Source organism: Marinomonas gallaica, assembly GCF_001639745.1.
GTDB classification, from domain to species: domain Bacteria; phylum Pseudomonadota; class Gammaproteobacteria; order Pseudomonadales; family Marinomonadaceae; genus Marinomonas; species Marinomonas gallaica.
This window is the reverse complement of record NZ_LTAX01000002.1, coordinates 288,053-345,723: the sequence shown is the minus strand read 5'-3', so window position 1 is coordinate 345,723 and position 57,671 is coordinate 288,053. Positions and strand designations below refer to the sequence as shown.

Annotated in this window: 43 protein-coding genes (2 of these 43 running past the window's edge); 19 read left to right on the top strand and 24 right to left on the bottom strand. The window is 46.6% G+C overall.

Translation table 11 applies throughout. From position 1 onward, the window contains the following. The 3 genes in view from AYW76_RS03695 to rarD are tightly spaced (at most 37 nt apart) and all read left to right on the top strand, a layout consistent with a single transcriptional unit that may run on beyond the window. Positions 1 to 63: the final stretch of a substrate-binding periplasmic protein gene (locus tag AYW76_RS03695; protein WP_067215921.1), read on the top strand. It extends 762 nt beyond the left edge of the window; the window shows 63 of its 825 coding nt (coding positions 763–825); its start codon lies beyond the left edge, outside the window; it ends in the stop codon at positions 61 to 63. Beyond that, complete coding sequence (locus tag AYW76_RS03690; protein ID WP_067215918.1) at positions 60 to 2,387, top strand: ATP-binding protein; 2,328 nt, start codon at positions 60 to 62, stop codon at positions 2,385 to 2,387. The genes AYW76_RS03695 and AYW76_RS03690 overlap by 4 nt, the downstream gene beginning before the upstream one ends. Positions 2,388 to 2,424: 37 nt before the next feature. Then, positions 2,425 to 3,321 (top strand): EamA family transporter RarD, encoded by an 897-nt coding sequence (gene rarD, locus AYW76_RS03685; RefSeq protein ID WP_231872542.1) that lies wholly within the window; start codon positions 2,425 to 2,427, stop codon positions 3,319 to 3,321. A gap of 77 nt (positions 3,322 to 3,398) precedes the next feature. Here the strand turns inward: rarD and AYW76_RS03680 are convergent, their stop codons facing one another. Next, on the bottom strand, positions 3,399 to 5,030 hold the full coding sequence (locus AYW76_RS03680) for a pre-peptidase C-terminal domain-containing protein (RefSeq protein WP_067215914.1): 1,632 nt from the start codon (positions 5,028 to 5,030) through the stop codon (positions 3,399 to 3,401). A gap of 397 nt (positions 5,031 to 5,427) precedes the next feature. Beyond that, positions 5,428 to 6,153: a sulfite exporter TauE/SafE family protein gene (locus AYW76_RS03675; protein ID WP_082866087.1), complete on the bottom strand. Its 726-nt coding sequence runs from the start codon at positions 6,151 to 6,153 to the stop codon at positions 5,428 to 5,430. Positions 6,154 to 6,262: 109 nt separating this feature from the next. Here AYW76_RS03675 and AYW76_RS03670 point away from each other — a divergent pair, with 109 nt between their 5' ends. Continuing rightward, positions 6,263 to 7,171: a LysR family transcriptional regulator gene (locus AYW76_RS03670; RefSeq protein ID WP_067215911.1), complete on the top strand. Its 909-nt coding sequence runs from the start codon at positions 6,263 to 6,265 to the stop codon at positions 7,169 to 7,171. Here AYW76_RS03670 and AYW76_RS03665 read toward each other — a convergent pair. After that, positions 7,168 to 8,007, bottom strand: a complete 840-nt coding sequence (locus AYW76_RS03665; protein ID WP_067216112.1) for a LysR family transcriptional regulator — start codon at positions 8,005 to 8,007, stop codon at positions 7,168 to 7,170. The two genes, AYW76_RS03670 and AYW76_RS03665, sit on opposite strands and share 4 nt — an antisense overlap. Positions 8,008 to 8,124: 117 nt before the next feature. Here AYW76_RS03665 and AYW76_RS03660 point away from each other — a divergent pair, with 117 nt between their 5' ends. Next, positions 8,125 to 8,778: a glutathione S-transferase family protein gene (locus tag AYW76_RS03660; protein ID WP_067215908.1), complete on the top strand. Its 654-nt coding sequence runs from the start codon at positions 8,125 to 8,127 to the stop codon at positions 8,776 to 8,778. 39 nt (positions 8,779 to 8,817) lie between these two features. Here AYW76_RS03660 and AYW76_RS03655 read toward each other — a convergent pair whose 3' ends face one another. After that, positions 8,818 to 10,116: an NAD(P)/FAD-dependent oxidoreductase gene (locus tag AYW76_RS03655; protein ID WP_067215906.1), complete on the bottom strand. Its 1,299-nt coding sequence runs from the start codon at positions 10,114 to 10,116 to the stop codon at positions 8,818 to 8,820. A gap of 41 nt (positions 10,117 to 10,157) precedes the next feature. Beyond that, positions 10,158 to 11,108 (bottom strand): bifunctional Delta(1)-pyrroline-2-carboxylate/Delta(1)-piperideine-2-carboxylate reductase, encoded by a 951-nt coding sequence (gene lhpI, locus AYW76_RS03650; RefSeq protein ID WP_067215903.1) that lies wholly within the window; start codon positions 11,106 to 11,108, stop codon positions 10,158 to 10,160. Between the two features lie 161 nt (positions 11,109 to 11,269). On the opposite strand from lhpI, the gene AYW76_RS03645 reads away from it, so the two are divergent. From AYW76_RS03645 to AYW76_RS03635, 3 genes are all read left to right on the top strand, one after another. Next, positions 11,270 to 12,073, top strand: a complete 804-nt coding sequence (locus tag AYW76_RS03645; RefSeq protein ID WP_067215901.1) for an AraC family transcriptional regulator — start codon at positions 11,270 to 11,272, stop codon at positions 12,071 to 12,073. Positions 12,074 to 12,224: 151 nt separating this feature from the next. Further along, positions 12,225 to 12,683, top strand: coding sequence for a hypothetical protein (locus AYW76_RS03640; RefSeq protein WP_067215898.1), 459 nt, complete (start codon positions 12,225 to 12,227; stop codon positions 12,681 to 12,683). A 92-nt stretch (positions 12,684 to 12,775) separates the two neighbouring features. Continuing rightward, complete coding sequence (locus AYW76_RS03635; protein ID WP_067215894.1) at positions 12,776 to 13,849, top strand: hypothetical protein; 1,074 nt, start codon at positions 12,776 to 12,778, stop codon at positions 13,847 to 13,849. A 64-nt stretch (positions 13,850 to 13,913) separates the two neighbouring features. Here AYW76_RS03635 and AYW76_RS03630 read toward each other — a convergent pair whose 3' ends face one another. Further along, positions 13,914 to 15,257 carry an aldose 1-epimerase family protein gene (locus tag AYW76_RS03630; protein WP_231872541.1) on the bottom strand — a complete coding sequence of 448 codons (1,344 nt, stop codon included), beginning with the start codon at positions 15,255 to 15,257 and terminating at the stop codon, positions 13,914 to 13,916. A gap of 144 nt (positions 15,258 to 15,401) precedes the next feature. On the opposite strand from AYW76_RS03630, the gene AYW76_RS03625 reads away from it, so the two are divergent. Further along, positions 15,402 to 17,378 carry a methyl-accepting chemotaxis protein gene (locus tag AYW76_RS03625; protein ID WP_231872540.1) on the top strand — a complete coding sequence of 659 codons (1,977 nt, stop codon included), beginning with the start codon at positions 15,402 to 15,404 and terminating at the stop codon, positions 17,376 to 17,378. Positions 17,379 to 17,497: 119 nt separating this feature from the next. Beyond that, the gene (locus AYW76_RS03620) at positions 17,498 to 18,364 is read left to right on the top strand and encodes an NAD(P)-dependent oxidoreductase (RefSeq protein ID WP_331709431.1); all 867 of its coding nucleotides are present in this window, start codon (positions 17,498 to 17,500) and stop codon (positions 18,362 to 18,364) included. Between the two features lie 33 nt (positions 18,365 to 18,397). Here AYW76_RS03620 and AYW76_RS03615 read toward each other — a convergent pair whose 3' ends face one another. Then, positions 18,398 to 19,138: a DUF481 domain-containing protein gene (locus AYW76_RS03615; RefSeq protein WP_082866086.1), complete on the bottom strand. Its 741-nt coding sequence runs from the start codon at positions 19,136 to 19,138 to the stop codon at positions 18,398 to 18,400. 231 nt (positions 19,139 to 19,369) lie between these two features. On the opposite strand from AYW76_RS03615, the gene AYW76_RS03610 reads away from it, so the two are divergent. Then, entirely contained in the window at positions 19,370 to 19,870 is a 501-nt protein-coding gene (locus AYW76_RS03610) for a M48 metallopeptidase family protein (protein ID WP_407942991.1), read from the top strand. Positions 19,871 to 19,907: 37 nt separating this feature from the next. On the opposite strand, the gene yghU is transcribed toward AYW76_RS03610, so the two are convergent. Further along, positions 19,908 to 20,744, bottom strand: a complete 837-nt coding sequence (gene yghU, locus AYW76_RS03605; protein WP_067215878.1) for a glutathione-dependent disulfide-bond oxidoreductase — start codon at positions 20,742 to 20,744, stop codon at positions 19,908 to 19,910. Positions 20,745 to 20,881: 137 nt separating this feature from the next. Further along, positions 20,882 to 21,880, bottom strand: coding sequence for a branched-chain amino acid aminotransferase (locus AYW76_RS03600; protein WP_067215876.1), 999 nt, complete (start codon positions 21,878 to 21,880; stop codon positions 20,882 to 20,884). A 278-nt stretch (positions 21,881 to 22,158) separates the two neighbouring features. On the opposite strand from AYW76_RS03600, the gene AYW76_RS03595 reads away from it, so the two are divergent. From AYW76_RS03595 to AYW76_RS03585, 3 genes are read left to right on the top strand one after another with little or no spacing between them, the layout of a single operon-like run. Next, entirely contained in the window at positions 22,159 to 23,079 is a 921-nt protein-coding gene (locus AYW76_RS03595; protein ID WP_067215873.1) for a glycosyltransferase family 2 protein, read from the top strand. Continuing rightward, positions 23,072 to 23,518: a hypothetical protein gene (locus tag AYW76_RS03590; protein WP_067033136.1), complete on the top strand. Its 447-nt coding sequence runs from the start codon at positions 23,072 to 23,074 to the stop codon at positions 23,516 to 23,518. Before AYW76_RS03595 ends, AYW76_RS03590 begins: the two co-directional genes overlap by 8 nt. Then, positions 23,496 to 24,746, top strand: coding sequence for a hypothetical protein (locus AYW76_RS03585; protein WP_067215870.1), 1,251 nt, complete (start codon positions 23,496 to 23,498; stop codon positions 24,744 to 24,746). Before AYW76_RS03590 ends, AYW76_RS03585 begins: the two co-directional genes overlap by 23 nt. Before the next feature lie 43 nt (positions 24,747 to 24,789). Here AYW76_RS03585 and AYW76_RS03580 read toward each other — a convergent pair whose 3' ends face one another. The 5 genes from AYW76_RS03580 to AYW76_RS03560 form a co-directional block, all read right to left on the bottom strand. Continuing rightward, positions 24,790 to 26,442 (bottom strand): BCCT family transporter, encoded by a 1,653-nt coding sequence (locus AYW76_RS03580; protein ID WP_067215866.1) that lies wholly within the window; start codon positions 26,440 to 26,442, stop codon positions 24,790 to 24,792. A 534-nt stretch (positions 26,443 to 26,976) separates the two neighbouring features. After that, entirely contained in the window at positions 26,977 to 27,210 is a 234-nt protein-coding gene (locus tag AYW76_RS03575) for a formate dehydrogenase subunit delta (RefSeq protein WP_067215863.1), read from the bottom strand. Positions 27,211 to 27,230: 20 nt separating this feature from the next. Next, complete coding sequence (gene fdhF, locus AYW76_RS03570; protein ID WP_067215861.1) at positions 27,231 to 30,104, bottom strand: formate dehydrogenase subunit alpha; 2,874 nt, start codon at positions 30,102 to 30,104, stop codon at positions 27,231 to 27,233. 2 nt (positions 30,105 to 30,106) lie between these two features. Then, positions 30,107 to 31,681 carry a formate dehydrogenase beta subunit gene (locus AYW76_RS03565; protein ID WP_067215858.1) on the bottom strand — a complete coding sequence of 525 codons (1,575 nt, stop codon included), beginning with the start codon at positions 31,679 to 31,681 and terminating at the stop codon, positions 30,107 to 30,109. Continuing rightward, the gene (locus AYW76_RS03560; protein WP_067215855.1) at positions 31,681 to 32,178 is read right to left on the bottom strand and encodes a formate dehydrogenase subunit gamma; all 498 of its coding nucleotides are present in this window, start codon (positions 32,176 to 32,178) and stop codon (positions 31,681 to 31,683) included. The genes AYW76_RS03565 and AYW76_RS03560 overlap by 1 nt, the downstream gene beginning before the upstream one ends. 577 nt (positions 32,179 to 32,755) lie before the next feature. Here AYW76_RS03560 and AYW76_RS03555 point away from each other — a divergent pair. Both AYW76_RS03555 and AYW76_RS03550 read left to right on the top strand, forming a co-directional pair. Then, positions 32,756 to 34,324, top strand: a complete 1,569-nt coding sequence (locus tag AYW76_RS03555; RefSeq protein WP_067215852.1) for a Re/Si-specific NAD(P)(+) transhydrogenase subunit alpha — start codon at positions 32,756 to 32,758, stop codon at positions 34,322 to 34,324. Positions 34,325 to 34,333: 9 nt separating this feature from the next. Further along, positions 34,334 to 35,743, top strand: a complete 1,410-nt coding sequence (locus AYW76_RS03550; protein WP_067033175.1) for an NAD(P)(+) transhydrogenase (Re/Si-specific) subunit beta — start codon at positions 34,334 to 34,336, stop codon at positions 35,741 to 35,743. A 122-nt stretch (positions 35,744 to 35,865) separates the two neighbouring features. Here AYW76_RS03550 and AYW76_RS03545 read toward each other — a convergent pair whose 3' ends face one another. Together AYW76_RS03545 and zigA are read right to left on the bottom strand one after the other, a co-directional pair. Continuing rightward, on the bottom strand, positions 35,866 to 36,528 hold the full coding sequence (locus tag AYW76_RS03545; RefSeq protein ID WP_156489015.1) for a DUF1826 domain-containing protein: 663 nt from the start codon (positions 36,526 to 36,528) through the stop codon (positions 35,866 to 35,868). Then, positions 36,525 to 37,745 (bottom strand): zinc metallochaperone GTPase ZigA, encoded by a 1,221-nt coding sequence (gene zigA / locus AYW76_RS03540; protein WP_067215845.1) that lies wholly within the window; start codon positions 37,743 to 37,745, stop codon positions 36,525 to 36,527. The genes AYW76_RS03545 and zigA overlap by 4 nt, the downstream gene beginning before the upstream one ends. A 145-nt stretch (positions 37,746 to 37,890) precedes the next feature. Here zigA and AYW76_RS03535 point away from each other — a divergent pair, with 145 nt between their 5' ends. Then, on the top strand, positions 37,891 to 39,213 hold the full coding sequence (locus AYW76_RS03535) for a DUF2252 family protein (protein WP_082866085.1): 1,323 nt from the start codon (positions 37,891 to 37,893) through the stop codon (positions 39,211 to 39,213). A 22-nt stretch (positions 39,214 to 39,235) separates the two neighbouring features. On the opposite strand, the gene AYW76_RS03530 is transcribed toward AYW76_RS03535, so the two are convergent. The 6 genes from AYW76_RS03530 to AYW76_RS03505 all read right to left on the bottom strand — a co-directional run bounded on the left by AYW76_RS03530 (position 39,236) and on the right by AYW76_RS03505 (position 49,285). Further along, on the bottom strand, positions 39,236 to 42,115 hold the full coding sequence (locus tag AYW76_RS03530) for an HD domain-containing phosphohydrolase (RefSeq protein WP_067215842.1): 2,880 nt from the start codon (positions 42,113 to 42,115) through the stop codon (positions 39,236 to 39,238). A gap of 214 nt (positions 42,116 to 42,329) precedes the next feature. After that, on the bottom strand, positions 42,330 to 43,025 hold the full coding sequence (locus AYW76_RS03525) for a hypothetical protein (RefSeq protein ID WP_067215839.1): 696 nt from the start codon (positions 43,023 to 43,025) through the stop codon (positions 42,330 to 42,332). A gap of 196 nt (positions 43,026 to 43,221) precedes the next feature. Beyond that, positions 43,222 to 44,955: an OFA family MFS transporter gene (locus tag AYW76_RS03520; RefSeq protein WP_067215836.1), complete on the bottom strand. Its 1,734-nt coding sequence runs from the start codon at positions 44,953 to 44,955 to the stop codon at positions 43,222 to 43,224. 463 nt (positions 44,956 to 45,418) lie between these two features. Next, on the bottom strand, positions 45,419 to 46,324 hold the full coding sequence (gene gcvA, locus AYW76_RS03515) for a transcriptional regulator GcvA (protein WP_067215833.1): 906 nt from the start codon (positions 46,322 to 46,324) through the stop codon (positions 45,419 to 45,421). 245 nt (positions 46,325 to 46,569) lie between these two features. Next, on the bottom strand, positions 46,570 to 48,060 hold the full coding sequence (locus AYW76_RS03510; protein ID WP_067215831.1) for a CoA-acylating methylmalonate-semialdehyde dehydrogenase: 1,491 nt from the start codon (positions 48,058 to 48,060) through the stop codon (positions 46,570 to 46,572). Between the two features lie 67 nt (positions 48,061 to 48,127). After that, positions 48,128 to 49,285, bottom strand: coding sequence for an iron-containing alcohol dehydrogenase (locus tag AYW76_RS03505; protein ID WP_067215830.1), 1,158 nt, complete (start codon positions 49,283 to 49,285; stop codon positions 48,128 to 48,130). A gap of 466 nt (positions 49,286 to 49,751) precedes the next feature. On the opposite strand from AYW76_RS03505, the gene AYW76_RS03500 reads away from it, so the two are divergent. Both AYW76_RS03500 and AYW76_RS03495 read left to right on the top strand, forming a co-directional pair. Then, positions 49,752 to 52,265: a CoA transferase gene (locus AYW76_RS03500; protein ID WP_067215828.1), complete on the top strand. Its 2,514-nt coding sequence runs from the start codon at positions 49,752 to 49,754 to the stop codon at positions 52,263 to 52,265. Positions 52,266 to 52,428: 163 nt separating this feature from the next. Beyond that, positions 52,429 to 54,162: a BCCT family transporter gene (locus AYW76_RS03495; RefSeq protein WP_067215825.1), complete on the top strand. Its 1,734-nt coding sequence runs from the start codon at positions 52,429 to 52,431 to the stop codon at positions 54,160 to 54,162. A gap of 181 nt (positions 54,163 to 54,343) precedes the next feature. On the opposite strand, the gene AYW76_RS03490 is transcribed toward AYW76_RS03495, so the two are convergent. Together AYW76_RS03490 and AYW76_RS03485 are read right to left on the bottom strand one after the other, a co-directional pair. Further along, on the bottom strand, positions 54,344 to 56,344 hold the full coding sequence (locus AYW76_RS03490; protein WP_197467755.1) for a cache domain-containing protein: 2,001 nt from the start codon (positions 56,342 to 56,344) through the stop codon (positions 54,344 to 54,346). Next, on the bottom strand, positions 56,337 to 57,671 hold the 3' portion of the coding sequence (locus AYW76_RS03485; protein ID WP_156489014.1) for a sigma-54-dependent transcriptional regulator. Its footprint extends 57 nt past the window's final position; only the last 1,335 of its 1,392 coding nucleotides appear in the window; its start codon lies beyond the right edge, outside the window — the gene reads right to left on this strand; it ends in the stop codon at positions 56,337 to 56,339. The genes AYW76_RS03490 and AYW76_RS03485 overlap by 8 nt, the downstream gene beginning before the upstream one ends.

Genomic DNA, 57,671 nt, shown 5'->3' with positions numbered 1-57,671 from the left:
CAGCAGCGTTTGATGTATTTACAAAGTACTGCAGAAGAGACTTCTGGTCAGGATATTCCATGACACCTTCATCCGTTTTAGCCAAAATATTAGGTTATAAGCAAGCTCACCCACTGGCTTATCGTATCTTTATTAAGCTGATTTCGTTGAGCTTGTTGTTAGCACTCGTTTCGACCAGTATTCAGGTCTACAACGAATATCGTCGAGAGCGAGTCGCTTTGCAGCAGCAAACGGATTTCATTACGTCATCGCATATAGAAGGTATTCGAAAGGGGCTATGGGATCTTGATCAAGAACAGTTGTTGCTGCAACTGAAAGGGATAATGAACTTTTCTAACGTCAATGCCGTGATGTTGCACTCTCAAGACTGGCAAGAGGATATTGTTGTTGGGGATGTTCCTGAAAAAGTATCGCAAACCTATGGTACGACCTTTGATATCTATTATGAGGACCGTGATGGTCAGCTCACTTCGCGGTTACTTGGAGAGCTGACGGTTTACCATGATATGGCGGCTATCCAGTCTCGTTTACTGCGATCGGCCGTTGAGATTGCATTGTTTCAAAGTGGTTTAGTATTAGTGAATGGTCTATTACTGCTGCTGATCGTGCATTTTATGGTGACACGGCACCTAGAATACATGTCACGTTATACCCGCTCTATTGGCGCGGGAAATCTCAAACAAACGTTGCGTCTGCCGCATAAAAAGAAAGCAGCTCAAGACGATGAGTTAGACGCAGTGGTGAATGCGTTAAACGATATGCGAGAAGCTATTTTAGAGGATATTAAGCAAAAAGACCGAATTGAAGCGGAGTTGCGTTACCACCGTGATCAGCTGCAAGAGCAGGTCCTACGCCGCACGCAACGATTACAGGATGCGAAGGAGGCGGCCGAGCAAGCGAATAAAGCAAAAAGCCAGTTTTTGGCGACCATGAGCCATGAAATTAAAACGCCTTTAAATGGTATTTTAGGCATGGTGGAGTTGTTGCAGCGCACCGATCAAGCCGCTGCAAACCAAGAAAAACTCGATGCTATTTATCAGTCTGGTGATGCGTTACTAGAGATTCTAAATGGCTTGCTGGACTATGCACGCTTAGAAGAAGGCATGTATTGCCCTGAAATGAGTGTTTTTTCGATTCAAGAGTTAGTGTCGTCAACCAGCTTGCTGTTTTCTGCCCAAGCAAAAGCGCAAAACAGCCAGATTGCCGTCAACATCAGCGACGAATTAGCCAAGCAATATTATGGTGGAGCCGGAGCGTTACGTCAGATTTTGTCGAATCTTGTATCGAATGCCATTAAATTTACTGAAGCAGGTACCGTGACTATTACGGTGATGCCCGCTAACGACCCAGACCACAGCGATGGTGTGTTCTTTGAAGTAGAAGACACCGGCATTGGCATATCGGAAGACTATTTAACGCAGATTTTCGAGCGCTTTAGCCAAGCGGACGAGAGCATTACTCGACGCTTCGGTGGGACTGGATTAGGGCTGGCCATTACCGCTCAGTTGGTGAATGTGCTGCAGGGTGAGATCGGCGTTACCAGTGATGTTGGGCATGGCAGCCTGTTTTGGTTTTATGTACCTCTGGCTCACATACCCGCAGAAACAAGGCATGCTCCGGCGCAGCTAGAGACGGTGCTGCCATCGTTGCCATCTATGTCGATTTTATTAGTGGAAGACACGCCGATAAATCAGGCCGTGACGATGGAGTTATTAAGGCAAGATGGGCACCGAGTGACATTGGCTGAAAACGGCACTCAGGCTCTTGCTGCCATGGCCTCGGATCCATTTGATCTGATTTTAATGGATATTCACCTGCCTAACATGAGCGGTTTAGAAATCGCACAACGCATTCGTTCCGAGTCTGGTGTAAACCAGCACACACCTGTCGTAGCCTTGACGGCCAATGTTCAACCCAGCAATGTGCAAAAGTGTCATGCAGCCGGTATTTGGGCGGTATTACCTAAGCCGTTTAAACAAGAATCGTTGCAGCAAATTATGCGTACTCAAACAGCCCCGTCGACTTCGCTTAAAGAAACACAAGGTGATTCTGAGTTAATTGATCCAGTTCTTCTACGGTCACACTTATCCGCTTTAGGTGAACAACGGCTGCGTAAGTTGTTAATCAGTTTAGAGCATGCCATGGCTGAAGGTTTGACAGATCTAAAGCAAATGCACGCTGAGCAAGATGATTACGAGGTAGCGGATATTGCGCACCGATTGGCCGGTGACGCGGATGCGGTTGGCGCACTACAGCTTGCTAATTTACTACGACAATTAGAAACAGCGGCCAATGTTGGCCAACTAAATGATTTTGAACACCTTGTTACGACGCTGCAACACAGTGTGAGAAATACACTAGCAGAGTTTGATGCCATATTGGCTTAATGTACTTTAGCTTCCAAACCTTAGACACGGAGTGACAATGTCAAACATGGATTCGACGGCAAAATCAGGCATGCTTTATGGGATTACCGCGTTTCTATTGTGGTCTATCGCTCCGTTGTATTTTAAAACCATTGACCACATACCCGCGTTGGATATTTTATCGCATCGGATCTTATGGTCGTTTGTGGTAGTCGTGATACTGATGACAGCGATGCGCAAATGGCGAGCGTTAAAGCAGGCTTTAAGCACAAAGGTATTGCTGGCGGTTGCATTGTCCTCGGTATTAATTGCCGTCAATTGGGGAACTTATATTTATGCCGTCAATAGCGAGCAACTGCTGAGTGCGAGCTTGGGTTATTACATCAACCCTTTAGTTAGCATTGTATTGGGGATGGTGTTTTTTAAGGATCGTCTTGATCGGCCAAAACAGTGGGCAGCTTGGCTGTGCCTGTTAGCCGTGGTGTTTGAGGTAATTCAATTCGGACGCTTACCATGGATAGCCCTAACACTGGCGCTGAGCTTTGGTTTGTATGGGTTAGTGCGAAAGAAAATCGCCTTGGATAGCTTTATGGGGATGACGTTAGAAACGGCTATTTTGATGCCTTACGCGCTGTCTCAGCTGTATTGGTTTGGTGCGGATTTTGGTTTTATGCAGAGCGGCCATTGGGCGTCTAGTTTACTTCTAATGGCCGCAGGGCCAGTCACTATGGTGCCGCTGATGTGTTTTGCTGCGGCCGCAAACCGAATCAGTTTGGTGACCTTGGGCTTTTTTCAATACATTGGTCCCAGTGCCATGTTCTTGTTGGCCGTCTTTCTTTACGACGAACCGTTCTCCAGTGAGAAACTGGTGACTTTTGGTTTAATTTGGGCGGCTTTAGCCATGTTAATTGTCAGCTCGATTAAGCAACTGCGCAAACAGAAACAGGCACTTTAGCAACACAGAAAATAGCCAACCCTTCTAGGGTTGGCTATTTCTAGGGTTAGCTATCAAGCTATGATTATTGAGAGCTGCTATGCAATCACATCTTCAGTCGTTTGTTGCTGTACGCCGATTAGGTAATCGCCGGTTGCATCTGGATTCGCATCCGATGCACCAATGAAGTAGGTGCCAGACTCTTCGGCAGTGAAGGACAGGATGCCATCTTCATTACCTTCTTCAAGGGCTAGCGCTAATTCACCGTCGTTGTCCATAACGGCTAGCTGGCCAGACTCTAGAGCATCGCTTTCCATGGAGATGTCGTAGGTCATGCCTGCTTCTAGAGAGGTGGCGAACCAGTCCTCATCGCCTGCGAAGTCTAGCGAGCTTTCAACTGTACTGCCGACATCCAGTAGGCTATTTGTGAGAATGTCTGCAGATACGTCGTCTTCATCCAGTTCAGGAATCTCAATAGTATCTTGCTCGTCAGTGGTTAACGCTAATGTGTAGTCTCCGATAGCAGCGCTAGAGAGATCACTAGCATCTAGGAAGTAGGTACCTGCTTCTTCTGCTGTGAAACTAATGTCTACATCATCACCTGTAATACTGAAATTATTTTCAACCGTTTGGCCTTCTGCATCACGTAGCACCAGAGCAGGGATTTCAACATTCTCAGAAGAGAATGTCATAGTGTAGTCTGTGCCTGCTTCAAGATTCATTGAGTACCAATCTGAATCACCTGCTTGTTCGAATGTTCCTTGTACTTCTGTGTTGGCAACAATCGCACCCGCTGTCGTGGTATCTGCTGTAAAATCATCTACAACCGTGTCATCGGGCGTTTCGTCAACTGGATCGGTTTCAGAGCCATCTTGTGGGTCTTCTGTCTCATCGACGGGGCCGGTTTCAGAGCCATCTTGTGGGTCTTCTGTCTCATCGACGGGGTCGGTTTCAGAGCCGTCTTGTGGGTCTTCTGTCTCATCGACGGGATCGGTTTCAGAGCCATCTTGTGGGTCTTCTGTCTCATCGACGGGGTCGGTTTCAGAGCCGTCTTGTGGGTCTTCTGTTTCATCGACGGGATCGGTTTCAGAGCCGTCTTGTGGGTCTTCTGTCTCATCGACGGGGTCGGTTTCAGAGCCATCTTGTGGGTCTTCTGTCTCATCGACTGGATCGGTTTCATCTGACGAGGTAACACTGATGTTGTAGTTGCCAGAAGCGTCGTCTTCTAAGTCAGATAAATCCAAGTAGAAAACGCCTGACTGTGGCGCTGTAAAACTGAATGACGTATTGGTTTCATCGTCTTCTTGAGCATCGCTTGAAATACGCTTGCCATCACTGTTGCGTAACACTAAATAAGGTGAAGAAAGTTCGTCGCTTGTAACAGTGAAAGAGTAGTTTTCGCCTTCTTCTAATTCAATAGAGTACAGGTCGTTTTCCATTTCCGTATCAATGCTGGCATCCAGTGCCGTGTTCAGCTCTAGCGCTGTCGCATTGCTACCATAATTGTCCTCTGTGGTTTCTTCTTGCTGCTCAAATAGTGCCTCAAGACCGTTTTGTGCAAAGTAACGCACGATTTGACCTGGTGGTAAGCTGTCAAGAACTTGGGCAACGTAATCTGATGTAAGGTTCTGCTGATTCAGGTTGTTGAGCAAATATTCTGGTGTGCTCATATTGCCTTTCGCTGTGTCTAGTGCATTGCCTTGATTTGAAAATTGCTTTGCTGATTTCATGAAGACCTCCGTCCTAAGTTTGGTTTCAAAGTGATAAGCGATGAAGATATTCGCTAACACGCCATTCAAGATAAGAGAATCGTTTCAAAGATGGTGTCAGGTGAATGTTAAGGTTCAGAAAAGCTTATTCTGGAAAACTTACGTATTGAAAGGGTCAGTGTAAATTCACTGGTAATCGGATCTAAAAATATAACTGTTTGAATTTTTTGATTATTTTTTTTGCTTCTTGCGCGAAGTGTGGCCTAGACAAAACTAAGGTGATGGCAAGATCTTGGAATACCTGCATGATAATCGTTCTTAAAAAAATAAAGAGATTAGAGGATGTTGCAAGCATTACGACTTTACAAGTGGTAATGCTTGATAGAATCTTGAAGGTCGGAAAATCACTAAGTGGCTTTCAGGAAAAGAACATTAACTTCATAGCCGCGATGCACGACATAAGACGGATTAGCCATTTAAAGTGTGCCGGTGTCACATGTTTTAAAAAGTGGTAGCCGATCAACGCACCGATTAACAAACCTGGTAGGGCATACGCACCGATGGTTAAGCTTTCTTGGGTTAGCAGTCCGAGACCTAGATACATCGGCAGCTTGATGACATCGATGATCAGAAAGGCCCAAGCACGAGTGCTGACGTAGCTGTCTTTGCTAAGCTTTTGCTCCATTAAGAATAAGCTGAATAAAGGTCCTGCGGCATTTGCAACCATCGTAACCAATCCACCTGCTAGCCCCATAAAATAGGCCGTTATGGGCTTTTGCATAAAGTTACTCGGCCGTGCATCCAAGTAAAGCCCTAAAAGTATCATTGAAATAATGATCACACCGAGGAGTGTGACAAACTGATCTGCGTTTAAGTCGGCGAGTAGGTAAGAACCGATAAGCAGCCCTATGAAAGCCAGCGGTAAAAAGCGTGCCAGTACCCGCCATGAGATATTCTTGCGGTAGCTGCAAGCCGCCATCACGTCAGTAATAATATATAAAGGCAATAAAGCCCCGAGTGCTTCAGGACCAGGAAAGGCAATCATGACGATCGGCAATATGATTAGCCCCATTCCCCCTACGGAAAACTTTGAAAAGCCGGTTACTATGCCAGCCATAAACATCACCACAAATGCGGTTGTCACGATAGTCCTCCTTGGTTATAAGTGTGTTGCTTGATGAGCGATAGAATAACGGCAATAATGAATTAAAAATAATTTCGTTTTTTGATTGTAATGAAAGGAAATTTTTATCATGAAGCTGGATCAACTCAGGGCTTTTATTGCGGTGGTTGAAATGGGCAGCTTTCGTGCTGCTGCCGAGGCGATTCATAAAACCCAGCCGAGTATCAGTGCTGCCGTCAAAGCCTTGGAAGGGCAGTATGGTATCCAGCTATTGGATCGTGATAGCTATCGTCCAACACTCACAGCAGAGGGCAAAGCCTTCTTTAAGCAGAGTAAAAAGCTGTTGCTACAAGTAAATCAATTAGAGCACCTGGGGCACCACTTAGCTCAAGGAACTGAACAGCAGCCGCTGCGCTTATGCATCAGTCAGATGAGTTTGACAGAACACATTGTTGGGCTGCTTAAGGCATTTGATGCCGAACATCCACACATTGCGGTTGAACTGACGACCGATCACTTAAACGGCGTACAAGAGCATCTGGTCAAAGAGAAATCCGACATTGCCATTGGTCCCAGCTATGGTCTTGATGATCGGCATATCTTTGTTGAGGTGGGCAAGTTGGAAATGACCTGCGTCGTGCATCCCGATCTGCTGCCTACACTGCAGGCTGGCTCACAAAAAGTGAAGCAACAAGCCTTGTATTCCTTACCGCAAATCTTAGCCAGTCGCTCAGCGGAAGAACAGGAGCATCGTTTTGTCTTACCAACGGGTCGACGCTGGCACGTGAACGATTTCCAAGTCAAGAAAACCTTGGTACAAGCGGGCATGGGCTGGGCACGTATGCCCCATTACATGATCAAGGACTCTCTAGAGGAAGGGCGCTTGGTACGCATGGATGTGGAAAACTTCAGCTCCCACAGCCAGTTTCCGCTGTTTATGGTTCGTCTTAGAAATCAGACCTTGAGTCCTGAGGCCAATGCGTTTTGGCGCTTTATCAAACGCTACTTAAAAACACCTACCTCAGACAACGGAGACTAAGCGGTTGCTTGGAAGCGTTGACTGATTTTAGCCGCTAAATGACTACCAAAAGCTGGATGTGGCACCGGTGCAACTGCCAATACAATGTCCACTGACGGCAACGGAGGTAGGCTGGTGTCACGGCTAATGGTTAATCCAGGAGACACGCTGGAGACCGCCATAGCGCTGATGCCAATGCCGCGGCGTAATAAGCTTTTAATCGCTGTGGCGCTCGACGAACTGGCGACTAAGGTATAGGGACGGCCTTGTTTTTCCATGCCGTCAATGGCCGCGCTGTGGAATTTGCAGTCCGGCTCATACAGGACTAAGGGCAAACTCTCGTTTTCCAAACTCTTCCCGCCATGCACCCAGACCCCTTTATCATGCTTCAGTAGGTAGCCTTCTTCCGCATGAGGGGCGCGCGTTAAAATCGCCACATCGACCTTACCTTGATCCAGCATAAGGCGTAACTGGGAGCTGCAATCGCAGATAATGGTTAAGGTTTGCTGGAGCAAATGCTCGCGCATTAAAGCGACCACATCCGGCAGCACGGATTCCGCATAATCATCTGGGCAACCTAATACCAGCGGTCGATGATGTACCGTGTGCTTAAAGTGGCTCATGGCTTCGTCGTGCAAGGAAAGAATTCGTCGAGCATAGCTCACCAGCTCTTGCCCTCGCTCCGTTAAGGCAACATTGCGTCCTTCCTTGGTAAACAGTGATTGCCCCGTGGCCTCTTCGAGCTTTTTCATCTGCATACTGATGGCACTTTGGGAACGATAGGTTTGTTTGGCAGCACGGGTAAAGCTCCCCGTATCGACAAAGGCTAGAAAGCTGCGCAACGCATCAATATCCATGGCACCATCCATTCATTAGCAAAACGAAAGTAATCCATTAAAACTATTCGTTAGTCATATAAATATCAAGGGCGCACAATGAAAGCACTTCTAACCACTCGCTAAGGAACTGCTTACATGAAACTGATCATTGCCAACAAAAACTACTCCTCTTGGTCACTGCGCGGCTGGCTGGCGCTAAAAGCCTTCGACGTGCCGTTTGAAGAAGTGAAGCTCACCCTGTTTACGGATGACTTTTACCAACAATTAGCACTTTATTCACCAGTCAAAAAAGTGCCTGTGTTGGTCGACGATGGCATTAATGTGTGGGATTCATTAGCGATTGCAGAATACATCAATGAAGCCTACTTGGCTGGCAAAGGTTGGCCTATCGATCGTGCGGCTCGTGCGGTAGCTCGTTCAACGGTGGCCGAAATGCATTGTGGTTACACAGCTTTGCGTAATGCCATGCCGATGAACTGTCGCGCCCGTCGTCGAGTCGATATCAATGACGCCATCGCTAAAGACATCGCCAACATTGATGCCATCTGGGGTGAGCAGCGCCTACGCTACGAGTCACAAGGCGACTACTTATTCGGTGAATTCAGTATGGCTGACGCCTTCTTTGCGCCGGTAGTATTTCGTTTTATGACGTACGGCGTAGAGCTATCTGAGTCGGCCAAAGCGTATCAGCAAACCATGCTTAACCACCCCGCGATGCAAGAATGGTTGGAAGACGCGCTAACTGAAACCGACATCATCGAAGAAGACGAAGCAGGCGAATCGGTATAACGGATAGTCGCTCAGCCTTTGACCTGTTCATGTTAAGCATTAAAAACGATCTACTTTAAATGCATTTAATGACAGCAGCGTTGGCTCATTCTGTATTTTTTGCAGCAACAACTCTGCGGTGATAGCCGCTTGCGTGATGCCAAGGTGCTGATGCCCAAAAGCAAAACTTAAGCGTGAAAACGTAGGGTGTTGGTCAATCACAGGCAGCGAGTCAGGTAAGGTCGGGCGGTGCCCCATCCACTCTGTGGGCGCCTCTTTGCCTTTGCTATACGCCTCGGGTAGAAGTGCTTTGGTGTGCTTATTGAGCACGGCATAGCGCTTCTTAATTGGAGCCAATGATGTACCTCCGATTTCACTCATGCCAACCACACGTAAACCAGAGTCTAACGGCGACATAACAAAGCGGCGATCAGCAGATAAGACCATGTGGTTTAGATGTTGTTGATTCTTCTCTGGGAAGGTTAATTGATAGCCGCGCTCTGCTTCCAGCGGCACAGTTATGCCCACTTGTTTTAGCAGTTCTGTACTCCAAGCGCCTGCGCACACCGTAACGTGGTCAAACGGATAGGCTTTTTGATCTTCAAGATAGATCTGAATGGCCTTATGATGAGCCTCGAGTCCCATCACTTTTTGCTGGAAAAACTGGCCGCCTCGTTCGATGAAGGTGTTATAAAGTGTTTGGCAAACGGCATAGGGATCACTTAAGCGATAAGCATCTGGGAAGAACACCGCATGACTTAATTGCTGTGATAACTCCGGCTCTAAATCAGCAAGACGTTGCCCTTCGACATATTCGCAGGTGAGGCCAAAAGTGGCCATCCGTTCAATCAAAGCGTGAGCGTCTGCTTTTTTTTCAGGGTTTTCCCATACGACTAAATTGCCTACTTTGATGATCTGATCGGTGGCATCGATATCCGTAAGAAGCCGTTGCCATGATGAGACAGAAAGTTGGTTCAGTGCAGAGAGAGCCTGTGTGCCTTGTTGCGCATTGGCGGTATTCGACGCGGCAAGAAACTTTGCATACCAAGGAATCGAATTGCGTAGATATTTCCACGGTACACAGACAGGTCCATCAGGGTCGAGGCATAGCTTAGGGGCACTTCGAACCGATTCGGGCGTTGCTAATGGGTCGATTAACTCTGTCGCGAGATAGCCTGCATTGCCATAAGAGGCTGCAGTCCCGGGCTCATTGCTGTCTAGTAAGGTGACGGCATAGCCTTGGCGAAGTGCTTCCAATGCGACACACAGTCCTACAACGCCAGCCCCCACGACCGCGAAACTGGGTTTACCGGTCGTGTTTGCAGGAATAATGCTGGAATCCAATAATGTGCGGTTCATGGGGCTCTCCTGATGGTGCGTCGATTAAGTCAGTCAATTAATTAAGAAGCGTTATAAGCCAATATAGCAGCAGCCAAATCTTCACGTGAGTCGCCAACAGATTTGAACAAGGTAATCGCCTTATCTGGATCCGCTAATTGCGCTCGGCCTTTATGTTCAGCCCCGCAAAGCTCTGTTAGTTCCGCACAAATATCCTCTTCTGAGAAGGCGCCTTCTTTGATAGGGATGATTAAGTCGCCTGTCTCGGCTAAAGCGCCGGCACGCGTATCAACAAAGACATTCGCTGCTTGCATGGCTTGGTTATCGACTTCACGCATGGTAGGCGTAAAGCTGCCAACGAGGTCTACGTGCGTACCTGGGCGTAACCAGCGCCCTTGAATAACCGGTTCTTTTGCCATCGTAGCACAGCTGATTAGGTCTACTTCGCCAGCAATGCGAGGTAAGTCGGCTTGCACGCAAGCATGCGCATCAATGCCTTGCGCGACAAGCTCTTTGGCAAACGCCTGCGCCATGTCTTCATTGCGATCCCAGATCCATACGGTTTCAATAGCACGCACACTCATATGAGCAGGCACTAAGAAATGTCCCATGCGTCCAGCCCCAACCATTAGCATGGAACGAGTGTCCGAGCGTGAGAGGTAAGATGATGCCAAGGCTGACGCCGCTGCGGTGCGTCGTGCGGTGATAATATTGCCATCCATTTGCGCTAAGGTTTCACCGGTTGTACCACTGCTTAACGTATATAAACTGGTGAGCCCTGGTAAACCTTTGGCATTGTTACCCGGAAACACACTGACTTGCTTAACGCCTAAATACTGACCTTCAATCCATGCGGGCATCAGTAGTAGAGTGGCTTGAGGCTCATCTGGAACATCCATAAAGTGATGATGGCGTACTGGAGAGTGAACATCGGTGGTAAAGATAGTACGCAAAGCATCAATCATGGCTGGCCAAGTAAGGCGCTGGGTAAGGGTTTCGGCCGATAAGTACATTATGAATCCTTATTGCAGGGAGAGGAGATGGTCTACGCTTTATCCTAGACCTTGCCACACGTAAGAGTTAACCAAAACTCTGCTATAGTTGACCAAGGCTATCTATAACAACTGAGAGTTGCTATATAGAGACGGTTAGAGTGAAGGGTAGCTAAGGCCTTATGCAAGAGAACAAGCAAAGTAGCTTGCGTCGAAATAGGATCGCAACGCAGCAAGGTGAGCATATACATGACTATTCTCAGGTCTTGATTGGCTGGCAGGGAATCATGACGTGTGAACTCAGCTCCGCGGCTCTTGATTTATCTCGTGGCCGTTTTGCCATGGCGCCAGAAGTGCTTCCTCATTTGTACCAAGGTCATTCGTCAGACTGCGAGATATTGGTCATAGACCTGGTGCCGAGTGATCCAGTCATGCGCTACATTGAAGAAAGCGCTGGGGTGTCTGTTCCCGAACTTTTCCAGCAGTCGTCTCGTTTTGCTCTGTTACCTGCCACTGCTATGCCGTGCGTTGAGTTTGCAGCAACACAGTTACTGGGTCTTTCTAAAGTTGCAAAACAAAGGCTGACGACGCAAATGTTGCCTATGTTGCTGATGCAGATAGCCGACGCAGTGATTGAGCAAGATGTGCTTTGGCATAAAATAAGCCATTCGCGGTTAGATATTGCGGAACTCCAACGTTTGATTGACCTGTCACCGGAGCAAAATTTTAGTAATGCATGGTTAGCTCAGTATTTTAATATGAGTGAAAGTCATTTCTACACGGTGTGCCAGTCTTTGCTGGGTATGAGCCCTCAAAAATACGTATTGCAACGTAAATTGACCGAAGCGCAGCGTTTATTACAAACCACTAAAATTCCGGTTGCTATTCTGTCTGATCGCTTTGGCTTTTCTTGTCCATCGGCCTTTTCACGGGCTTATCGTAAGACGATGGGGCAATCTCCCGCACAAACTCGGCGCACTCGTTAGTTGCTTAGTGGGTTGACTAATTCGTTACTGGACTGAAAAAGAGCGATACACTACTCACTTTGAGGAAGGGTTAAGGTATTTCTGTAGTAACACTGGATTGTATTAAAATGAGCCCGTAAAGTGTAAAGAAATTCATTTAAGGAAGTGCCTCATGAGCGCAAATATTCAGAAGTTTTTTGCAAAATTCTTAGCCACACTGTTTTTCATACTGGCTGTTCTGGTTTGTGGTAGCAGTCTCATTACAGGGTTCACTCAATTTACGGGTGGAGAAGAACTGACACAGGTCCTAATTAAAATCATTAATTCGAACATTATCGCGATCGCGGTGTTTGAGTTAGCCATGGTGATTAATAAAGAGTATGGCAATAAGAATGAACACGATGTGATCGTCATGATGCGACGTACCCTGCCTCGCTTTATCAGTACGGTGTGTGTGGCGCTGTCCTTAGAAGGTTTGATTATGGTGATCAAATACAGCCAAGCAGATATGGCCGGTAATTTGTATTACCCTGTTGCGATTGTCGTCAGCGCCGCCTTCTTGCTGATCGCGCTCGGCTTGTTTTTACACTTTGTTCCAAAAGACTCAGTGGGTGAAAATAAGCAAAAATAGTATTACAGAAACTGTTATTAGTATAATTGGTTATTAAATAAACATGTTTGGCGGCCGTTAACCTGAAATTAACCACTCAGGGAGGCCGTCACATGGCAGAGAGTCAGCTATCCTTTCAATCGCGCTACGCGCATCAAACTTCAACGTTTAGCGGTCAACGGCGTACTCGAATCGAGCAAGAGCCGGACACCAATACAAACGCTCAACGCCCCGCCGCCTTTGCTCAGGCACAGTTTTCCGAACGAATTACCCGGCAGCAAGAGGTTGCCTTCAGTTCACAGGTACAACAAGAGCTGGAGGTCGAAGACGAAGCCACAAAAAGTATCAGCATTATTGAACAGCGGTTTTCGAAAATGCTGACATTGCTGGAGCGTATGTTTGGTGTTGAGATTAGCCTGTTTGATGAACGTGACTTTCAAAAGGCTTCAGAGGCGCAGCAATCCGTCGCGCAACCGCCAGAAAGTGCTCGTCAAAGCGATGAGGGAACGGGTGGACGCCGTCAAGTGATTGAAGCCATTCAAGAGTATCGCTATGTGACAGAAACGGAATCCAGCTCTGTGGCGATACAGGGCAAGCTAGAACTGAACGATGGACGCAAATTGGATGTTGATTTTCGACTGGACATGTCACGTTCAAAGGTGGAGGAATATTACGGCCAAATAACGTTATCAAGTCGTACAGTCGATCCATTAGTAGTGAATTTAAACGGTAACGTGGCACAGTTGACCAATCAGCGTACGTCGTTTGACATTGATGGCGACGGCGAAAAAGAGCAGATAGCGTTCGCGACCGGTGATTCTGCTTTTCTTGCCGTGGATAAAAACGGCAATGGCCGCATTGATGACGGTAACGAACTGTTTGGCCCTCGCTCAGGTAGCGGCTTTGCAGACTTAGCCAAGTATGACGATAACCAAGATGGCTTGATCGACGAGTTGGATGATATTTGGCAAGAGTTAGTGCTGGTGCAGCGCGACGAATCGGGTAATGAGTCGCTGCTTTCCTTAAAAGATGTTGGTATCAGCGCCTTTGTATTAGAACGCACCAGTTCGCTGTTTAGCTTGTTTGACGAGCAAGGAGAGCAAACCGGTGTCGTTCGCGAAACTGGTTTATATGTGCGGGATGATGGCTCGATAGATAGCCTGCAGCACGTGGATTTAGTGGTTTAATGGTCAATTGATCAGATCGAAGATGGCAGGGCATAGAATATTTGTCCTGCCACTTATTCAACTCTTAAAGTGCTACTAAAGGATTATTGCTGACAAGTGTCGGTGTTAGTTGCAGAGCATCGATTCTTGCCACACTGGCATCCACTGACTCACTGTCTGTTAGCAGGCCAAAGCGTACTTTGAAGACCTTACTGGCTTTTCCTTTAATCGTTGGCACGAGTCCTAAATTCCACTGATGCTTGCGGTTGTAGGCGAAGGATGTTCCAGGCTCGATACCGACTACATAGCCTTGCTCGACGGTGTCTGTATTTTTCCATAAGGTCAAAACGGGGAGTGTGTTTTGCGCCCAGCTGACTTCAATCGCGGCGTCGCCTGCGGCGTTTTTCATTAGAGCATGGCTCATGCCTTCTTCATCAGCGATGGGCAGTACGTTGAACACCATCTCGTCGAAATTTTCTGTTGGTGCTGACAGTTGACCCCATTCATGTACGCCATTGACCGCATAGTCGTTGAAAGGCGAAATTTGCGTGGCGGCGACATGTAATGAAGCCCCTTCCTCAAGCAATGGCGCGCCGAAATTATTATGGTAAATCGCCTGATAGGTATTATCGTAATTCGAGAGGTTGGTAAGCGTATCTTGAATGTGGATGTAGGGCTCATCAGGTGTCAGAGAAAGCTCAGTGTGCACTTCAAAGTTGGTGAACTTAAAACGCTTTTCGTCTACTCGTCCTGATAACGTAACGCGATAAGGTGGGAATTGCTCAACGGTAAGAACGACTTCATCGGCCGGTGTATTTTGGATACGGCCATGAAGTGTCAGCATGTCGCCATTGTCTTCTCCAGGGTGTCCGGCCCATTGATAGCCACAGCGAACCAGCATTTCATTAAAGCCATCGAGCCATCCAAGTCCGCCGGACGCTTCTTGATTGATAAAGCTTGGGTGTACTACTTCAGTAATGGGAGAGTCCCAGCCATAACGCAGTTCACCCCGAGACGCATCTAAAATGGCCATAGCGCGCGTTGGTATGACTCTTAGTACTTTGTCACCCACAGTTAGGGTGATGAGCTTAGAGCCTTGCTGCTTACCGCCACGTAGGGTCTGTAACTTACATTCAATGGCAATGTCGCTAGGAAGCCCCATATCTTCGGCGGTTAAGTGTGCCGAACTTAGATCAATGTTGTGATCGTGACTTAGAAACGTAAAACGAAACTCGGAGGACTGAGACATAACGACTCCCTTGTAGGTGGTGACGTCACTATATCGAGTTGCCGCGGTGCTGTAAAAGCGAAACCGATGGTCTACGCTTAAAGTGTGATCTGGGACTTGCCCCAAAGAATACTGTGGATGCCAGCTTGACTGGTACTGCGGTGTGCTGGCGTGCAACGGACGCTCTGTGTTCGTTTGCACGCCTTTTAATTTTCCTGCCTTATTTATATCTCATTTTGTGCAAACTGTGCTATGAATTAAAGAGTCCTGCTGTTGTTAGGTGAAAGCCTTACTGATGGCCCCTTTTAAAATACTAAGAGTACTGATACGTCTATGAAGTCAGCCATGATGATTCGCCAGAAAGTGGTATTGGGGTTAGCCGTTATTTTTGTGTTAGCCATTGCTATGATTTATATGGTGGTAGAAGGAAAAGTTAAGACGGATCTGATAGCAGAGCGCCAAGCTCAAATACAAGTTAACCAGCGTGGAGTAGTCGCGTTACTCGGTGCTAAATTAGACGAAGTACAGTTGATGACCAGCTCGCTCGCTTTAGCAGCGGCGCAATTACCAAAAGACGCAGCACTTTTTAAACAGGTATTCCCTCCTCTGATTGATAATCATGGTGATGATAGTATTGCGGGGGGCGGTATCTGGCCGGAGCCTAATGCGTTTACCCAAGGTGTTGAGCGTCGTAGCTTTTTTTGGGCGCGTTCTGGGTCAGGTATCGAATTACTGGAAGACTATAATGATCCGGCAGGTTCGGGATACCACAATGAGGGTTGGTATAGCGTTGGGCGTAATGCGCCGATTGATCGTTGTAGCTGGTCGGAAGCCTATACCGACCCAGTGTCTAAAGTGCCCATGGTGACGTGTACCGTTCCTATCAAGGAGCAAGGGAAATTTACCGGTGTCGCGACAGTCGATATGTTGCTGGGTGGTATCACGCAGGTACTAGAAGATTATGGGTCTCAGAGCGAAGGGTATGTTTTTGCTTTGGATGCTCAAGGTCAAATGCTCAGCTTCCCTAAGTCGGCCGCAAAAATTGTTAAAGCCGATGACTCAATGGTGACTGCGAAAGAATTAGCGAGCCAACTACCTTGGTTGGCACCGGCTTTGAATGCGGCACGTAATAACTCTGAAACTATGATGGCGTTGTCAAGAGATGAGATTTTGGGGCAGTCTGCTTTCGTTGATATTATCAAAGAGCCAAAAACGGGTTGGACGATTGGTTTGGTCGTTCCTAAAGGCGTTATGACCGAAGTCGCTGACAGTATGAGTTGGTTTCTAATGATCGCATTAGGCGGTTTATTGATCGTTGTTAGTGGGATCACGCTAATGTTCTTCCGTAGGTTATTAGCTCGTATCGAACAGACGACGGAGCAGATTAACGGCTTGGTGTCTGGCAATACCTCACAAGCGCTTCAGATTCTTCATGGTGATGAGATTGGCGCATTGCGGACATCGGTGAATGCGTATGGCGATAAATTGAAGGCCTTACTTGCGAGTATCCACGCTGAATCAAGTAAGTTGGTGAGTGATGCCGGAAGACTGAAAAATTTCAGTAATGAATTTTTGAGTAAGGCCAATAGCCTTAGTGACGAGAACCATACTTTGGCGGCGGCGACCGAGCAATTTGGCGCCACATCCTCGGACGTTGCGATGTATTCCAATGAAACCAAATCGACAGTCGAACGAATTCATGTGGAAGTTCGCACCAGCGGCGATGAGATGTCAGGTGTGATCAATACCATGCGAGTATTGTCGAAAACCATGGACAGTGCTCAGCAGAAAATCTTACAACTGGACGAAGACAGTCGCAAAGCTCACAGCATGTTGAGTGTTATTCGGGATATTGCTGAGCAAACCAACCTGCTGGCATTAAATGCAGCCATTGAGGCGGCTCGTGCCGGTGAGACTGGTCGCGGTTTTGCGGTCGTTGCGGATGAAGTTCGAAATCTAGCGGCTAAGAGTGAAAGTTCTGCAGTAGAGATTGAGCGTGTATTAAACCGTTTGCAAGATGCTTCGAAAGACTCCGTTAGCTCGATGTCACAGGGCCTTTCTGAAACGGAGAAAGCGGTGACCAGTGCGGAATCTACCGCCAGTCATTTGCAGGAAGTCGTGAGTTCATTCTCTTTGATTACCGATCAAGCAACACAGATATCGGTTGCGGCAAATGAGCAGCAAAAAGTCTCGAATGATTTGACCCAATTTGTATCGCGCTTGCAGGCATTAACCAGCAGCAATGCAGATGATTCCAGTCATTTAAGTCACATGAGTGAAGAAATTGACGCGATCGCTAAGCGTTTGAACGAGCTACGTTAAAACGAAAAGTTCCAGTGATTATTTCCAAAAGCCTGCCAATTAAAGCAGGCTTTTTTTGGCTCGAAAAAGCCTCTTGAATTGGCGTAAGCTAAACAGAGATTGAACTAATAAGGAGTGACATGATGAAGGTAAGTTTCTTAGGGCTAGGCACAATGGGCTACCCAATGGCAGGTCATGTGAGCCGCGCAGGTCATGACGTCACGGTTTATAATCGCACACCAAGTAAAGCTCAAAATTGGTTAGAGGCATACTCGGGTGCAATGGCATTGACGCCAGAAAGCGCGGCAAACGTCTCGGATATTGTTCTAACGTGTGTGGGTAATGATGACGATCTGCGTCAATTGTATTTAGGCGAACAGGGGGCTTTGACATCAGCGCAACCTGGGACCTTGTTTATTGATCACACAACCGCTTCAGCCGAAGTGGCAAAAGAACTTGCTGAAGCCGCTGAAGCCAAAGCGTGCCGTTTCTTAGATGCGCCAGTCTCTGGAGGACAGGCCGGTGCGGAAAATGGTGTCCTAACGGTTATGATAGGTGGCTCTCAAGCGGATATTGACGAGGCTCAGCCGGTGTTAGAATGTTTCGCTAAAGCTTATACACGCATGGGGGAGGTAGGCGCTGGCCAGCTGACTAAAATGGTAAATCAGATATTGGTGGGTGGTGTTTTAAGTGGCCTGTCAGAAGGTATCCGCTTTGCTCAGCAAGCAGGATTAGACGTTGAAACCTTAGTAGAAACACTCAAGTATGGTGCGGCTGGCTCATGGCAGTTAGAAAACCGTGGTGCGACCATGGCGAAGGACGAATTTGATTTTGGCTTCGCGATTGAATGGATGCACAAAGACCTAGGCATTGCTTTGGCTCAAGCGCAGCGCATGGGACTAACATTACCGTATACCCAAGTGATTGATTCGGATTATCAGGGATTAATTGAAGATGGTCGTGGGCGTCAGGACACCTCTGTATTGATTAAAGCCTTGGATAAGTAACCCAAGGCTTTGTTTAAACCTGTAAACGAGACGTTAGAACGAGTACAGCACCGATGCCGTGGTTTCGGTGTCTGTGGTATCTGTATCTGCTGGTACATCCGATGTGTATTTCACTCGGTAGGCCAGCTTCATTGCTAAATTCTCGATTATGCTCGCTTGTAATGAGGAAACGGATTCATTCACGGTATTGCCTCCATTAGTGCTGATCTCACTGGTCAGCTCTTGGCGAAATAAAGACGTTTTGGTGAAGCGTTTTTCATAAGTCCCCGCAAAGCGAACAAAATTGCCTCGGTCAGAATCAGCGTTTAGCGTGTCTCGGTCAATCGCAAAGTCGCGATAACCTACTCCAGCGGACGCTTCTAAATAGGATCCATCCGCTGCTTGCCAGAAGCGATTACCGTAACCAGTGGAAACAGAGCTTTTTCTGCGATAGCCTGAGAAACGATCATTTTCATGAGAGCCGCGGACATACCAAAACTCTTCCGTATTAAATTTGTAGTTGCTCTGGATGGAGCCGGAATACTTTTCGGCAGTCGTATCGCTATCTGAGCTACTGTACAGCGAGCTAAGAGTATAGTTTGTTCGCCACTGAATGGACTCTTGGGTCAGGTCTAAGCGGCCATTAATATTGTTAGTATCACTGTTGCCTGATGTAGAAACAAAGCCAAGCTCAGCGGAGCCTGACCAGTTATCAGTGTTACTGTCGGTATCGGCAAAGACAGCGGAAGAAGCTAGGCTGACAGCAATAAAAGGGATTAGCAAAGCTCTGTTCATAGGTAGGGTCCTTTTAGTCTTGAACGGCATATACCGCCAAACTTAACACAGCCATTTCTTAGACAAGAGTGAATGGAAACAGGTTGCATTGTTTGACCATACTTCCCCTGATTTCTTGAAAATTGCTTAAGTTAATCTTGCAGCAGAGAGATTTTATTCCTTTTTGATCGAGTGGTTCGTTACACTATTAAGTCAGTGATTAGCATAGAGTAGAGATAGTCCGTGTCGAATGTGAAGCGTTATTTAAATGGCTATGAATCGAGCTTGCAGCAGCAGGTAGAGGCAATGTTAGCAGCAGAGAAAACCGGAGCATGGCTGAAGAATAAATACCCTAATTCTCACCAGTTGGCAGGTGAAAAGCAGCTCTATGAGTATGCGCAAGACATTAAACAAGAGTTTATGCGCAGCTCCGCGCCCATAAGTAAAGTTATCTATGATGATAAAATTCACGTGATTAACAATGCGTTAGGGTTGCATAGCTTTGTATCGCGGGTACAGGGTAGTAAGCTCAAGGCAAAGCATGAAATTCGCGTTGCTGCTATGTTTCGGCGTGTACCAGAAGCGATGTTGAGAATGATTTTGGTACACGAGTTAGCCCATCTTCGTGAAAAAGAGCACAACAAAGCGTTTTATAAGCTGTGTCGCCATATGGAACCGGATTATCACCAACTAGAGTTTGAGCTGCGTATTTACCTTTGCCATAAAGATAAGTTTGGTGAGTTGTGGAAGTAAGGACTGAAGTTATGCTTCAGTCCAGAGTTGAGATAGCTTAATCGAAGTCTGCTGAGCTGTGCCTTTCAGTCAGCCCATCATCGCCCCATGTACGATTTACTCGCACCCCACGTTTCACAGCAGGACGTTCGGCGATCATCTCGGCCCAGCGTTTCACATAGGTGTATTCTTCGACATTTAAAAACTCGGCTGCATCGTAAAGTTTGCCCAATACTAAATTGCCATACCAAGGCCAGATAGCGATGTCTGCAATAGAGTACTCATCGCCCGCCATATACTTATTTTCAACTAAGTGCTTATTCAGCAGGTCTAGCTGGCGTTTAGTTTCCATCGTGTAACGGTCAATTGGGTATTTGAGTTTCTCTGGCGCATAGGCGTAAAAGTGACCAAAACCACCGCCAAGGAAAGGCGCTGAGCCCATTTGCCACATTAGCCAGTTGCGACACTCGGTTTTCCCCTTGATATCTTTTGGCACCAGCACATCAAATTTTTCTGCTAAATACTGAAGGATGGAGCCAGACTCAAATACGCGTATCTGTGGGTCAGTAGTGGTGTCGATCATTGCTGGAATTTTTGAATTAGGGTTGATGTCGACAAAGCCTGAAGAAAACTGTTTGCCCTCACCAATATCAATTGTATACGCATCGTACTCTGCGTCATCTAAGCCTAACTCCAACAACTCTTCGAACATGATGGTTGCTTTCTGGCCATTGGGTGTTGCTAGGGAATGTAACTGGAAAGGGTGCTTGCCCTGTGGTAGAGCTTTATCATGAGTTGGACCAGAGTAAGGGCGGTTAATTTTGGACCATTTCCCTGCCTCCTTCTCATCATATTTCCAAACTTTTGGTGGCGTATAATGGTTCTCAGAACTCATGACCTACTCCTTTAATTAATGTGTATAGTTAACGTTATAGTGGTAACTACATAGAACCTCAAGGAAAGGAGTAAGGAGACTGTGTGCAAAAAAAAGCCAGCATAAAATGCTGGCTTTGATAAACTGACGAAAGTCGCTTAGGCGATCTTGGTCAACCAGTTATGCTTGTCAGGTGCTTTGCCCCACTGAATGTCATTCAGAGCTTGGCGCAGTTTCTGAGCCACAGGACCTGTGTCTCCAGAACCGACTTTGTATTCTTTATCATTGTGAATGAAGGTGCCTACAGACGTTAATACCGCAGCGGTACCAGAAAGCATGGCTTCAACACCAGGTTTCGCAGCGCGCTCAAGCAGTTCCTCAACAGATACTTCACGCTCAGAAACAGTCATGCCCAGATCTTCAGCGATGGTAAGAATACTAGAGCGCGTAACGCCGTGTAGGAAGCTTGAGTCCAGCGCTTTGGTAATGATTTCGTTGCCATCAACGATCAAGAAGTTAGCCGCGCCCGTTTCAGTGATGTAGCCATTTGGGCAGAAAAGAATTTGATCGGCTTGGTACTTTGCTTTCGCTTCAAGCGTTGGTGCAAGAGCACTGGCGTAGTTACCACCACTCTTGATCATTCCCATATGTGGTGCGCAGCGTTGACCGGTCTCATCAAGTAATAGTCGCAGTGCTTTAGCTCCGCCAGCAAAATAATCACCTACTGGTGAAAGCAAGATGTAAACCATCGATGTTTCAGAGGGTGCTGCCGCTTTGCCAACCGCTGCTTCTGTACCGATGTGTGTCGGACGAATGTACATTGAGCCAGGAGGTAAAGGAACATCTGCGGCGTATTCAGCCACAACGTCTTTAATCATTTGAGAGACTTGTTCTTTATCGACTTCCGGCAACGACAACAATTGGCTGCTTTGCGCGAAGCGATTGACGTTTTGGTCCATTCGAAAGACATGCACGCTGCCGTCTTCGTGACGGAATGCTTTCAAGCCTTCAAAACAAGTGCTTGAGTAGTGCAAAACGTGCGCACCTGGGTGCAGAGAGATGCTGTCAGATGAAACGATCTGAGCGTCAGACCATTGATTATTTTCGAATGTTGCTAATGCCATTTTCGGCATAAACACGCTACCAAAAGCCGCCATTATGAGTTCCTACTGAATGAAATTGCGAAAAGGATATGTGCGATTAAGTTTGGTCAGGCGATAACATTGGATGTCCAAGACTTAATCTCAAAATAGTAAAACAGATTGGCGTTGTAAGAAAGTGAGATTCTTAGATTAGGGCGCTCTTGCGACCAATTATCGATATTCCGGCGGACTATAGTGGAGAATTCAGTGCGAAAATATGGCAAAGTAGCCCGCATCTCGCAATTGAATAGAATCAGCGGTATTAGCTTGGTTTATATGTAAAAGGAGTTGCTTTGAAAATATCACTTATCGTGCCTGTTTATAACGAAGAGGCCGCCATTCCCGTTTTTTACCAGAAGGTACAGCAGTATCTCAGTGAATACGAAGTTGAGATCGTTTTTATAGATGACGGCAGCCAAGACAATACTGAGTTAGTCGCCCTAGGGTTAGCCTCTAAAGATACAAATATCCAAGTGCTTAGTTTCACTCGAAATTTCGGTAAAGAACCCGCGCTTATGGCAGGTCTTGAGCATGCTACGGGCGACGCAATGATTCCTATGGACGTGGATCTTCAAGATCCTATTGAAGTGGTTCCGATGCTGATCCAGAAATGGCAAGCTGGAGCCGATGTTGTGTTGGCTAAACGAGCAGATCGTTCATCTGATAGCCTACTCAAACGCTCTACTGCAACATGGTTTTACCGCCTTCATAATGCGATTAGTAAAACCAAAATCGAAGACAATGTAGGCGATTTTCGTCTGATGTCTCGCAAAACGGTCGAAGATGTTAAGCGTATGGGCGAGAATAACCTTTTTATGAAAGGGGTTTTATCTTGGGTCGGCGGAAGGACTGAAATTGTAGAATACGTCCGACCTGAACGTTTCGTAGGTGAAAGCAAGTTTAACGGCTGGAAGTTATGGAATTTAGCTTTAGAAGGCATTACCAGTTTTTCAACCTTCCCGCTGCGTGTTTGGACCTATATTGGTTTTACTATCGCATTAGTCTCTTTTATCTACGGCGGCTGGTTGATTTTAGATAAAGTGATTTGGGGAAACAGTGTACCGGGCTATCCGAGTTTGCTGGTATCGATCTTATTCTTGGGCGGCATACAGCTTATTGGTATTGGTGTACTAGGGGAATATATCGGTAGGGTTTATATGGAAACTAAAAAACGGCCGCGATATTTATTAAAGGATAAAGATACTCATGAGTAAGCGACTATTAAATGGTATATGTCTGTTGCTCTTTGGGGGCTCTATTCTATTAGTGGTCGCTGCCTTTTTCATCTGGAATGATCCGACAGAATATATTGTCGAAGACTCAGGCGGGATTACCCAACTTACCATTGATCAATGCGATTTAATGAAGCGCAACAAAAAGACGATGGTCAGAGGCTGGGCTTATATACAAGAGCAACCTCACGCGAGCTACAGTGTTTATGCTGAGTTGAGCAATAATCGCTATCGGAAATTTGAAACATTTTCTGAGTCGCGAGCAGATGTCGTCAATGCTCTCGAGCTGGATCCGGCCTATAAGCTGGTTGGATTTAAAGCTGGGTATCGTAATCTTTCATCCCCTTATACAGGTAAAATAGTCGTGCATGCCACTAATGCAACAGGTGAGGTTTTTAGTGCCAGCTATCAGTGTTTATAAATCGCTAAACCGATCTCTTTGGATCGTTATTGTTGCGTATCTAGTGCTGCTCAGTTCATCGTTAGATTTGCTAAGTTGGGGGGACGATGCTTATTTTAGTGAGGTAGCCAATACCCGCAATCTCTTTGCATGGTGGTGGGAGCGTTATTTGCAGTGGAGTGGTCGCATTGCAATTGACTTATTAATGGTTGGAACCATTACACTCAAATGGTTTTGGCATTTATTGGTACCTTTAACAATATTGCTGCTGTCTTATTCTATGCTCAAGCTAACAAAGTGGCAGATTTCAGCGGCTAAGATCTTACTCGTACTTATTATGTTGGCGTTGGCTCCTGTGGAGGTGATGGCAGAGTCATTCTATTGGGTGACAGGCTTCTATAACTATTTATTACCGAGTGCACTGGCACTCTTTTGTTTTACTGAATTAACCGCTCCTAGAGTCGTTATGTGGCGTCGAGTGCTAGCGTCATTGAGCGTTCTGATTTTTGCCTATCAAGAACAGGTGACGATTCTATTTTGTTTAGCTGTCTGCCTGTCTTTATATCAACAGCGAACATCTTTTAAGTGGTTTATATTAGCTCTGACATTGGCCAACAGTGCATTGCTTTTTCTTGCCCCAGGAAATGCCAGTCGCACGCTCGGATCGATATTTATGTATTTTCCGAATTATCAGGATTTTGGTTTACTGGAAAAGGTGCTATTAGGTGTGGATAAACTCTATAATGTGTTTGTGAAGTCGGATAATTGGCCATTGTGTATTTTTATGGTGGTGTTATTAGCTATATCCGTCTTTAAGCCAAGCCGCTCGTGGGGTGAAAAAATCAGCGCAATGGTCGTTGGGCTCTATATTATTTGTTTTTTCTTGCAGTATCAGTCTGGCGCTAACCTCAATGAAAGCTTAATGGGGTTTTCATATCAAGGCGGTATCGACGCAGAATCGATTCCCAGTGGGCGAACCTATGCTGGTTATTTATTGATGATGTGGGTGATGTCAGCGGTATTAACGTTAATGCTAGGACTTATGGCAGAAGTGAAAGAGAGTAAATTTGCTTTACTGGCTCTTGTCTTTGGTGTGATGAGTGTTGTTATGTTGGGCTTCTCACCTACTGTTTACGCGTCAAATTTTCGAGTGCAAGTCTTCTTTGAACTAGGGCTAATTGTTGCGACCTTATATTTACTGCGCAGTATCGATAAAAAGACAGTGTTGGCGAATATCCAGCGTGTGTAAGTAGTAAAGGGTACCTTAGGGTGCCCTTTACTATGTTGAATGCTTATCTATTATTCAAAATCGAAATATAGTGATCTGTGCGATCGGTATGCTCGTGCGGCGCAACCTCCCGTATCTGCTGAACGCCTTTGAAGTCTGCCCGTAGGGCTTTTATTAATGCGTACATCATCATGAAGATAATAAAAGCAAACGGAAGCCCTGCGGCAAGAGACGCTGTTTGTAGTGCTTTTAATCCTCCAGCGAGTAATAACACTGCCGCAACAACGCCTTCACTTAGTCCCCAAAAAACACGATAGCCAGTCGGTGGCGTTTCACTTCCCATCGACACCATGGTGGTGATGACTAAGGTGCCAGAGTCAGATGAGGTGACGAAGTAGGTAATGATTAGGATTAAAGAGATCAAGGCTACAAATTGCGTCAAAATACCTAAGTTGAGGTTTTCGATGACGACAAATAAAGGCTTGGAAATGTCTTCATTAACGGCATTGATCACACCGGCAGTACCAAAACCGCCTTCAGCGAATAGCTCCATGTGCATGCTTGTGCCACCTAGAATCGCCATCCAAAAGAATGTCACTAATGTCGGAACCAGCAGTACGCCTAAACAGAATTCGCGAATCGTTCGACCTTTTGATACTCGTGCGATAAACATGCCGACGAAGGGTGCCCAAGCAATCCACCACCCCCAGTAGAACACTGTCCACCAGCCTTGCCACTGTCGTGTAGGGTCAGGGTCAACCCAAAAACCCATCGGGATCATGTTTACAATGTAATCTCCTAGATTCGTTACGAAGAAGCCAAGCAAGAACACCGTAGGGCCCGCAAATAGAAAGATTATGATCAGTAAAATCGACAGCCACATGTTAACTTCAGACAAGATTTTGATGCCACGACCAACCCCTGATACCGCTGAGATGGTCGAAATCACCGATACAACACCGATAATAATGACCTGCGGGACAATGCCAATTTCCACTCCGAACATGTAATTCAAGCCAGCATTAATCTGGCCAGCGCCGAGCCCAAGGGTGGTCGCTACACCAAATAGCGTCCCGAATACGGCCAGTAGATCGGCAATATGACCGCGCCAGCCGAAAATCTTATCGCCAAAGATCGGGTATAGAGCTGAGCGGATTGTCAGTGGCAGCTCATGTCGATAAGCAAAATACGCTAATGCTAAGCCCACGATGACATAGACGGCCCAACCATGTAGTCCCCAGTGTAAGAACGTTGTTTGCATAGCAACGTTCGCGCCTTCCATGGTATTGGCGGCACCGTCAGCAAGGAAAGGGCTGTTTTGAATGTGGTAAGACGGCTCAGCAATGGACCAGAACAATAGGCCTATTCCCATCCCCGCACCAAACAGCATTGAGAACCAAGAGAAATAGCTGAACTCTGGACGGTCGTCGTCTTTGCCAAGTCGTATGTGGCCGTAGCGTGAACACATGAGGTAGAACGTAAAACCAACAAATACACACATCGATAAAACGTAAAACCAATCTAAGCTATTTTGAATCCAAGACTGCATCCCAGAAAAAGTACTCGCAGCGAAGTCGACGTCGTAGAGTGTAAAAATGACAAAAGCGAGGATGAGCCCTTTCGAGAAGAGCGCCATATTCGGGTTAAGGTCCCGAAACATGCCTTTGTTAGCGAGTATTACGTAGTCCGTATCGGATCTATTTGATTTTATTCCCATGGGAAGACCTTTATGAATGCTATCGATGGTAATACGTTAGCGATCAAGAAAGAGGCCGTAAACGCCCTTTAAACTAATGAATAACATAAGAATAACTAATGTTATTTTTCTTTTTAATGCTCTTGTTTTGGTTCATGTAAGTCTATTTGATGCAGGTTACGAAAATGGATAGGAGCTAAAAGCAGGAATGAAATTTTTAAGTTTTTGATAAATAAGGTTTTTATTTTTTTGGGTGACTGTTCTTGAAATAGAAAAGTGGAGTTTGTTTTTATGGTTAAGAAAATTAGTTGTCTATATATTATTGGAGTTTATGTTTCTTAAGTTGTTTTGGCGAGTGTTTAAAATGCTACTCTGATTGTTTTTTCGACGGTAATAGGCAATTTAAAGGACGTTTTTATGGGTGGCAATTCAGCGTATTCATGACGGCTTGTACCGTTAATTTTGTCGAAGTGGAGTGGGATGAACATATTTATTTAGGTAAAAAAAAAGCCCCTTCTAATGAGGGGCTTTCGTAATGCTATGGCTAAATGAAGCTTAAGCGCTGACCTTCGCAGATAAGCGTTCAGCGGCTAACTTAGCGGCCGGTTCAAATTCTTCCGTACCGCTTGCAAGTTGCTCCGCTAGGATCTTCTTCATGCGACGTGACCAGAATTTAATAATGTGGTTCTCCACAATATCTGCGACGTCCGAATCAGAGCCTGCGCTCACATTGTTTTGAGCAATGTGGTTAATCATCGTTACGATGCTTTCTTCTTCAGTATGAAACATAGTGCTCTCTCAATACCTACTTATTTAACAGCATCAGCGGAAGACGCTGCGCTACGCAAGAACTCATATTGACGTTCATGGTTGTCTTGGAAGTTCTTCTGCCATTCAGATGGCTGAGATACTTTCTCAACTTGCACTGCAGTCACTTTGTACTCAGGACAGTTGGTTGCCCAGTCTGAGTTATTGGTTGTGATCACGTTTGCGCCACTGCCTGGGTGATGGAATGTTGTGTATACCACACCTGGCTGCATACGCTCAGCAACACGCGCACGGAGAACAGTTTGACCTGCACGGCTGGTAATGCCCAACCAATCGCCTGTCTTAATACCGCGTTCTTCGGCATCGTGCGGATGAATGTCTAGAATATCTTCATCATGCCACGCTTGGTTGTCTGTACGACGTGTTTGAGCACCTACGTTGTATTGGCTCAAAATACGGCCGGTTGTTAGCAACAATGGGAAACGGCCGTTAGCGCGTTCTGTTGTTGGTACAAACTCCGTTACAGCGAACAGTGCTTTACCTTCGTCACCGATAGGGAAGCTTTCAGTGTGCATGATCGGAGATCCCATCGGGAATTCATCGTTACATGGCCACTGTAGGCTGCCGTGTTTTTCTAGCATATCGTAGCTAACGTTGGCGAAGCTTGGCGTCAATTGCGCAATCTCATCCATGATCTCAGATGGGTGAGAGTAGTTCATTGGGTAGCCTAAAGCATTTGAAAGCTCAACTGTCACTTCCCAATCTTCTTTGCCTGCAACCGGTGGCATCACTTTACGAACGCGGTTGATACGACGTTCTGCGTTAGTGAAGGTACCGTTCTTCTCTAGGAAAGTAGAACCTGGTAGTAATACGTGAGCAAATTTCGCTGTTTCGTTCAAGAAAATGTCTTGTACGATCAAGCAATCCAATGCTGATAGAGCAGCTTCAACGTGCTGTGTGTTCGGATCGGACTGAGCGATGTCTTCGCCTTGAACGTACATGGCACGGAATTCACCAGACAAGGCCGCATCGAACATGTTCGGGATACGTAGACCTGGTTCGTCGTCTAGCGTTACGCCCCATACTTTCTCGAAACGAGCACGGGCAACAGCGTCAGAAACGTGCTGGTAACCTGGTAGCTCGTGCGGGAAAGAACCCATATCACACGAACCTTGTACGTTGTTCTGACCACGCAGTGGGTTAACACCAACGCCTTCACGCCCCATGTTGCCTGTCGCCAGTGCAAGGTTGGCGATGCCCATTACCATGGTTGAACCTTGGCTATGTTCTGTAACGCCTAGACCGTAGTAGATTGATGCATTTTTTGCAGTTGCGAACTTACGTGCAGCGTCACGTACTTTCTCTGCTTTAACGCCTGTAATCTCTTCTACATTTTCTGGTGCATGACGCTCTTCAATAATGAATTCACGCCATTTCGCATAAGCACCTTGTTCACAACGTGCTGCAATGAACTCTTTGTCCTCATAGCCTTCGGTAATGACCACGTGTGCTAGAGCGTTGATCATAGCGACGTTTGTACCAGGGCGAAGAGGCAAGTGCGTTGAGTTGCCTAAGTGAGGTGTGCTCAAAAGATCGATTTCACGTGGGTCCGCTACGATCAAACTTGCGCCTTCACGAAGACGGCGACGCATTAGCGAGCCGAATACTGGGTGAGCGTCTGTTGGGTTGGCACCGATAACAAGAATACAATCCGAGAACATAACGGAGTCGAATGTTTGCGTACCCGCAGATTCGCCCAGTGTTTGTTTTAGGCCGTAACCGGTCGGGCTATGACATACACGTGCACACGTATCGGTGTTGTTGTTACCAAAGGCCGCACGAATCAGTTTTTGCACCAAGTACGTTTCTTCGTTAGTACAACGAGAAGACGTAATACCACCGATACTTTCACGGCCGTATTGTGCTTGGATGTCTTTTAGACGTTTTGCTGCGAAACCGATTGCTTCTTCCCAGCTTACTTCTTTCCAAGGCTGGTCGATGGAATCACGAATCATTGGCGCTTTAATACGGTCTTTATGGGTTGCGTAACCGAATGCGAAACGACCTTTAACACACGAGTGACCGTGGTTGGCGTCGCCTTCTTTCGCTGGCACCATTCGTACTAGCTGATCGCCTTTCATTTCTGCTTTGAAAGAACAACCGACACCACAGTAAGCACATGTCGTTGTGACGCTGTGCTCAGGTGTGCCCATGTCAATGACAGAGTTTTCCATCAGTGTGGCGGTCGGACATGCTTGTACACAAGCACCACACGATACACATTCCGAATCAAGGAAATCTTCGTCTTGGCCCGCAGCGACTTTAGAGTCGAAGCCGCGTCCATCAATCGTCAATGCAAACGTACCTTGCACTTCTTCACAGGCACGTACGCAACGTGAACAAACGATACATTTACTCGCATCGAAGGTGAAATAAGGGTTTGATTGGTCTTTTGGCGCATCTAGATGGTTATTGCCATCAAAGCCGTAACGCACTTCGCGTAGACCTACTGCCCCTGCCATGTCCTGTAGTTCACAGTCACCGTTTGCTGGACAAGTCAGACAGTCGAGCGGGTGATCGGAAATATACAGTTCCATGATGTTACGACGAAGCTTCGCAAGCTTGTCGTTTTGAGTCGTGACTTTCATGCCAGCATCAACAGGTGTTGTACATGAAGCAGGTGTGCCACGGCGGCCTTCAATCTGAACCGCACAAATGCGGCAAGAACCGAAGGCTTCTAGGTTATCGCTGGCACACAGTTTAGGGATATTAATGTCGTGAAGTGCGGCTGCACGCATCACAGACGTACCTTCTGGTACGGTGATTTCCACGCCATCGATTTCCAGTGTCACCATCTTCTCGCTTAGAGAAGCTGGTGTACCGTAGTCTTTGTTAGGGTCAAAATGTTGCAACATAATTAGACCTCCTTCGCTTGGGTCGCTGAAGCTGCGTTCTTAACGAAGTCCTCAGTAAAGTGTTTCATGGCACTCTGTACTGGGAATGGTGTCATACCGCCCATGGCACAAAGAGAGCCGTCTAACATCGTCTCACATAGGTCAGACAACAACTCCATGTTTGCGTCGACGTTCTTACCTTCGCGAATGCGGTCGATCACTTCGACACCACGTGTAGAACCGATACGGCATGGTGTACATTTACCGCAAGACTCAGCAACACAGAACTCCATAGAGAAGCGTGCCTGTTCACTCATATCAACCGTGTCGTCAAACATAACGACACCACCGTGACCAAGTACCGCATCTTTCTGGCTAAATTCTTCATAGCCTAGTGGTGTATCCCACTGGCCTTCGTGTAGGTATGCACCTAAAGGGCCACCTACTTGCACCGCACGTAATGGACGACCATTGCGTGTGCCACCACCGAATTCGAACATCAGTTCATTCAGTGTAGGACCAAATGCCAATTCCACCAAGCCGCCGAACTTAACGTTACCCGCTACTTGGAATGGCAGCGTACCGCGAGAACGGCCAACACCAACATCAGCATAGGCTTTCGCGCCTTTATCCATAATGAATGGCACAGCCGCTAAAGACAGTACGTTGTTCACTACGGTTGGTTGGCCGAATAGGCCGACAATCGCTGGCAAAGGTGGCTTCGCGCGCACTAGGCCGCGTTTGCCTTCTAAACTTTCTAGTAGTGACGTTTCTTCACCACAGATGTAGGCACCGGCACCCATTCGCACTTCTAGATCGAAGTGGTTGCCGCTGCCTAGAATATCAGCACCTAGCAAGTTGTTTTCGTACGCTGTTTTGATTGCCTGATTCAAATTTTCGATTGAAAGAGGGTATTCAGAACGGCAGTAGATATAACCTTGCGTTGCGCCAACAGCAAGACCTGCAATGGTCATACCTTCAATCAGCATGTATGGGTCACATTCCATCACCAAACGGTCTGCGAAGGTACCTGAGTCACCTTCGTCGGCGTTACAGACGATGTATTTTTGATTCTTTGGAGATTCAACATCCAGAACCGTCTGCCATTTGATGCCAGTCGGGAACGCTGCACCGCCACGACCACGTAGGCCCGACTCTTTCACGGCATCAACGATTTGTTGAGAGGAAAGTTTGATGGCGTTTTGTAGGCCTTTAAAACCGTCGTTGGCTTGGTAATCTTCAAGCGATACAGGGTTAGTAATACCTAAGCGTGCGAACGTGAAGCGCTCTTGGCGTTTTAGGTACGGAATTTCTTCTACGAGACCTAGCGCTAAAGCGTGCTCTACGTCACCTTTCCAAAACTCTGCTGCAAACAAAGACTCAATATCGCCTTCTTTGACAGGGCCGAAACCGTAGCGACCAGCGTCGGTGTCCACTTCTACAAGTGGTTCGATCCAGTAAAGGCCGCGGGTACCATTACGACGTACTTCTACGTCGATTTTATGCTCTTTAGCAACGATCTCAATCAGACGAGCAATGCGGTCCGCACCCCGAGCTTTAGCGGTCGTGTCAGAAGGAACGTGAATGCGAAATGTCATTAAAGAATCTCCACTCGATCGGTTTTAAGGCCTTCAACCAATTCATCGAAGCGTGTTGCATCGACGTCAGCATGAATGTCGTTACCCACACGAATAGATGGGCCACAAGAACAGTTGCCTAAGCAGTAAACTGGCTCAAGAGTAATGTTACGATCGGCCGTCGTTTGGTGGTAGTCCACACCTAGCGCTGCTTTAGCGTGAGCTTCTAGCGCACGAGAACCTTGCGCTTGGCAAGCCTCTGCACGACAAATCTCAACAACGTGGCGTCCTGGTTGATGTGTACGAAAATGGTGGTAGAAGCTGATCACACCATGAACTTCTGCACGAGTTAACTTCAACGCCTGAGCGATCAAGGAAACAGCCTCTTCAGGGACATAAGAAAAGCGGTCCTGAATAGCGTGTAGAATCGGTAATAGAGCTCCTGGCTTGGATTTGAGCTCATCAATGATGGCCTGGGCAGTTACTGGCTCCCATGCAACTGCTTTAGATGTAGTCATTGTATTTCCTCCTGTCGCCCAGCTACAAAGTTGAGTTCGTAATCTGGCGGAAATGTTGCTTATTATTGTAGCGGTTAATGCGTGTAAGAGCAGTGTAGTTCAGTTAGGGTTCTCCTGCAGAACCTTCACTAATCAACTGCTACCTTAGCCGCTGTCAAGAGTTTAAAACTGATGCGCACATTAGCACAGGTCAATTTTGCTCATTTATCTTATTACGACACATTCTAGTACTTTGGCGCATTCGTTTTTGCAAATCTTAAAATTGAAATAATTGTTTAAGTTTTGCGCAAAGCAATGTCACGAGTCAGCTTTTCTACATAAAACTCCTTTCAGTGATGCTTTGCTATCAAAAAAAGTTATAGCTGACATAAAAAAGTCACAGGAAAACAAAAAATCGTCGTTATCACGACTTGCGCTGACGCTTGTGTGCAAGATTACTCGGGGTAGCTGGTTTCTAATTGGCTACATCCCAATATAGGGTGATAGTCCACATAAGTGAGGTGAATGGCACTTTTGTTGACTGATTATACAAGAAAACTTCGGCTTAAACTCGGACAAGAATAAGTACGGCATCATTATGAAAATTGGAATACCGAAAGAGATAGAAGACGGCGAGCTGCGGGTGGCCATGACCCCAGCAGTCGCTGAAAGGGTCAAGAAGCTAGGCTTTGACTTGGTGATTGAGAGCGGCGCAGGTGCGGCGGCTTCTTATTCAGATGAGGCGTATCTAGCTGCAGGCGTTGAGGTGACCAGTGATACAAAGGCACTGTGGCACGATTCAGACGTTTTGATTAAAGTTCGTCCTCCGGTTGAACACCCAGAGCTAGGCTTTTATGGCATTGAGCTTTTGGGTCAAAACCAGACACTCATTAGTACCCTCTATCCAGCGCAGAACTCTGTAAAGCTAAATCAATTAGCTGAACGAGGTACAAATGCTGTCGCTTTGGATGCCGTACCACGTATTTCTCGTGCGCAAAAAATGGACGTATTGAGCTCCATGGCGAACATCGCGGGTTACCGTGCGGTCGTTGAAGCTGCGCAACACTTTGGCCGTTTCTTTACCGGACAAATCACCGCCGCTGGTAAAGTTCCACCAGCGAAAGTACTTGTTATCGGTGCTGGCGTGGCAGGTCTTGCGGCCATTGGTGCAGCGAAAAGTATGGGTGCCATTGTTCGTGCATTTGATACGCGTCCTGAAGTAAAAGAACAAGTCGAAAGTATGGATGCGGAATTCCTAGTATTGGATTTCGATGACGAAGACGGCAGTGGCGAAGGTGGTTACGCCAAAGTCATGAGTCCTGAGTTCATCGCCGCAGAAATGGCGCTTTTTGCAGAACAAGCAAAAGATGTCGACATTATTATTACTACTGCATTGATTCCGGGTAAGCCAGCACCAGAACTGATCACTGAAGAAATGGTTCGCTCTATGAAACCAGGCAGTGTCATCGTTGACTTGGCGGCAGAAACGGGCGGTAACTGTAAGCTTACGAAAGCGAACGAAGTGGTTCAGGCGCACGGTGTTACGTTGGTAGGATACACAAACTTGCCAAGCCGTATGGCGGCTCAATCAAGCCAATTGTTTGCGACGAATATTTACCACCTTCTAACTGAATTGTGCCCGAACAAAGATGGCCAGATTGATCTGAACATGGAAGACGAAGTGATTCGTGGTGCAACGGTTGTGAAACAAGGCAACATCACTTGGCCACCACCAGCACCACGTCTGTCTGCTGCGCCTAAGAGTGATGTAAGCGAGCCTTTGCCGGAGGCGAAATCAGACGCTAAGAAAGAAGAGAAGAAACCGAGTGCCTTTGGTTTCCTTGTACCAGTATTAATTGTTGGTGCATTGCTAATGGGAGTGGGCAGCGTTGCGCCTGCTGAGTTTATGGGACACTTAACCGTCTTTGTGTTGTCGTGCTTTGTCGGTTATATGGTGGTTTGGGGAGTTAGCCACTCTCTGCATACGCCACTAATGAGTGTGACCAATGCCATCAGTAGTATCATCGTAGTCGGTGCGTTGACACAGGTTTCGAACGATAGTCCGATCGTTGCGATACTGGCTGCTTTGGCCATCTTTATTACCAGCATCAACATCGTCGGTGGCTTTGCCGTGACGCATCGTATGCTGAAAATGTTCCGTAAGTAGGAGACGACAATGAACTTTGGAGTAATGACGGCTGCCTACATCGGAGCCAGCGCCTTATTCATCATGGCACTGGGTGGCTTAAGCCACCAAGAAAGCGCACGCCGCGGTAACATCTACGGCATTTTAGGTATGGTATTGGCAATGGTTGTGACCATTGCTGGTGCGGTGACAGACAACTACGGTTTGCTACTATTGGGGCTTGTACCGGGTGGTATCATCGGTTATGTCTTGGCAAAACGTGTTGAAATGACGTCGATGCCAGAATTGGTGGCGATTCTACACAGCTTGGTAGGCTTGGCCGCGGTGTTCGTTGGTTTTGCCAACGCCCTAGGCCACGGTGCTTATGAGTCGGTTGTAGCGCAGCGTATTCATGATGTTGAAACCTCTTTAGGTATCTTCATTGGTGCGATTACCTTTACGGGTTCTTTGGTTGCTTACCTTAAATTAAGCGGCAAAGTATCGGGTAACCCGCTGCAGTTACCTGGTCGTCATATGATGAACCTAGCGATTGTGTTGGTTTCTCTTTACCTGATTGTTGAGTTTGCAGCGGTTGGCGCGACTGACGGTATGATGTACCTATACATCATTACATTGCTTGCCTTAGTATTTGGTGCGCATCTGGTGGTAGCGATCGGTGGTGCAGATATGCCAGTGGTTGTGTCGATGCTGAACTCTTACTCTGGTTGGGCAGCAGCGGCCATGGGCTTCATGCTAGGTAACGATCTACTGATCGTAGTCGGTGCACTAGTGGGTAGTTCAGGTGCGATTCTGTCTTACATCATGTGTCGTGCGATGAACCGTAAATTCTTGAACGTTATCCTAGGCGGTATCGGTAGCAAGAAGAAGAAATCAACGCCTGCGGCGGGCGCTGCAGCAGAAGAGCAAGGTGAGATTGTTGAGATTCAGACAGAAGAAGCCGCTCACATGCTGGAATCTGCGAAAGAAGTCATGATTATCCCAGGTTACGGTATGGCCGTTGCGCAAGCACAGCACACAGTATTTGAGATCACTAAGAAACTTCGTGAGAAAGGCGTGAATGTTCGCTTTGGTATCCACCCAGTTGCGGGTCGTATGCCAGGTCACATGAACGTATTGCTAGCGGAAGCGAAAGTGCCTTACGACATCGTGTACGAAATGGACGAAATCAACGAAGATTTCCCGAAAGTAGACGTGTCTGTTGTGATCGGTGCGAACGATATCGTCAACCCTGCTGCAAACGACGTAGAAGACAGTCCAATTGCAGGTATGCCTGTACTTGAGCCATGGAAAGGTAAGCACACCATCGTACTGAAACGTGGTATGAGCCGTGGTTACGCGGGTGTCGAAAACCCACTGTTCTTCAAAGACAACACTCGTATGCTTTTCGGTGACGCGAAGCAAACAGTGGACGCTTTGCTAAAGCACTTGTCTGCTGACTAAGTTCTTTAGGCAATAAAGAAAGCCCGAGGCATCCGCTCACGCCTCGGGCTTTTTTTTGTCTATAGGAAAGTAGTTGATCGCTGGTAAGCGGGTGTATTTACGTAATCAGAAGCGTTGTGCGATTACGCCATATCCAGTGTCATCAGTAGGCGCATTTGACCTGCTTCGACACTTGGAGAGCGGTGAACCGCTCCTCGGCCTTCATTGCCTTCCCAACGTTCACCCTTTAATAGCGCCACGTCACCGACACTGATTTGTTGGACGTCAGCCTCGGCACGAACTAAGCCTGAGTGACTGTCCGGCTGGCCATTATTACCGCGACCCAGTTTTTGACGGTTTAGCGATTGCTCGTCAAGCCATTGCGTTGCTGGCCCAGCATAAGTAGTAATCAGGCGACAAGGTACTTGATCCACATGAAAACGTGGGCACATAGCGCGATCCACTTGCGTTAGACGAAGGCCTGCCGTGTTTAAATCAAATAAACAGCAGTAGGCATCAACCAATAGGGCAATGTCGCGGATCAAGGCGTCACGACCATCGATACTTGGTAGGCCGCGTGCCAAAGCATCACTGACGTTCTCAGGAGAGACAATTTGATTGAGTGAAAAGCTCTTCCCTGCAGAGAGTACCTTAAACACCGCTTTTTCCGTGTCGCTGTCGAGCTGACGTTGCCAAACCATTAAGTTAACGTCGTCTCGATAAATGCCCGCAAGGCCCGATAACTCGTCAGAAAAGTCTGAAACTGGCGAGCGTAAAGCACCGAAGGTTTCTTCTAAAACGCTCATGCTGCCCCCTGTTGCCATTCTGGGAAGGGATCTTCCATATCTTTCCAGACACTTTTACCTTGCAACAACTCTTCTTCTGTTAGTAGGGCGTCGTTGAGTGCTTGTGTCATGCTTTCTTGATCAAGGTTTTGACCAATGAAGACCAGCTCCTGTCGCATATCACCAAAAGGCTCATGCCAGCTTTCTTTGATCAGTGCTAATGATGCCTCGTCTTGTGGCCAATATTGTTTTGGCACCGCATGCCAAAACATACCTGCAAAACCGTATTGAGCAATGCCACCTGCTTGGCTCCATTGCCCCGCAAACTCTGGACGCGATGCTAACCAAAAGTACCCTTTTGAGCGAATCAGTTTACCGTACTGCTCTGTGCTGTGTAGGAAGTGGTGAAAGCGTTTTGGATGAAATGGTTTGCGAGCGACAAAGCTGAAACTGGCAATGCCATATTCTTCGGTTTCAGGTGTGTGCTCACCGCGCATTTCGGCAAGCCAACCTGGTGCTTGTTGGGCTTTTTCAAAGTCGAATAATCCAGTGCCTAGCAATTTATTAACAGGCACTTGCCCACGTTCCATTGGAAGGATTTCAGCAAGGCTGTTTAAACTGCGAAGAATGGCTTTCAGCTCGTTAAGCTCTGATTCATTTACCAAATCGATTTTGCTGATCAACAATAAGTCGGCAAACTCGACTTGATCAATCAGCAAGTCGGCGACGTTGCGCTCATCTTCGTCACCTAAGAATTCACCGGTTTCTTTTAGGCTTTTGGCGGTTTGGTAGTCTTTTAAGAAATTAACGGCATCGACGACGGTTACCATGGTGTCGAGAGTTGCGATATCCGATAGGCTGACGCCATCTTCATCGGCAAAGGTGAACGTCTCAGCCACGGGCAGCGGCTCCGAAATACCTGTGGACTCGATGACAAGGTAATCAAACTTGTCAGCTTCGGCGAGCTTACGTACTTCAATCAGTAAATCTTCTCGCAAAGTACAACAGATACAGCCATTGCTCATTTCGACCAGCTTTTCTTCGCCGCGATTAAGTGAGACTTCTTGTTCAATGAACGCGGCATCAATGTTGATTTCACTCATGTCGTTGACGATCACGGCAATGCGTAAGCCGTCACGATTATTAAGTAAGTGGCTGAGTAAGGTGGTTTTACCTGCGCCTAAAAAACCGGATAAAACGGTAACAGGCAGTCGTTTGGATGTGGATGATAGGGTCATTAGGTTCTCTCCTGATTCTATAAAACGTTATAACATAACATTTGGTTTTGTTAAAGCGTGTTGCTTTCTTGAGTCATCCCTTAGACCTACGCGTAAATTACTTTTATTATTGACCCCTTGGTTGAAATTGAATGTGAGGTGGCGTGTGTCCGAACGAGAACAAGAACTGCTGGAAGTGATGACTCGGATTGATGGCGTCACGCCAGGAACGGGGCTTAAGAAGCATACTAAAATGGCGACAAGCCCATTTTTGATGCTACGAGGAGCTTCCTCTGTGTTTTATCAAGATTTGGCCAGCCTGAACTACCGTTTGCCTGACGCATTAGAATCATGGCCACTGACGATGGTGGTTGGCGACTGCCATGTTTCTAACTTTGGCTTTTTTAGCGAAGAGGGCTCCCATGGGGATGAGGTTATTTTCGCGCCGAATGATTTTGATGATGCCTGTGTTGGGTATGCGGGCTGGGACCTACTTCGGTATGGCGTGAGCTTGTTATTGTGTGCTGACCATTGCCAAGGTGCTTTGGAAGCGCGTTATCAGCTATTGGAGCCAATAGATAAAAGCAAAGTCATTGATCATGATAGTGCACAGCGCGCATTGACGGCTTTTTGGCAAAGTTATCGCGACACCTGCCAACGTCTACTGGATAAAGAAATCGATTATCGTTATGTCTTACAAGATTTTGCGGATGAGCATGTATTGTATAAAGCCGAGCAAAAGGCTCGTAAGCGCCAAGCTGGTGGCATCGATTTCTCAAGCAAAAGTTCTCTAGCGAAAGCGGTCGATCTTGACGCTCGTCCATTGGTTTTCAAAGAGGATGCGGAAAAATTTAAAGCAGTGGACGGCAATACCTATCGCACTATTGAAAAGGTTTTTTCACCTTATGTGGACGACCACATTCTCGATATCGTCGAGCGTATTGGTGCTGGAACGGGTTCCGTCAACATGAAGCGGTATTATCTATTGGTTGGACCAGAGACGGTTTCCACAGAAGAGGACATTACACTGTGTCATCTTGTTGAAGTGAAAAAGCAGCGGGCCGCCGCAGCGCTGTTTGAATACCAAGATTTAAGTTTAATGAATTTATTATCGCCTGCGCATTTGACCGTTAACTGTCAGCGCCGCATGCAGCGCAATCCAGATCTGGTGTTGGACGATGTGAACTGGCGTAAGGCGCATTGGTTGGTTCGTTCACGACATCATGCACGAGTGGGGATCGACCCAGAAGACATTGCTTGTGGTAAACGTGCTCTAAAGGGGGGCTATGAAGAGTACGCTATTGCCTGCGGTACATCGTTAGCGTTAGCTCACAGTCGGTTCGATCGGCGCTCTATGCGCTTTGAACAAGCCGTAGTGAATACCTCCGATGATGCTTGGTCGGCGTTGGAAGCACTACAACATGATTATGCCCAGCAAGTGATCGAAGATTGGCGATGGTTAGCACAGCTGGAGTCCTTCGCGGAGTAATGCCAATACGAGACAGCGCGCTTTAGTTCTTTGCAATTTGTGCCCAATGGAATAACTGCTGATGATCAACCGCATCTATTTGCTCTGCTTTAAGAAACGTTTTTGCGTAAGTAAGGTAGGTTTCAGTCTCGACAAACAACTTAAATAAGGGGCCATCTAGGTGTTCATCGCGCACCATAAAGGCCAGTATTTTGAGAGATTCAGAGACTGTCTTGCCTACTTTGTAAGGACGATCGGATGCGGTTAATGCTTCGAAGACATCGGCAATGGCTAGAATACGATCTTGTACGCTCAATTGCTGTGCGTTTAACTTTCGAGGATAGCCACTCCCGTTGAGCTGTTCATGATGATTACTGGCGATGTTAGGCACATTCTTTAATTCTTCTGGAAACGGGAGAGATGACAGCATCTTAAAGGTCTGTACCATGTGGTCTTTAATGATAAAGCGCTCTTCTTTCGTCAACGTGCCGCGTTGAACACTTAAATTATAAAGCTCCCCTTTATTGAATGCCTGCTCTGGTAGATCCATATCGAAGCCCCAGATATTGTCTGAGTTATGAGCTTCTACAGCAGGTTTTCGGTCCCCCCATACTTCGATATGCTCGATTTTGTCTGCTAGAAGTGGTTCGCGTACAGGCAGTAGTTCGGGCGTGTCGGGAAGCTGTTGTTGCTCGTCTTGTGATATACCAATACGACTACTGAAATGACGTGTCCAAGATTGAGTGGCAATACACTGAAGTCGATCTAGGTTTTCTTGATCCATGAATTCGCCGCCGATATTGCTGGTGGCAATGAAGGCGAAATCTTCTTGTAGGCGTTGTTGTTGGGCGTATTTAGCTTGCTCTAAGCGCTGTTTATCTTGACCCGCAATTAAGCCTGTTAAGTATTCTATCTCGGCGTCGCGCCATAATACTTCAAAGCGCGTCCTAACTTCATGAATACGATTATAAATGGTTTCTAACTTGGTCGCTTTGTCCACCACATGAACGGGGCTAGTGATTTTGCCACAGTCGTGCAGCCACGCAGCAATATGAAACTCTCGGCGTTCGTATTCGTTCATTTTAAAGGTAGCCAGCTCATCTGATTGTGATCGAATTGCTTCGTCAGCAAGCATTTCAGCCAGCTCTGGCACACGTTCACAGTGGCCGCTGGTGTAGGGTGATTTCGCATCGATTGCATCGGCGAGCAAACGAATAATGCCGTCCAGTAGTGCCTGTTGGGCTTCAAATTGTCGGCGAGTGGCGATTGCCGTTGCCGCAGCGCCTGAGACTTCGGTCATAAAGTTGTGGAAGGTTTTATTATTGATATGCGAATCTTTTGGCAGCTGCAGTACCAGCACACCAAGAATCGATTCATCTCTATCGATCAAGGGGGTTAAAAATAAGCTGTTATCTTCCGCTTTCAGAGTGCTGATCAACTCTGGAAGCAGCTTATCCCAAGTTTGATTGCAGCAGTTGATGTGTTCAGGGATCGGCATACTTCCTTTGGTCGCAATGTTTAGTGTCAGCTCGTTTTTATTGAACAAATACACCGCCCCGGCTCTTGAAGAGGTAATGGCGATCAGGTGTTTCGACACCTGGGCAAGCATACTTTCTAAGTCAGGGTGGTGGGCAAGTTTATGGGAGATCGACTGGAAGTTATGGATGGTCAATGCCATATGATCGGTGAGAGAGGAGAGTACATTGATTTCCTTTACCGAAGAATTGATATCGATTTTACGGCTGAAGTCGAAAGAGGCGAGTTTACTGACTTCTGTCGACAGCTGCTGTAGAGGCCGTGAAATCGAGCGGCCGACCAGTAGGCCGAACAATACTAGTATCATAATGACCCCAGCAGATAAGAGCAGTTGATTGATTAAGTGCCGGTTAACATCTTTTAATAATTCTGCCTTTGGGATGGCGTAGAGCAGTAGCCAGTCTTGATTGCTGAAACTGTTAATAGGTAGGGTCATACCGTACCAAGCATTCTCATCGGTATAAAACTCTTCTAAGTTTTGCTGCGCCTGAGGCAAAGTTAAGAGCTGGGCGAACGCTTCATTGGGTAAATCAGTGACTTTTTTTAGGGTGGGTTGGTTTGAGTCATCGTATTCGACAAGTGAAATATCCGAGTTGTTGTGTCCCAAAATCAAATGGTTCTTGTCGACTAACGCCATGTGTACCGCGTTAGAGGGTTGCAAACGTTTCATAAAACTGGATAAGTCGTTGATGGAAGCGTCTACGCCTACCGTTGCTTTGGCTGACTGATTGCGTAGAGCAAATGAGGCGCCTACTTCGCCTGTGGTATAGAAAGCATAGGGTGGTGTAAGAATGAGGCCATTTGATTGTAGCGCGTGTTGATACCAAGGCCGTTCGCGGGGGTCGTAAGTATAATCTTGTGATGCAAGCGCAGACCCTAACGAGTTGAGTTGTTGATCGAAAAACTCCCAGCGTGTTTCAGCGATGGTGCCTGCTGCGTCCCGGTCGATTGCTTGTAATAAATAGTTTGCCTTGTCGGGGGCTGCAAGTGCTTGTTTGGCATGTGGGTTTTTCAGCGAGCGTAAGAGAAAGAAGTCACCGTCGTCATAGCCAACATAAATTGAACTCAATATAGGGTTCATTTCCATCATACTGGCCAGTAGATGAATACGAGAGAGGCGCTGATCTAATGTTGTCTGATTCACAATGGCGTCATGGTTAAGCAAAATGACGCTTTGTTCCGCTGTTTGGGTCACGTACTCGATTTGCTTTTCAAGAGACAAGGTTGTCTGTTTGGCGCTGAGCTCGACTTGGCTATTTAAAGATGCACGGGAGTATAGGTATGAAAACAGCGTTAAGACTGCAGCTAGCAGAAGCATGCTGATAATAATGCTGCCACTGAATAAAACTCTGATTGGAATGCCGGATTCCTTGCGGTGTTTGTTCATCCTTGTATCCCTTTGGAAAGGCTAAAATACAAATAGTGATCGCCACAGTAGCCTTTTAGTATTGTCGACAGTTCAGGAATACACAAGGCGGGGTTTGGGTATGACTGGAGGGTTCACCGTAAGGGTGATGGCGTAGAATGGTCTGGCTAAGTGAGATAATAATAAGCCTGCGGGGATGAATGTCATGCAGGCTTATATTTTGAATCTGAAAGGTTTATTTTTGAGCCATTTCTGGCGGCAATTGACCCGATAGCGCGGCTTGGATAGTACTTACCAGTTGTATAAAGCCCTCTCCACCTTGATATAAATCTGCACCGGAGAAAATATAATTCTGACCTTCATTATTGGTCATGATTAATTGCGGAACCCCACCCGATCCTGGCAAGCGGCTTAGCAGCTGACTGGCTTGCTGAACCATTTGATCCGCTTGCTGTTGCAGTGGACTGTCATTCTGTAGAGCGTGTTCAAGCATATCTGCGTCGATGGAAATGCCTTGTTCTGCAGCCACTTCTGTAGCGATGCTCACGACGGCAGGGACTTCAGAGGTATCGACACCATCGACATAACGGCGTAATTGTGTCTCATGCAGAAACTGACCTGCTAACCCTAATTTCTGAGACTCAAGGAAAATAGAAGCTTGTGTTAGTGCTCGTGACGAAAATACGCCATCTGGTTTTTGCAGTACATCATCAAAGTAAGCGTCTGAAAACGCTTGGCCAGATAGAGATTGAATCCGCAGATCATTGGTTTTGGCGTGCTCAGCAATCTCGCTGGTTGGGCGGGCTTTGTAAAAAAGCCCTACAGGCGCCATTGCGATATTTCCTAGACTTGCTTCACGCAAAGCTTTAATAGCAGGTGCGGCGGCATAGCACCAGCCACATAAAGGGTCAAAGAGGTAAGTGAAAGTCATAATTGACAGTCCAAATGATCGTAAAGTCACAACATAAAACGAATGGCAAGATTTTAAAAGTGCTTTGCCGTTTAGTGATAAGAGAGATTGTCGCTGCGCAATATTGTCATTCTTCAACGCATATACAGTTCAAGGGTGTCCAATAAAAAAGGCTGAGCAATGTTGCCCAGCCTTAGTCATGACGCATTAGAAAATGTTAACTTGCAGGCGCTTCCTCAGGATGAGTATTCTGAACATGGTGCTTTTCTGACACCTTACGAATAGACATATTAGCGAAGAAAGCAATCACTAATAACAATGCCATGGCATACATGGTGCTGTTATAAAGGCTCGATGTTGGATCGACAGTACCTGCTGGGGCGATTTCCATTAAGCGACCGAGCGTCACGGTATTCGAGGCCATGAGTGCTTCCAGCTGATCTACACCTGCACCGAAAGCTTGTTGGAATCGCGCGGGGTCGACTTTTTGCGCCAAATTATGAATCGCCGTATTCAGGGATTGTTCGCGCAAATAGGTGATCGCAAATGGCCCTAATACACCCGCGGTACTCCATGCCGTTAGAAGTCGACCGTGAATGCCGCCTACATGCAGGGTTCCGAAAATATCCGCTAGATACGCAGGTATGGTTGCAAACCCACCGCCGTACATAGTGAAAATTATCATCGTTGCAATACAGAAAAGCACTAACCAAATAACCGCTGGATTGCTGCTGACTTGGCTCGCAAAATACGGAATAGACACATACAAGATCATGCCGAGTAAAAAGAAGCAGTAAAAGGTTCGTTTACGCCCGATATAATCTGAAGCCGAGGCCCAGAAGAAGCGTCCCACCATATTAAACACACTGATCATCAGCACGTATGTGGCGGCAAAGCCTGCATCGACAATAAGCGGTAATGTGGTACCAAATATCTCGGTCATCATTGTCTTCGCGACACCGATGACGCCAATGCCTGCGGTCACATTGAGACACAATACCAGCCACAGTAAATAGAACTGCGGTGTTTTAAGAGCTTGATCGATGTGGACATGATTATCACTGATCAGGCTAGTTTTAGTTTGTGTTTCTGCTGGTGGTGTCCAGCCTTCGGGACGCCAATCTGGGGCCGGAACACGATAAGCGAACGCAGCGATGGTCATAATAATGAAGTAGACAATGCCCAGCGTAATGAACACGCCAGCAACACCGGTATCCCCTGTGTTGACGACATAGACGCCTTCTGGACCTGGTATCGGCATTTTGGCCATGTCAGCGGCGCTGGCCACAACCACTTCAAGACGCTCGCCCGCGACTTCAACAAAACGACGTCCCGCGTCGGTAATCATTGATACGTCAGCAACCGTGCCGAGGTATTGTGGTGCTTCGTAGAATTTAGTTAATAACCATTCTTTTAATGGTGCACCAATCATAGCGCCACCACCAAAGCCCATTATGGCCATCCCTGTGGCCATCCCCCTTCGGTCAGGAAACCAGCGTATGAGCGTGCTGACGGGAGAGACATAACCCAGTCCGAGGCCGCACCCTCCCATAACGCCATAGCCTAAATACAGTAGCCATAATTGATCCCATAAGATCCCTAGACTACCGACAAGAAAGCCGCCGCCCCATAGAATGGCCGCTAAGAAGCCGACGGCACGAGGGCCAACTTTTTCAAGCCACTTACCGCCAATGGCGGCCGCTAAGCCTAAAAAGACGATGGCCGTAGAGAAAATCCAGACAACAGAACTTAATGACCAATCCTCTGCGGCGCTGGCAACCACGCCATGTTGACGAATAAGGGGTGGGTTAAAAATACTCCAAGCATAAACTGAGCCAATACACAGGTGAATGGCTATGGACGCGGGTGGAACGCGCCAACGGTTGAAACCGGGTTTAGCGACGATGCGCTCTTTGAGCAGAAAGGAAAAAGGACCAGATGTGTTCGACATAAGGTATTACTCCGCTTTTATATTTATTGTAGTTGTCGATGTAATGTGGAATGTTCCACTTCGATTTGCTGGAGCAAAAACTACGCCAAAGATATAAGTGGTTGATTAATATAGGGTTGTTATGTGACGACAATGGTTTGGAGATGTAGTTAGGGTTAGTTTGACTCGGTTGTTCAAGTGGTGTGGGTTATTTTGACTCGGTATTAAGCCAAATAAAAAATACAATGCCGCGATCTAGACCAGATATGACTTTAACTCAGTGATAGAGCTGGGTTGTTGAAAAAGCGTTTTTGAAATACGTACATCTGGTTTTTATTATAAGTAGGTGGTTGGAGCACTCTTTTGAGGGTTAATTAGCACTTCGAATGTGGATTCTGAAAGAACCCTGAAAGAGGCTTAAAATGCCATTTTAATCTCTTTAGGGTTCGTTTTACGAGCAGAGTTGGATATTGGGATGACTAACCTAATGAGGCCAGTGACTTTGTACTTGTTCTACTTCGTCGAGTAACCACGCTCGAAACAATTCAGCATGAGGGTGTTCAAAATCTTGATTTGAGCTGATCAAATAAAATGACTCACTGGTTGGAAGCTTTTGTTCAAAGGGGGCCACTAATTGCCCAGCGGCGATCATTTCTTTAATTAAAGAGCTTCGTCCTAATGCGATCCCTTCGCCTGCTTTGGCCAATTCAAGTGCTGAAATTAAGGTATCAAAATGGATGCCCTGAGAAGAGTCAATATGCTGAAAACCGGTTTTGTTCAACCAGTACCCCCATCCTTCGTTATAACCATCGACGTGTAAAAGTGTGTGTTCGGTAAGTTGGTTCGGAGTGTTTAGGGGCGTAGAAGTATTTAAAAGAGCAGGACTGCAAACGGGAATAAGATGGTCCCAAGTGAGTCTATGATAATTCACGCCAGACCAGTCCCCCATTCCGTAACGAATCTCCATGTCCGATTCTTTATCAAGGTTTTCTACCCAAATATTAGTTGGTAGCCGTAACCTGACTTCAGGGTGAAGTTTTCTAAAACGACCGAGTCGAGGAGCTAACCAAGTTGTAAAAAAAATCAAGCTGGAGCGGATTGTTAGCGGTCGAGTTTGGCCTTGACCAAACAGTTCATCGGTTACCTCCGCTAAACGCTCAATGGATTCATGAACAATGGGAATATAAGCTCGCCCGGATTTTGTCAATTCCAAGCCTCTTGGTAAACGTTTAAACAGCACAGTGCCTAATTGTGCTTCTAATCCTTTTATTTGTTGACTGACTGCCGCTTGGGTCATATTGAGTTCGTGAGCTGCCTGTGTAAAGTTCAGGTAGCGTGCTGAAACTTCAAATGATCTAAGCCAATTAAGGGGAGGAAGTTTTTTTTTCATTTTTATTCTTCTGAAGTTTATTGGTCCATGATCGAGCAAAAGTGCTCGTTACCAGTCATTTAAACTCTAATAGATAGATTTTTAATTATCAGCTTTTTTAACGTATTTATTACTAACTATTAACGCCATAGCAGCTCTCTAAAACGACTTCCTAGAATTAGCATAAACCTTTCCTATGACGGAATTAAAACGAAAAAAATAGGCCAGTAATATACTGGCCTATTTAATTGTCGCTAATGCTTTAATTAGCTTGGAAATGCAAAAGACACACCTTCACGTACGCCACTGGAAGGCCAGCGCTGCGTGATGGTTTTACGCTTCGTGTAGAAACGCACACCATCTGGACCATACGCATGAAGATCGCCAAACAAAGAGCGCTTCCAGCCACCAAAACTATGGTACGCAACCGGTACTGGCAGTGGCACGTTGATGCCTACCATGCCCACTTGAATATGATTTGAGAAATAACGCGCTGCTTCACCATCACGAGTAAAGATACAGGTACCATTACCGTATTCATGATCGTTAATAAGTTGCATCGCCTCTTCCATGGTGTTGACTCGCACAACCTGCAGTACGGGGCCAAAAATTTCTTCTTTGTAGCTCTGCATCCCAGCGGTTACACCATCAATGAGTGTTGCGCCAACAAAGAATCCATTTTCATAGCCTGAAATGTTTGGCTCGCGACCGTCGACCACAACTTTAGCGCCATCGGCTTCAGCGCTGTTAATGTAGCCCACAACTTTCTGTTGATGATCACGAGTGATGACAGGGCCAAAATCATTCGTTTTGTCGCTGTACTCACCCACCGTTAAGTTTTTCATAGCAGTTTGCATTTTTGCAACTAAGGCATCGGCTGCCTCTTCCCCTACGGCTACAGCAACCGATAATGCCATACAGCGCTCACCGGATGAACCAAACGCCGCACCTAGCAGTTGGTTAACAGCATTGTCCATATCTGCATCAGGCATCACAATGGCATGGTTTTTAGCACCTCCCAATGCTTGGCAACGTTTGCCATTGGCACTGGCCGTCGCATAAATATATTCAGCAATTGGGGTTGAGCCGACAAAGCTCACGGCTTTAATTCGATCATCTGTCAGTAACACATCCACCGCTTCTTTATCACCATTGACTACGTTTAACACGCCTTCTGGCAAGCCTGCTTCCTGTAGTAACTGAGCAATATAAAGTGTTGAGCTAGGGTCACGTTCTGAAGGTTTTAGAATAAAGGTGTTACCGCACACAATTGCAAGCGGGAACATCCACATCGGCACCATCGCAGGGAAGTTAAAAGGCGTGATACCGGCGACGACACCTAGGGGCTGGAATTCGCTCCAAGAGTCAATGTTTGGTCCCACATTTTTACTGAACTCACCTTTTAAAAGTTCTGGTGCGCCACAAGCGTATTCTACATTTTCAATGCCTCGCTGCAGCTCGCCCGCGGCATCATGGCAAATTTTGCCGTGCTCTTCACCGATCATTTGGCAAATCTTATCGCTGTTTTGCTCAAGCAGCTCTTTAAAGCGGAACATCACTCGGGCACGTTTCAGCGGTGGCGTATCGCGCCACGCAGGGAAAGCGGCTTGGGCTGCTGCAATGGCGTCTTCGACTGTTTCTTTTGGTGCTAAGGCCACTTGTTTTGAAACTTCGCCCGTCGCAGGATTGTAGACATCTTGCATGCGCTGAGAAGTGGTGACTAGTTGACCATTAATTAGGTGTCCGATGGTGTTCATTGCGTTTCCTTAAATATTGTTAGCATGGCACTAAGTTGTGTCGGTAATGATGGGATTTTGCCGTCACTCACCAAAGCTGTTGATAAATGTCGATGATTTGCTCTGCCGTTGGCACGATAGGGTTATTGTTGGGTGAACCCGATGCGAGCGCTTGCTCTGCCATGGTTGGCATTAAGTCAAAAAATTGCTGGCGGTCGATGCCAAATTGCTCAGGTGTTGGCACCTGTAATTCATCATTAAGAGCTCTCAGCTCAGCAATCAGTTTTTGGTTAGCGACATCATCTGAATCAGCTTGGGTAGCGACACCGATTGCGCGGGCACAATCCGCGTATTTCTCCTCAGCGCTGGGGATAGAAAACTCAGTTACAGCAGGTAATAACATCGCATTGGAAAGCCCATGAGGGACATGAAACGCTGCGCCAATAGGTCGGCTCATACCATGCACCAGTGCAACTGATGCGTTTGAGAAGGCAATGCCAGCGAGAGTAGAGCCTAACATCATGGCTTCACGGGCTTTATGGTCACTGCCATCGTGATAGACACGGCGTAGATTAGGGCCAATTAATTTCATCGCCGCGATGGCTTGGCTATCGCTGTAAGGGCTCGCTTTTTTACTGACATAAGCTTCCATCGCATGCGTCAAAGCATCGATACCCGTGTCGGCGGTGATTCGAGCGGGTAAGCTGAGTGTTAGTTTGTAATCGACAAGGGCGGCGATGGGCATGAAACCTACCCCGACACAGAGCATCTTCTCGTCATTGGTTTCGTCTGTAATGATGGTGAAACGTGTCACTTCTGTGCCTGTGCCAGCTGTGGTTGGCACAGCTATGATAGGTAGGCCTTGCTCATTAACGATTCTCGGAAATTTGTAATCTCGCATTTCGCCGCCAAATTTACCTAAGATGCTAATGGCCTTAGCACTATCAATTGGGCTTCCGCCGCCTAAGGCAATGATGCTGTCGTAATTGCCATTGCGAACAGTATCTACACCAGCTTGAATGGAGCTAACAGTCGGCTCTGGTACTGTATCGTCGAACACTTCCGAGTTGATTTGATGATCTTTTAGACAAGATTGAACTTGTTTCGCGTAGCCAAGTTCAACCATCATTTTATCTGTGATGATGAGAGGGCGAGTACACCCCAAACTGTCCAAAATGCTCGGAATTTCTAAACTGGCATTTTCCCCTACCTGTAAAACGCGAGGTAGAATGATTTGGTTAGACATATAGGCTCCACTTATTGTTATTTTATTTGTCCATCTCTTAACGCTTTAATACGAATATTTATGACGTTAGGACATACCCTTATTCATCGCAACCTTAGGCTACGAAACAACGACATTGTTATGAATAAGTCGTGGCCTTTAAAGCAATAAAAAATCACCCATAGAGCTAATTTTTTTTATAGCTACTGCCTTGCTAAACCACCTCATGGGATTTTTTTCTATTGATATCAAAAGATTAAATTCTTGATGCGTTTTGTCGCCTCTGAGGTATAAAAAAAATTCACCCACCGATCTCGTTTTTATTGCTAGTAGCCGCCTAGGGGCAATTCTAGTATGCGTCCTGTGCTGATCTTCGCAGTACTTACTAATTGGCTTTGTCTTGATAACAAAAATAAATCAATAAATACAACATGTACTGGCTTCCTTCATTCAGTTGAAAGACGCTTTTTACACAGGATCAATAGAGATGAATAACAACAATCAACTACCTCTTATTGGTGTCCGAGTCGTGGACTTTGGACAACAAATTGCTGCTCCCGCTGTTGCTATGGTGCTTGCCGACCTTGGCGCAACAGTGATCCATATTGACCCACCCCAAGGCCCGCAATGGGTTAGCCCAGCCAATGCGGTGTTAAATCGCAACAAACAGTGTATTCACTTAGACTTGAAAACCTCAAAAGGCCTGAGTGAAGCGTTGCAGCTGATTGATCAAGCGGACATTGTGATAGAGAACTTTCGTCCTGGTGTTTTGGCTAGGTTAGGTATTGATTACGAAGAATTAAGAGCTAAGCGTCCTGAGTTGATTACCCTATCGATACCAGGCTTTGCCAGTAATGATATGTTGAGACGAGAATGGAAAGCGACAGAAGCGATTATCGCCGCTACGTCGGGTTCATTTACGGATATGGGTTTTAATCGCGTCCTCATGGGGATTGAGCCTAGTTTCTCACCGGTCCCGCTAGGTTCTTCTTATGCGATTTCGCTTGCTGCGAGCTCCATCATAATGGCCTTGTATGAACGAGCTCATCATGGTCACGGGGATCATATAGAAGTCCCCGTGGCAGCGGCTTTAATGGAAGGGCTTTCTTATAATTCTTTTGTGATAGATGGTTTACCTGAACGCTATAAGACGATGCGTGAGCGTGAAATTGAGCATCGTCATATGTGTAGCATCGACATGAACCTAACGTATGAAGATCTACAAGAATACTTAGATCCTTTCTTCCGCACCTATGATTGTGCTGACGGTAGAAAGTTTTACTGTGTTTGCCCGTCTCATCGAAATCACGCTAAACGTGCCCTACAAGTGCTGGGAGTTTATGACGAACTCATGGCGGAAGGCTTCCCAGAAGTACAAGATTTACATGCGCCAATTGATGAATGGGACGGTGAAACCTCTTTGGGGGTTTACCCGCTACCGCCTAGATGGGCGAGAGTCATCTCAGAGAAGATGAAAAGAGCCTTTCTGACCAAAACTTCCAGCGAATGGGATCGTATATTTGGTGAAACCGGTATTCCTGGAGCATCACAGCGTACAACAAAGGAATGGCTGCATGACGAACATACCAACAAAGCTGGCTTAATCATTGAAGTGGATGATCCAGAATATGGGTTGATGAAGCAGCCTGGGCCACTGGTTTGGTTTGAGCATAATGCCTCTGCTTTTATGCAAGCGAAGGGCAGAAGGTTTGTGGATTTTGATACAGCATTAGACACCTTGTGCAGTGTCAGATCACCGCTTACACAGGATTTACCGCGACGAAGTGAAGCGAATAAACCGGAGGAAAAAGGCTGGTTAGATGGTAAAAAAGTGCTTGATCTGACTAATGTGATCGCTGGCCCTCACTCGGCTGCTTTTTTAGGAAGATTCGGTGCAGAGGTTATTAAGCTTGATCCTGTTAAGCCGCTTTATGATCCATTAATTGGGTGTCTTTACAGTTTTCAAACTGATATGGGCAAAAAGAAAGCGTTGGTTAACATTATGACGGAAAAAGGACGAGAGGTGTTTAATCGACTCGTACAGTCGGTCGATTTAGTCCTTATTAATGCGCCTGAACGTCAGCTTGAAACACTCGGTCTTGACTCAAAAAGCTTACTTGAGATTAATCCGGATGTATTGTTTTGTCGTTTAGATTGCTTTGGCGGACCATTAAGAGGTCCTAAAACAGATTACATTGGCTACGATGATATTATTCAGGCTAATAGCGGCATAATGATGCGTTTTGGTGGCAGTGATACCCCAGAAGAACACGCTCATGTTGGAACGTTAGATGTTAACTGTGGCTTTGCTGCTGGTATGGGGATGGCGCTTTCTATGTACCATCAATTAGTTACGGGTCAAGTTAGTCGGGTTAGAACCTCGCTATCTGCGGTCACTAATATGGCGCAAATCCCGTTTATGTTTGATTACGAAGGAAGAGGGCCGTTTGACGAGGCGTCGGGTCGAGAGGTATTAGGCAACCATGCGCTATCGCATTTTTATGAAACAATGGACGGTTGGATTTTTCTTGATTCGGACCATAACGAGTTTGATAAATTAAAATCATTGGAAGGCTTAACCGAACTGGGTGACACACCTGATCTGCACGAGTATTTAAAACATGCCTTTAAGCAGGCTGCTACTTTACACTGGCTTAACTTACTGAGAGGCGCAGATATTGCGGTAGCTGAGCCAAATTCGATTGAAACGCTACGTCATGATTACAGCCGTATTCATGACGGTGAAGTAGGTACGCATTTTGGTAGCTATGCGTTCTCCGTTTATCCAGATCATCCTAGTGGTCACTGCTTTACTCAAATTGACCACTATTCTATTCGCCCTGAAAGAGCGGCCATTCGAGCCATTGCACCCACGGAAAAGTTCGGGCATTCAACCAAAGAGATCTTAGCCAGTGTTGGCTACAGTGAGTCTGAAATAGAGACCATGATCGAGGCTAATATTGCCAGCTTAGGCTGGGCGAAAGAATATTTGCCCAGTTAGGTTAAACAAAGATTAAAGGGTATGCCAGCAGGAGGAATTTGATCGCTCATGATGAGTGAGCCATTAATATCATTATGTAGAGACCCCATTTTTCTAGTTTGTTATATCTATTTTAGATTAATAGGATGACGTGGCGACAATAAAAAAAATAAAGAGGTTACCAATGCTAAAAGATAAAGAGATCGATGCCCTCATTTCCCAGCGGGGAATGTTAAAAGGGCTTAATACGACCCTGGGAATAACAGCCTTAATTATGGTTGTTGTATTTATTCTCTATACCGTTTTGCTCGGTGAAATAGCCAGTCAGCAGTTCATAGGCTTGAAAAGCTGGATAGAAGAAACGTTGGGGTGGTATTACATCCTTGTCATGCTGCTTGCTTTCGTTGTGTGTGCGACGTTAATGGTAAGTAAAGTAGGTGCAATTCGATTAGGTAGAGATAACGAGAGACCTGAGTTTTCAAACTTTGCTTGGTTTTCAATGCTTTTCGGCTGCGGTACGGGGGCTGGCATGTTGTTCTTCTCCATGTCCGAACCGATGATACATTTTGCCAGTGGTTGGAGCGGTGGTAACCCTTTCATGAGTACCGAAGTGAAAGCGGCCGTGAGCAGTTTTTTCGAAGCTAAACAAGTGGCGCTTGCGGCAGGCTTACAACCAGGCGATGTGGGCTTTCCTATTCCTAATGATTTAGTCGCTGAAGCGGCCGTCGGCGGTCTAACTTTGACCGTATTCCATTGGGGGGCTGTTGCTTGGTCAATGTACGCAATCGTTGGCTTGTCGTTGGCGTATTTCTCTTTTCGTAAAGGTCTGCCTCTTTCCATTCGTTCTGCGCTTTATCCATTGATTGGAAATAGAATCTATGGACCCATTGGTCACGCTGTCGATATCTTGGCCGTTTTTGGTACCATCTTCGGTATTGCCACCACGCTGGGCTTGGGTGTAGAGCAGATTAGCTCTGGACTTATTTCGCTAAATGTTTTGGCCGAAAGATCCACCATGGTAACCGTTTTATCCATTGTATTTATTACCTTAATTGCGACCTTGTCTGCCACCAGTGGTGTTGCCAAAGGCATTAACATGCTGTCTCAATTTAATAGTTACATCTGTATTGCGATTATCTTGTATTTTCTAATTGCATCGAATGGTAACTACCTGATTGCAAACAGTTTGACGACATTAGGTGACTACGCCTCTCAATCGCTTTCTATGACACTTTGGACGGCACGAAGCAGTGATGAGCAAACTTGGCAGGGTGGCTGGACTATCTTCTATTGGGGTTGGTGGATTGCATGGTCTGCATTTGTGGGCATGTTCATCGCACGTATTTCTCGCGGTCGTACTATCCGAGAGTTTGTTATGGGTGTTGTATTTATTCCAACGCTTGTCTCCTTGTTGTGGTTTAGTGTTATTGGTTCAGCAGGTATCCATGCATCGATCTATGGGTCAGACATGAGCATTTACAATACCTCTGTAAACAATTGGGATTATGCTGGTACCTTGTTTACCGCTTTTGAAGTATTGACTCCAGGTGTCGCTGCGACGATTGCTAAAGTCTGTGCGTTGGTTGTAGTGGTGGTGTTTTTTGTGACGGCTGCAGACTCAGGTACATTGGTATTAGGTCGACTGTTGTCGTTTGGTCGTCGTCCTCCAATTCAGCAACGTATTCTTTGGGGTAGTTTACTGGGTGTAGTTACTCTGATGATTCTGTTAATGGGCGGTAATGAGGCATTGAAAGCCTTACAGGCAGCGTCTATCGCGGGGGCACTACCTTTTACCTTTGTCATCATTGCAATGATGTTCGGCCTAGTTAAATCGTTACGCAAAGACAGCGAAAACTTTGTCGCTGATGAAGAACAAGTACGAAAAATAGTGGAAAGAGAAATAGCTGACCTTTCTTAAATAGGGCAGCATCCACATAAATGTTTCGACACGTTGTCGAACTTAGGCAGTTCCTCACTAATACGCCACCTATTGGTGAGGAACTTAACCTAGACAGTCCCTCTCCTGAAAATTCTTATCAACTTTCTAATTTAGTACCAATAAATTGTTTTAAAGCCCTAGGTAATTGAAAAAATAAGCGTTATTTTTTTTCGGTGCTAAGCCAAATAAAAAATACACTGCCGCGACCTAGTCGAGACCTAACTTTAATTTGGGCATTCATTTGGCTTAACAAGCGATGGGAGATTGCCAGCCCTAGCCCTGTGCCAGAGTGAGAGGTTGAGAAAAAGGGGTCGAAAATACGATTTAAATGCTGGGGATCAATACCTGAACCATTGTCTCGAATGGTAAGTTTTACCCAACCATGAGCAGAGTCGTGACTGCGAACAATAATTTCTCCTTTCTCTTCTGTGGCATTGGCGGCATTCATAACGAGATTGATCAATACTTGTTGTAACTGAGGGGCGTCTGCATACGCTGGCCGTTGTGCGTTTAAGTCTAATGTTAAGTGAATCCCACGACGCTGGAGTTCGTGCTTTACCAAGGTCTGTGTTTTACGTATGACCTCATTGAGGTCGATGGTTTGGTAGGTCAGTGTCTCTGGCACAGGGCGAGCTAGTTTGAGTAAGTCATTAATAATGGTGCGAATACGATCAACTTGCGCAATGATCAGTTCAGCATCATGGCGCATTTCAGGTGTGGCTTGGTCGCCCAGTTCATCTAGGAGCAAATCCATGTAGCCTAAAATGACCGCTGTCGGGTTGTTGATTTCATGGGCGATACCAGCAGTTAACTCGCCTAACGCTGCCAGCTTGCCTTGTTCAATAAGCTGTTCTCGGGTGCGATTCAATAAGGCAATGTGTTGCTGTAATTCATCGGTTCGGTGTTTTAATTGGGCGGTACGCTGATTCACTTTTTCTTCGAATTGGTCCGCTGCCGATTGTATGGCGTGATGCTGCGTGTCGAGCTGGCTCAACATGGCATTAAAGTGCAGTGCTAGTTCTTGAATTTCATCGCTGCTTTGATAGTGCGGAAGTGTTTGGTGTTGGCCGTCACGAACGCGATCCATCACCTCGGTCATATGCTCTAACGGTTTAGATATCGAGCGAGCACCGCGGACGGCAATGATGGCACAGCCAATCAGTACCACGGCAAACAGCCACAACAGTAACTCTAGCCAGTAATAGAAACTGTCGAGGAAGGGGGACTCAAGAAACCCCGCGTACAGCATACCGACACGTTTGCCTGATGCGTCGATAACAGGCTCATAAGCAGAGATATACCAATCGTTCACCACAAAGGCGCGATCAAGCCAACGTTGACCTTGACCTAATACTTGCTGATGTACCTCGGTAGACACTTTTGTGCCCAGTGCTCGACGTTCTGGAGAGTTTGGGTGGGGCACATTGGTACTGATGCGAACGTCGTCTAAAAACAGCGTTACGGTACCGATGCCTCCTTCTGGTAGGCTGCCGGGGCCATAAACGGTGTTACGGATCTGATCGACTAAGGCGAAGTTGCCATTCATCAGCACACCCGCGGCTAAGGCTCCGATGACCTCGCCGTGATCATCTCGGATCGGCTCGAAGAGGTGGATTAACATACCTCGCTGTTCGCTAATGTCTGAATCAACCATGGGAATTCTAGCCCGCTGAGCCAGTATTGGGTCAATGTTGTTGAGTTGACGGGCAGAGAAAATCTCAATAGCACTGAGAGGCTGTCCCTTAAAGGCCTGCGGCATTGAGGGAGAGTTTGGGTATTGGCATTGATTATTGCGTTGCTCACAGCCACTCAAATCAAGTAGACGAACGAAGTCCAGCCCTGCTTCGTTTTTGAGTGTGTCTTCTAAGGTTTTTATAGAAGCAGGGGTTGTGATGGCAAGCGCTTGGAGTATCGCTCTATGATGGTGGCTGGCCGCCAATGAGAGGTTCATTAAATACGATTGCTGGCTGTTTAAGAACGCTTCGTGGGCCACTGCTAGGTCTGTATTGGCTTTCATTAAGAGCTGGCGGTAGCCGACTTCTTGGCTCCATAAATAGGCGAGACCAATGACGCCGGGCAAAACAAGCAAGAGTGGAAACAAGGTCAGGACTAGCAATCGATAGCGTAGACTTGTATGACGCTTCGACCAACGCTCAAGCACGGTCATTAATCCTTGATTGCAGCTTTCGGTCTAGGGTTTTTCGTGTTGTACCGAGGTGTTTGGCAGCTTGCGTTTTGTTACCGCCATGGGCATCTAAAACACGCTCTATGTGGGCGTATTCGACGTCCTCTAATGTCCAGTCTAATGGGTAGCCTTGTACTTGGAGCGTGTTTGAGTTCGGATCAGAGCCTGAACCTTGCAGTAAATCATGAGCAGGCATGCCTAGCAGTAGGCAGCGTTCCACAAGGTTTTTCAGTTCACGAATATTACCTCGCCATGGCTGTTGGCGCATTACGGCGAAATCGGCCTCAGAGAACTGAATCGTCGGCATACCCAAATCACGACTAAGGCGCTCAATGAGATGCTCAACCAGTAGTGGTAAATCTTCTAGACGGTCTCTAAGGGGAGGCAATTGGCATTGTAAAACATTTAAACGATAGTAAAGGTCTTCACGAAAGCTGCCAGCTTGCACGGCTGCGGCGATGTCTTTATTGGATGCGGCAATAATACGCACATTGACCGGTACTTCCCGCTCAGTACCCAGTGGGCGAATACGACCATCTTCCAATACTCGGAGTAGCTTAGCTTGCAGTGCTAAGGGCATTTCCGAGACTTCATCTAGGAAAAGTGTGCCGTGATCGGCGTAACTGAACAGCCCTTCACGAGCTTGATGGGCGCTGGTGAACGCGCCTTTGGTGTGGCCAAAGAGTTCTGATTCCATCAATTCAGGGGCCAAGGCTGCGCAATTAATGGGAACAAACGAGCCTTGTCGGCCGCTGCTTTGGTGGATTGCGCGCGCTGCCAGTTCTTTACCTGTACCGCTTTCCCCTTCGATCAATACGGCAGATGGAGCTGGCCCGATGCGCTCAATTAGCTGATTTATTCTAACAATGGTCGCGCTTTTTCCCAGTAGTCCAACTTGAGGCGTGTTCGCTAATTGGCGTTGTAAAACAAAGTTTTCGCGGGTTAATCGAAGATGGTCAAGGCTTTTCCTAACCGCCGAGCGCATTTGCTCAATTCGAAAAGGCTTTTGAATTAAGTCGTTTGCCCCGAGACGTAAGGCTTCAATAGCGTGGTTCATGTCGGCAAACGCCGTCATAAAGATAACGTTGCCGGTATTCCCTCTGTCTCGAATTTGTTGCATCCATTCTACGCCAGAGCGGCCAGGCATGCAGATATCGACGATGAGTAAGTCGTATTGGGTTGTGTTTAATAATAAGTCAGCACTATCCGCAGAATCAGCCGTATCGACACGCGAATACAATCTGTTCAATGCTCGTTGTAAAAAGTCCCGGATACCTTCCTCGTCGTCTACGATCAGAATCGT

Excerpts from the sequence above, each read along its gene's own strand:
- AYW76_RS03690 (WP_067215918.1), top strand. The coding sequence starts at position 60 with ATGACACCTTCATCCGTTTTAGCCAAAATATTAGGTTATAAGCAAGCT.
- AYW76_RS03590 (WP_067033136.1), top strand. The coding sequence starts at position 23,072 with ATGAGTAAGCGACTATTAAATGGTATATGTCTGTTGCTCTTTGGGGGC.
- AYW76_RS03635 (WP_067215894.1), top strand. The coding sequence starts at position 12,776 with ATGGCAGAGAGTCAGCTATCCTTTCAATCGCGCTACGCGCATCAAACT.
- AYW76_RS03510 (WP_067215831.1), bottom strand. The coding sequence starts at position 48,060 with ATGAACACCATCGGACACCTAATTAATGGTCAACTAGTCACCACTTCT.
- AYW76_RS03555 (WP_067215852.1), top strand. The coding sequence starts at position 32,756 with ATGAAAATTGGAATACCGAAAGAGATAGAAGACGGCGAGCTGCGGGTG.
- AYW76_RS03680 (WP_067215914.1), bottom strand. The coding sequence starts at position 5,030 with ATGAAATCAGCAAAGCAATTTTCAAATCAAGGCAATGCACTAGACACA.
- AYW76_RS03530 (WP_067215842.1), bottom strand. The coding sequence starts at position 42,115 with ATGAACAAACACCGCAAGGAATCCGGCATTCCAATCAGAGTTTTATTC.
- AYW76_RS03655 (WP_067215906.1), bottom strand. The coding sequence starts at position 10,116 with ATGAACCGCACATTATTGGATTCCAGCATTATTCCTGCAAACACGACC.
- AYW76_RS03575 (WP_067215863.1), bottom strand. The coding sequence starts at position 27,210 with ATGTTTCATACTGAAGAAGAAAGCATCGTAACGATGATTAACCACATT.
- AYW76_RS03640 (WP_067215898.1), top strand. The coding sequence starts at position 12,225 with ATGAGCGCAAATATTCAGAAGTTTTTTGCAAAATTCTTAGCCACACTG.
- AYW76_RS03545 (WP_156489015.1), bottom strand. The coding sequence starts at position 36,528 with ATGAGCGTTTTAGAAGAAACCTTCGGTGCTTTACGCTCGCCAGTTTCA.
- AYW76_RS03520 (WP_067215836.1), bottom strand. The coding sequence starts at position 44,955 with ATGTCGAACACATCTGGTCCTTTTTCCTTTCTGCTCAAAGAGCGCATC.
- lhpI (WP_067215903.1), bottom strand. The coding sequence starts at position 11,108 with ATGTACTTATCGGCCGAAACCCTTACCCAGCGCCTTACTTGGCCAGCC.
- AYW76_RS03565 (WP_067215858.1), bottom strand. The coding sequence starts at position 31,681 with ATGACATTTCGCATTCACGTTCCTTCTGACACGACCGCTAAAGCTCGG.
- AYW76_RS03620 (WP_331709431.1), top strand. The coding sequence starts at position 17,498 with ATGATGAAGGTAAGTTTCTTAGGGCTAGGCACAATGGGCTACCCAATG.
- AYW76_RS03645 (WP_067215901.1), top strand. The coding sequence starts at position 11,270 with ATGCAAGAGAACAAGCAAAGTAGCTTGCGTCGAAATAGGATCGCAACG.
- AYW76_RS03660 (WP_067215908.1), top strand. The coding sequence starts at position 8,125 with ATGAAACTGATCATTGCCAACAAAAACTACTCCTCTTGGTCACTGCGC.
- AYW76_RS03580 (WP_067215866.1), bottom strand. The coding sequence starts at position 26,442 with ATGGGAATAAAATCAAATAGATCCGATACGGACTACGTAATACTCGCT.
- AYW76_RS03670 (WP_067215911.1), top strand. The coding sequence starts at position 6,263 with ATGAAGCTGGATCAACTCAGGGCTTTTATTGCGGTGGTTGAAATGGGC.
- AYW76_RS03495 (WP_067215825.1), top strand. The coding sequence starts at position 52,429 with ATGCTAAAAGATAAAGAGATCGATGCCCTCATTTCCCAGCGGGGAATG.
- gcvA (WP_067215833.1), bottom strand. The coding sequence starts at position 46,324 with ATGAAAAAAAAACTTCCTCCCCTTAATTGGCTTAGATCATTTGAAGTT.
- zigA (WP_067215845.1), bottom strand. The coding sequence starts at position 37,745 with ATGACCCTATCATCCACATCCAAACGACTGCCTGTTACCGTTTTATCC.
- AYW76_RS03500 (WP_067215828.1), top strand. The coding sequence starts at position 49,752 with ATGAATAACAACAATCAACTACCTCTTATTGGTGTCCGAGTCGTGGAC.
- yghU (WP_067215878.1), bottom strand. The coding sequence starts at position 20,744 with ATGAGTTCTGAGAACCATTATACGCCACCAAAAGTTTGGAAATATGAT.
- fdhF (WP_067215861.1), bottom strand. The coding sequence starts at position 30,104 with ATGTTGCAACATTTTGACCCTAACAAAGACTACGGTACACCAGCTTCT.
- AYW76_RS03550 (WP_067033175.1), top strand. The coding sequence starts at position 34,334 with ATGAACTTTGGAGTAATGACGGCTGCCTACATCGGAGCCAGCGCCTTA.
- rarD (WP_231872542.1), top strand. The coding sequence starts at position 2,425 with ATGTCAAACATGGATTCGACGGCAAAATCAGGCATGCTTTATGGGATT.
- AYW76_RS03505 (WP_067215830.1), bottom strand. The coding sequence starts at position 49,285 with ATGTCTAACCAAATCATTCTACCTCGCGTTTTACAGGTAGGGGAAAAT.
- AYW76_RS03625 (WP_231872540.1), top strand. The coding sequence starts at position 15,402 with ATGATGATTCGCCAGAAAGTGGTATTGGGGTTAGCCGTTATTTTTGTG.
- AYW76_RS03560 (WP_067215855.1), bottom strand. The coding sequence starts at position 32,178 with ATGACTACATCTAAAGCAGTTGCATGGGAGCCAGTAACTGCCCAGGCC.
- AYW76_RS03525 (WP_067215839.1), bottom strand. The coding sequence starts at position 43,025 with ATGACTTTCACTTACCTCTTTGACCCTTTATGTGGCTGGTGCTATGCC.
- AYW76_RS03600 (WP_067215876.1), bottom strand. The coding sequence starts at position 21,880 with ATGGCGGCTTTTGGTAGCGTGTTTATGCCGAAAATGGCATTAGCAACA.
- AYW76_RS03665 (WP_067216112.1), bottom strand. The coding sequence starts at position 8,007 with ATGGATATTGATGCGTTGCGCAGCTTTCTAGCCTTTGTCGATACGGGG.
- AYW76_RS03615 (WP_082866086.1), bottom strand. The coding sequence starts at position 19,138 with ATGAACAGAGCTTTGCTAATCCCTTTTATTGCTGTCAGCCTAGCTTCT.